The organism is Streptosporangium subroseum (genome assembly GCF_900188345.1).
GTDB lineage: Bacteria > Actinomycetota > Actinomycetes > Streptosporangiales > Streptosporangiaceae > Streptosporangium > Streptosporangium subroseum.
Genome location: NZ_FZOD01000061.1, coordinates 1 through 57,671, shown reverse-complemented (window position 1 = coordinate 57,671; position 57,671 = coordinate 1). Strand labels below are relative to the sequence as shown.

Sequence of the window (57,671 nt, the reverse complement as noted above, 5' to 3'; positions counted from 1 at the left end):
TCGATGACGTGGATGGCGGCGTAGGAGCTGTCCAGGATGTCGGTGTCGGTGACGTTGATGGTGGCGTTGACCGGCTCGTTGAGCCCGCTGAACCAGATGGCGCCGACGCCGAAGTGCCAGTTGAAGTCGTTGTTGCCCGCCCGGAGCAGGGTGTTGCGGGCGACGGTGTGGGTGCCGGCGACCGCGGTGCCCTGGCCGGAGTTGACACCCGGATAGCGGTTGGCGATGTGGATGCCGCCGCCGTTGCTGATGGTGTCGGCCACCACGTTGTCGGTGATCTGGATGTCCCTGCCGCCGTACGTGACGATGTTGTTGGCCAGCAGCGTCACGCCGACGGTGTTGAAGGTGAACTTGTTGTTCACGTTCGGGATCCGCTCGGGCCACATGGCCAGGCCGTCGTCACCGGTGTTGCGGACGAACGTGTTGGTCACGGTCGAGTTGGTGACCCCGGTGTGGAAGTTCACGCCGTCGGCGGTCTGGTCGAGGATGCGGCTGTTCTTGATGGTGAAGTTGTTCATCGGGCCGTCCATCCAGGCCCCGACCTTGGTGTGCTGCATCCACACGTTGTCCACGACCGAGTCGGTCATGGCGCCGCCCAAGGCGTTGATCTGGTCGTTGTCCTCTCGCTCCATGACCTCGCCGATGATGGCGAAGTCCTTGAGCGTGACGTTGCGGCTCGGGCCGCCCGCCTCGTGGGAGCGGATCTCGCCGCCGTAGCCGCCGCCCTGGACGTACTTGCCGTAGACGCCGACGCCCCTGTTGCGCTGGGTGGGGTGGCGTCCGCCGAGCACGCTGTACCAGGGACCGGCTCCGCGCAGGGTCACGCCGTCGACGACCACGTGGTCGTAGAGGTTGTAGGTGCCCTCGGGGATCCAGACCTCCTTGGCCTGCGCCTTGCCGGCGTTGACCGCGGCCTGGAAGGCGGCCGTGTTGTCGACGCCCGTGTTGTTCTTGATGGCGCCGAAGTCGTCGACCGACAGCGAGCCCGAGGGCCGGGTGATCGGGTCGGGAACGACCTCGAAGTCGGCTAGGTCAACGGTGATCGGGATGCCGCCGGTGGACTGGACGCGGACCTTGGCCCCCGCGGCGAGCGTGGACCCGAACAGGGTCCGCGTCTCGTCGTAGAAGTGGTGGGGGTTGGTGTCGCCGGGGTTGTTGTTGAACGGATAACCGCCGTAGTACCAGCCGTACTTCGAGGTGAGGGACAGGTCCTTCAGGTGTGCGCCGTTGACCCGGAGGTCGGCGGTGGTGTTCTGGCCGGTTCCCGAGCCGCTGTCCGGCACGCTGTAGCGCAGTGACATCCCGTTGGCCGGCCTGGTGAGCGTGAACTCCACGTACTCACCCGAGGAGTCGAGGGTCACCGCCCTGCGGCCGGAGGCCTCGGAGGGGAGGTGACCATAGATCCTGTCGGGGCCGATCACCTGGCCTGAGGTGAGGGCGTCTTCGGCTTCGATCTCCACGAAGGGCACGGTGGCACCGCGCCCCGCGAAGTCGAACGGGGAGTCTGCTCGCGCGGCGGCCGAGGCGGAGGTGGCCGGTATGCCGGCGAGCCCTCCCGCTGTCAGCACCACGACAGTGGCAATCGTCCAGGCCTTAAGCCTGCCGGACTTTTTCATCGACTGACCCTTCAATCCTGCGAAGAGCCGGACGCTTCGCGGTCAGAGACACACAGACCGGTGGTGCCCGGGGGGGTACCCACACCTTAAAATGACAGACAGATGTCTGCAAGGTTTCAGCTGTTCTATGAAATGTATCGACTGCGTTGCGTTCTTTCTCTTACCGCAATTTCCCTGCAAAGGTCTGTCCGACCCTGGAAGCCGCTTGCGCCACAGTGAAAGTGGCAGTCCGAAAAAATCACTCGGCGGTGTCATCGTCGGACCCCTGTAGTGGCGATCGAGGCGCTGTCTCCCACGGCAGGCGGGTCGTAGGGTCGCCTGGGAAAAAATGGGTACTTTGACCCCACATGTCGACTCTTGACACCGGGGTTTTTTGAGTTCACGCTGTTGCGTATAGCGCTTATCGTTCCGTCTTACGAAACCGGGGTTGGTAACGATGATCCCTGCGTGCCCCCTGGCGGCCCTCCCACGGGGTGAGGCCTATCGACTCGACGTCGAACCGCCCATCGCCCTCTTCCACACCGAGGACGGCGAGATCTACGCCATAGACGACACCTGCACGCATCAGGACGCGTCGCTCGCCGATGGGTGGCTGGAGGGCTGCGAGGTGGAGTGCCCGCTGCACGCCTCACGGTTCGATCTGCGGACGGGAAGGGTGGACGCCCCGCCGGCGAAACTGCCGGTCCGCACCCACCGGGTGGTGGTCGAGGACGGAACCGTCTACGTCGTCCCATCGGAGGAGCCTCCCAACCTGCCGCCCGGCATCCGCGCGGGGACGGCGTGAGGTCGATCGCCGTCGTCGGCGCCTCGCTGGCGGGCCTGTCTGCCGCCCGCGCGCTGCGCGGCCAGGGGTTCGAGGGGCGCCTGACGCTCATCGGAACCGAATCGCACCGCCCCTACGACCGGCCGCCCCTGTCGAAGGAGTTTCTCGCCGGGCGGATGAGCGAGGCCGACCTGGCGCTGGAGGCCGACGACGAGGACCTCGGAGCCGAGTGGAGGCTCGGGGCGACCGCGACCGGTCTTGATCCGAGCGACCGCAGGGTGCTCCTTGACGACGGCACCTCGGTGCGAGCCGACGGGATCGTCGTCGCGACCGGCGCCTCCGCCCGCACCCTGCCCGGAGGCGGCGGCCTCGGCGGGGTCCACACCCTGCGCTCGCTCGACGACGCCCGGGCCCTGCGCTCCGACCTCGTCAAGGGGCGGCGTCTCGTGGTGATCGGCGCCGGTTTCATCGGGGCCGAAGTAGCGTCGACGGCTCGTGATCTGGGACTCGACGTGACGGTCGTCGAGACGGCCCCGACACCGTTCGCCGGCGCGCTCGGCGCCGAGATGGGCGCCGTGGTGGCCTCGCTCCACGGTGACCACGGAGTCCGCCTCATCTGCGGTGTCGGCGTGCGAGGGCTCCTGGGAGCGGGCCGGGGGCTTGCAGGAACGGACCGGGCGGACGGTGTACAGAGGTCTGAGGGAGCGGGCCGGGTGGATGGCGCGAGTGGGCCCGAGGGAGTGGATCGGGTGGAGGGCGCGCGTGCGCCCGAGGGAGTGGATCGGGTGGAGGGCGCGCGTGCGCCCGAGGGAGCGGACCGGGTGGAGGGCGCGCTGCTCGACGACGACCGGATCCTGCCCGCGGACGTCGTGCTCGTCGGCATCGGCGCGCGGCCCAACGTCGAATGGCTGGCGGGAGCGGGCTTCCAGCTCACCAACGGAGTGGTGTGCGACGCCGGGGGAGCCACCGGGGTGCCCGGGGTCGTCGCCGTCGGCGACTGCGCGGCGTGGTTCGACCCCGCCATGGGATACCACCATCGCGTCGAACACTGGACCGGGGCGCTGCGACGGCCCGCCGCGGCGGCGGTCACGCTGCTCTCCGGTGGGGCGACCGCGCCCGATCCTCCCAGCTCGCCGTACTTCTGGTCCGACCAGTACGGCATGAAGATCCAATTTGTCGGTCACGCGCGCCCGGGAGACACGGTCACCGTGGAGGAGGGTGACGTGGCCGACCGCAGTTTCCTCGCCGTCTACCGGCGGCAGGATCGGCCGGTCGCGGTGCTGAGCCTGAACCAGGTCCGTCTGTTCACCCGCTGGCGTCGCCGGCTCGACGCCGTCCCGAATCGTACGGATTCCACCCTGAGGAGCGAACTGTGAGCACGCGAAGCCTGCCCCCCAGCGTGATCTCCACCCTGCCCGGCGGTTACTACACCGATGAGGGCGTCTTCGCCTCGGAGCAGGCGCGGATCTTCGAGTCGATGTGGTTCTGCGTCGTCCGCTCCTCCGACCTGGGGAAACCCGGCGCCTTCAGGACGGTTCAGGTGGGGCGGGAGAGCGTCCTTGTCACCCGGGCCAGGAACGGTTCGATCCGCGCCTTCCTCAACGTGTGCCGCCACCGGGGAGCCCGGATCTGCACCGAGGAGTCCGGCGAGGTGAAGCGGGCGTTCCAGTGCCCGTACCACGCCTGGACCTACGACCTCGAGGGCAAGCTGATCGCCGCCCCGAACCTCACCAAGATGCCCGACATCGACCGGGTCGAGTTCGGGCTGGTGAACGTCCACGTGCGGGAGTGGCTGGGCTACGTGTGGGTGTGCCTGGCCGATGAGCCGCCGTCGTTCGAGGCGGACGTGACCGGCGAGGTGGTGACCCGGCTGGGCGACGGGGACCTGATCAAAAACTACGACATCGAAAACCTCGAGGTGGGGCGCAGGATCGTCTACGACGTGAAGGCGAACTGGAAGCTCATCATCGAGAACTTCATGGAGTGCTACCACTGCGCCACCATCCACCCCGAGCTCACCGAGGTGCTTCCCGAGTTCGCCGACGGCTACGCGGCGCAGTCCTTCGTGGGGCACGGCGCGGAGTTCGGCGAGGAGATCCAGGGGTTCACGGTCGACGGGTCGGAGGGGGTGGACCGCATCCAGGGCGTCAGCGAGGACCAGGACCGCCGCTACTACGCGATCACCATCAAGCCGCAGGTGTTCATCAACCTGGTGCCCGACCACGTGATCATCCACCGGATGTTCCCCCTGGCCGCCGACCGGACGATCGTCGAGTGTGACTGGCTGTTCCGTAAGGACGTCGTGGAGGGCGGCAAGGATCTCGGCCCGTCCGTCGAGCTCTTCCACCGGGTCAACGTGCAGGACTTCGACGCGTGTGAGAGATGCCAGCCGGCGATGAACTCCCGCGCCTACGCCGGGGGCGGGGTCCTGGTGCCGAGCGAGCACCACATCGGGGCGTTCCACGACTGGGTGCTCGAAAAGCTGGGATGACGTCCGTGTGATCGGGAGGGCGACGTCCCGCGACCGGAGGAAGCGCGGGGACGCCGGAAAGGTCCCGCGACCGGAGGAAGGCGCGGAGAAGATGATGCCTCTCGACCGGAGCGAGGCGCGGGGACGTCACCGAGGGCGTCGTTGGCCGGCTCAGCCGACGTAGCCCAGGCGGTGGCTGATGTCCTCGGCCCCCGCGATCAGGGCAGGGGCGAACTCGTGCATCCGCTCCTCGCTGAAGCGGTAGGCGGGACCCGAGGCGCTGACCGCGGCGACGACCTCTCCCTCGTAGGAGCGGATGGGCGCCGCGACGGCGTTCAGCCCGATCTCGAACTCCTCGACGGTGACCGCGTAGCCCTTGCCGCGAGCCTCGTCGAGCTGCTTCTCAAGGACGGGGAGCGAGGTGATCGTGTTCGGGGTGTATTTCTCGAAGCCCGCGGCGTCGAGCAGCTGCACCCGGTACCGGTCGTCGAGATGGGCCAGCAGGATCTTCCCGCTCGACGTGGCGTGCAGGGGGGTGAGCTGCCCGACCCAGTTCTGCGTGGTGACCGCCGCGGGTCCGCGCACCTGGTCGAGGTTCACCGCGTAGTGGGATCGCAGGACGGCGAGGTTCACCGTCTCGCCGATCTCCTCGGCGAGACGACGGCAGACGGGACGGCCCTGCTGGGTGAGGTCCATCCGGGCGGCCACGCCGCCCGCGAGACGGACGATCCCGAAGCTGAGCCGATATTTCCCGCGGTCCTCGGCCTGCTCGACCAGCCCCCGGGACTCCAGTGCCCCGAGCAGCCGGAAGGCGGTCGACTTGTGGACCGCGATCTCCAGGGCGATCTCGCTCACTCCTGCCTCACGGCGCTGGGAAAGGATTTCCAGAATGCTGATGGCCCGGTCGACGGACTGGACCCCCCCGTTGCTGTCGGTGCGACCACCGGTGGAATCGTTGCCCATAGCGGGACTGTAAGCGCTGTGAGGAACATGCGTCCATGGAGGGGCAACAATCTTGGTTGCGAATAGCACAACAGATTGCGCTATTCGCTACGATTAGCGGCATTAATCTTGCTTGAGCGAGACGAGGCATACATGTACGACTTCGTCATCGTTGGGGGCGGATCTGCTGGAAGCGCCCTCGCGAACCGGCTGTCCGCCGACCCCTCCAACCGAGTGCTGGTGCTGGAGGCCGGTCGCCCGGATTATCCGTGGGACGTCTTCATTCACATGCCGGCCGCGCTGCCCTTCCCCATCGGCAGCCGCTTCTACGACTGGAAGTACGAATCCGAGCCCGAGCCGTACATGAACGGCCGCCGGATCTACCACGCCCGGGGAAAGGTGCTGGGCGGTTCCAGCAGCATCAACGGGATGATCTTCCAGCGGGGCAACCCCATGGACTACGAGCGCTGGGGCGCCGATCCCGGCATGGAGACCTGGGACTTCGCCCACTGCCTGCCGTACTTCAAGCGGATGGAGAACTGCCTCGCCGCGGATCCCGACGATCCCATGCGGGGGCACGACGGACCTCTCACGCTCGAACGCGGGCCCGTGCGCAATCCGCTGTTCGCGGCCTTCTTCGAGGCGGTGCAGCAGGCCGGATATCCGCTGACCGATGACGTCAACGGATATCGCCAGGAGGGTTTCGCCCGTTTCGACCGCAACATTCGCCGGGGACGCCGGCTGTCCGCCGCCCGGGCCTATCTGCACCCCGTGAAGAAGCGTCCCAACCTCGATATCAAGACGCGGGCGTTCGTCACGAAAATCCTCTTCGAGGGAAAACGCGCCGTCGGCGTGGAGTACAACGGCCAGACGGTCCGCGCGGGCGAGGTCATCCTCTGCGGCGGCTCGATCAACTCGCCGCAGCTGCTCCAGCTCTCCGGGGTGGGCAACGCCGCGGAGCTGGGCGCTCTCGGCGTCGACGTCGTGCACGACCTGCCGGGAGTCGGGGAGAACCTGCAAGACCATCTCGAGGTCTACATCCAGTATGGCTGCAAGCAGCCGGTGTCGCTGCAGCCCGCGATGAAGTGGCGCAACCGGCCGTGGATCGGCGCGCAGTGGCTGTTCACGCGCTCCGGGCCCGGAGCGACCAACCACTTCGAGGCCGGCGGCTTCGCCCGGAGCAACGACGACGTCGACTACCCGAACCTGATGTTCCACTTCCTGCCCATCGCCGTGCGCTACGACGGCTCCGCGCCCGCGGGCGGGCACGGCTACCAGGTGCACATCGGGCCGATGTACTCCGACGCGCGGGGCTCGGTGAAGATCAAGAGCACGGATCCCCGCGTCCACCCGGCGCTGCGGTTCAACTACCTGTCCACCGAGCAGGACCGCAGGGAGTGGGTGGAGGCCGTCCGGGTCGCTCGCGACATCCTGACCCAGAAGGCCATGGACGAGTTCAACGAGGGGGAGCTGTCGCCGGGACCGGAGGTCCGGACGGACGAGGAGATCCTGGACTGGGTCGCCAAGGACGGCGAGACCGCGCTGCATCCCTCGTGCACGGCCAGGATGGGTGTCGACGACATGGCCGTCGTCGATCCGCTGTCCATGAGGATCCACGGCCTCGAAGGGATCCGCGTCGTGGACGCCTCGGTCATGCCGTACGTGACCAACGGCAACATCTACGCGCCGGTCATGATGGTGGCGGAGAAGTCCGCCGACCTGATCCTGGGCAACACCCCGCTCGCGGCCGAGCACGTCGACTTCTACCGGCACCGCAACAGTCCGAGCCGGTGACCGTTTGGCAAGGTAGGGGTCAAGGAGCGGTGCGTAGCCCGCTTAAAGTTGTGCCATGAGCAACGAGTTGGAAAAGGACGGCGCCGCGGTGCAGTCCGTCGACCGGGCGCTGTCCGTCCTCGCGTTGCTCGCCCGGCACGGAGACCTGGGGGTCAGCGAGCTCGCCGCGGAGCTGGGGGTTCATCGGTCCACGGCGTTCCGGCTGGTCATGACGTTGGAGATGCACGATCTGGTCGAGCAGACCGCCGACCGGGGAAAGTATCGGCTGGGTGTGGGCGTCATCCGGCTCGCGGGTGCCACGACCGCCAGGCTTGACGTGGTCCAGGAGAGCCGTGCCATCGGGGAGAGGCTCGCGGCGGCGGTCGGCGAGACCGTCAACGTCGCCATCCTCGACCGCGACGAGGCGCTTTACGTCGATCAGATGGCGGGCCCCTCGGCCCTCCAGGCCTACAACTGGGCGGGCCGGCGCGTGGCGCTGCACGCCACCTCCAACGGCAAGGTGCTGCTGGCCCACGCCCCCGCCGGACGTCTGAAGGAGCTGGCCGCCGGGCCGTTGCGGTCGTTCACGGAGCGGACCGTCACCGACGTCCGGCGGCTGGGGGAGGAGCTCGACGGCGTCAGGGCGCGTGGCTACGCGATCGCCGTCGACGAGCTGGAGATCGGCCTCACCGCGGTGGCGGCGCCCGTCTTCAACGTCGAGGGTGTCGTCGTCGCCTCGATGAGCGTGTCGGGCCCGACCTTCCGGCTTCCCGCCGAACGACTTCCCGAGGTGGCAGGGCAGGTGATGGCGGCGGCGGAGCGAATTTCCTCACGGCTCGGCTGGCACGGTAATGAAAACGGCAGACCCTTGACTGCATGAACACAAAGGGTCGATTCTGTTCCTCGTTAAGCATTCCAGTGCGTGATACGCAACGGATCATGCGGTAACTCGGAAGGACGGCTCGTTCGTGACAGATCTCTATCTGGGTGGCAGCTGGAGGGATCCTGTCGCGGGCGGGCGCAGGGAGATCCGTTCCCCCGCCGACGGCAGCTTGGTGGCCACGGTGGCCGAGGCCACCAGGGCCGACACGGAGATCGCGATCTCCGAGGCGCGCAAGGCGTTCGACGAGGGCCCCTGGCCGACGACCCCGGAGCGCGAGCGCGGGGCCCTGCTCCTGCGAGTGGCGGACCTGCTCGAGCGCGACAAGAAGGACTTCGCCCGGGCCGAGTCGCTCGACACCGGAAAGCGGCTCGTCGAGAGCGAGTACGACGTCGACGACGTGGTGGCGTCCCTGCGCTACTTCGGCGGCATCGCCGGGACCGAGGCCGGCCGCGTGGTCGACACCGGCCGGGACGACGCCATCAGCCGGGTGGTCTACGAGCCGGTCGGCGTGTGCGGCCTCATCACGCCGTGGAACTACCCGCTGCTGCAGACCTCCTGGAAGATCGCTCCCGCGCTGGTCGCCGGAAACACCTTCGTCCTCAAGCCCAGCGAGCTCACGCCGTCCACCGCGATCATGCTCATGCGCCTGCTGGAGGAGGCCGGCCTGCCCCCGGGCGTCGCCAACCTCGTACTGGGCGCGGGCGCCGAGGTCGGTGCGCCCCTGGCCGAGCACCCCGGCGTGGACATGGTGTCGTTCACCGGCGGCCTGGCGACGGGCCGGCTCATCATGGCGTCGGCGGCGAAGACCGTGAAGAAGGTCGCCCTGGAACTCGGCGGCAAGAACCCCAACATCGTCTTCGCCGACGCCGACTTCGAGACCGCCGTCGACTTCGCGCTGACCGCGGTCTTCCTCCACTCCGGCCAGGTCTGTTCCGCCGGCGCCCGCCTGCTGGTGGAGGACTCCCTGCACGACGCCTTCGTCGACGAGGTGGTGCGCCGGGCCGGCCGCATCAGGCTCGGCGGACCCTTCGACCTGGAGGCGGAGACCGGTCCGCTCATCTCGGCCGCTCATCTGGCCAAGGTGGAGGACTACGTCGCGGCCGGAGTCGCCGAGGGGGCGGTGCTGCGCTGCGGCAGGCAGCGGCTCCCCGGGAAGGGCCACTTCTACCCGCCAACCGTGCTGGACGAGTGCCACCGGGACATGCGGGTGGTCCGCGAGGAGTCCTTCGGTCCCGTCCTCACCGTCGAGCGTTTCATCGGCGAGGACGAGGCGGTCCGCCTCGGCAACGACACCGACTACGGCCTGGCCGGAGCGGTGTGGACGCAGGACGCGGGCAAGGCGCAGCGGGTGGCCAAGCGCCTCCGGCACGGTACGGTCTGGATCAACGACTACCACCCCTACGTCCCGCAGGCGGAGTGGGGCGGGTTCAAGCAGTCAGGTGTCGGTCGTGAGCTGGGGCCGACCGGCCTGGGCGAATACCGCGAGATCAAGCACGTGTGGCAGAACGTCCGCCCTCAGCCGCAGCGGTGGTTCCGCGGCTGAGGGGAAAGTCCCCCAACAGGACGGCTTCCGTAGACGGATCTCCACGAACGGACCCCCATCCCAGACGACCATGAGGTGGTCATGACCATGACGTCACCGACCAAACAGGTACAGCCGAGCGTCGACGCGTACGTCGAGGACCGGGCCGTCCTCGACGTACGCGGTCTGTGGAAGGTCTTCGGCCCGCGTTCCGACAAGGTCGTGGGAAGCCCGCTGGAGGAGCTTTCGCGAGCCGAGCTGAAGGAGAGGACCGGATGCGTCGCCGCGATCCGCGACGTCTCCTTCACCGTGCGCCCCCAGGAGGTCTTTGTCGTCATGGGCCTGTCCGGATCGGGCAAGTCCACGCTCGTGCGCTGCCTGACGCGGCTGATCGAGCCGACGGCGGGCGAGGTGCTGCTCGACGGGGAGGACATCCGCAAGGCGAGCGACAAGCACCTGCGCGAGCTGCGCCGCCGCCGGTTCGCCATGGTCTTCCAGCACTTCGGGCTGCTGCCGCACCGGCGGGTTCTGGACAACGTCTCCTACGGGCTCGAGATCGGCGGGGCGAAGAAGGAGGCCCGGTACGAGCGGGCGCGGGAGGTGATCGAGCTCGTCGGGCTCTCCGGTTACGAGGACTCCTACCCCGACCAGCTCTCCGGCGGCATGCAGCAGCGCGTCGGACTGGCCAGGGCCCTCGCGGTGGATCCCGAGGTCCTTTTCTTCGACGAGCCGTTCTCGGCGCTCGACCCGCTGATCCGGCGGGACATGCAGAACGAGGTCATCCGCCTGCACCGCGAGGTCGGCAAGACGATGGTCTTCATCACGCACGACCTGAGCGAGGCCCTCAAACTCGGTGATCGCATTCTCATCATGCGCGACGGCGAGCTCGTCCAGGTGGGCGCGCCCGACGAGGTCGTCGGGGCGCCCGTCGACGACTACGTGCGCGAGTTCGTCCGCGACGTGCCCCGCTCGCACGTGCTCACCACCCGATGGATCATGCGCCCGCCCCTTCCCGACGAGCCGCTGGACGGACCCGAACTCGGACCCGACATCGTCGTCCGCGACGCCGTGCACACGGTCCTGCGCGCGACGCGCCCGGTCAAGATCGTCGCCGGCGGCGAGCTTCTGGGAGTCGTCACCAGCGAGGAGATCCTCGCGGTGATCGCCGAGTCTCCGGGGAAACCGGAGGAGGGGAAATGATGGCCGCGCTGTCCACCCTGTCCGGTGGTCTGCGCAGGCCGCTCTGGCCCCGTCGCTACCTGCTCGCCGCCGTCATCGTGGCGTGGGTGCTGGTCTGGCTGTTCGTCCGGGGCCAGGACACCCTCCAGCTCGGCGGCGCCGAACTGACGCCGCTGCACGCGCGGCTCAACGAGGGCAGCGAGGCCATCGACAACAGCAGGAACGACAACCCGCTGTTCCTGTACTTCATCAACTACATCCGCCTGTTCCTCGACGAGTCCATCACGTTCGTCCAGGGGCTGATCAGCCAGCCCTCCTTCGGCAGGCCGCTTCCGGTCATCGGCTGGCTGGGCGTGGTCGCCATCGCCACGGCCGTCGCGTGGCTGTACGGCAACCGCAAGGTCGCCCTGCTGACCCTGGCGGGCTTCGTCTCCTTCGGCCTGCTCGGCCTGTGGGAGGAGAGCATGGACACCCTCGCCCTGGTCCTGGCCGCCGTCGCGCTCTCGCTGCTGATAGGCATCCCGCTCGGGATCTGGGCGGGTGTGAACGACCGGTTCAACCGGCTGGTCACCCCGGTGCTCGACTTCATGCAGACGATGCCGACGTTCGTCTACCTCGCCCCGCTCACCCTGTTCTTCCTCATCGGACCGGCGAGCGCCACCGTGGCGACGATCATCTACGCGGTCCCGCCCGCGATCCGGATCACCGCCCACGGGATACGGGAGGTGCAGCCCGAGACCCTGGAGGCCAGCACGTCACTGGGCTCGACCCCGTGGCAGTCGCTCAGGAAGGTGCAGCTCCCGCTGGCCAAGCGGACCATCGTCGTCGGCATCAACCAGACCATCATGGCCGCGCTGTGCATGGTCACCATCGCCGCCCTCATCGACGCCCCGGGGCTGGGCAAGAGCGTGCTCAAGGCCCTGGAGACGCTGGACGTCGGCACCGCCTTCAACGCGGGCCTGGCGATCGTCGTCATGGCGATCGTGCTCGACCGGTTGACCTCGGCGGCCGGCCGGCGCGTCGAGACCGCCCACCGGGCCGGCCGCGCGCAGAAGCCGGGCCGCCGCCGTATCGAGGTCGCCGCCGTCCTGGTGGTCACCGCGGCGGCGGTCTACCTGTCCCACGTCTACGTGTGGGCGGCGGAGTTCGCCGGTGACGCGAACGTGGGCCCGTACGTGCGCCGCGGCGCCGACGCGGCGAGCCAGTGGGCGCAGGACAACCTGTTCGTCTACACCAGCGCCTTCAAGAACCTCATCACCTACAGCCTGCTGAATCCGTTCGAGGCCCTGCTGACGGGCTCGCCGTGGTGGCTCATCGGCATCGTCGTGATCGCGTTCGCCGCGATCCTGTCGAACATCCGGGTCGTCATCATGTGCGCGGTGTCGCTCGGCCTTCTCGTCGGGCTCGGCCTGTGGCAGGACACCATGGTGACGCTGGCCTCGACGCTCGTGGCCACCGTACTGGTGATGATCCTGGGGGTGGCCTTCGGCGTCTGGATGGGGCGGAGCGGCCGGGTCGACCAGGTGCTGCGGCCGGTGTTGGACGCCGGGCAGACCATGCCCCCGTTCGTGTATCTGGTGCCGATCCTGGGCCTGTTCGGCGCGACCAGGTTCACCGCCATCATCGCGGCGGTCGTCTACGCCGCGCCGGTGGCGATCAAGCTCACGGCGGACGGTATCCGGGGCGTCTCCAGCGCTGCGGTGGAGGCCGCGACGGCCGCCGGGTCGAGCACCTGGCAGGTGATCTCGAAGGTGCAGCTGCCGATGGCGCGCAGCGCGGTGACCCTCGCCACGAGCCAGGGGCTCATCTACGTGCTCGCCATGGTCGTCGTGGGCGGCCTGGTGGGGGCCGGGGCGCTCGGCTACGACGTGGTGGCCGGCTTCTCCCAGCTGCAGTTGCGCGGCAAGGGTCTCGCGGCCGGGGTGGCGATCGTCGTGCTCGGCATCATGCTCGAGCGGATCACCAGGACCGCGGCGAGACGGGCGGACACCGTGGCGCGCGGAACGCGCTGAACGACGTTGAACGGCGGAGCCTCCGAGAGGAAACCCCCTGAACCGGAGCCCGTCGAACCGCGGAACGCACCCACGAGAAGACAAGGGCCCCTCACCGTTACCGGCGATGGGCGACGACCGCCGAAGGCGGCCCCGGACAACAGGAGGACCTCAGTGACAGTCATAAGAACCGGGCCGCCGAGGGCGATAGCGCTCATGGTCGCCACCGGTCTCTTCGTCTCCGCCTGCGGCGGGGCGAAGGTGGGTGAGAGCCCGTCCGCGGCGCAGCAGACCGGTGACGCGGGGAAGAAGGCGTGCGGCGCGGTGAACCTCGCCATCAACCCGTGGGTCGGCTACGAGGCCACCGCCGGGGTGATCGCTTACGTGGCCGAGAAGAAGCTCGGCTGCACGGTCACCAAGAAGGACCTCAAGGAGGAGGTGGCCTGGCAGGGGTTCGCCACGGGGCAGGTGGACGCGATCGTGGAGAACTGGTCGCACGAGGACCTGAAGAAGAAGTACATCGAGGAGCAGAAGGTCGCCGTCACCGCGGGCTCGACGGGGAACAAAGGCGTCATCGGCTGGTACGTGCCGCCGTGGATGGCCGAGAAGTACCCCGACATCACCGACTACAAGAACCTCAACAAGTACGCCGACCTGTTCAAGACCTCGGAGTCGGGGGGCAAGGGACAGCTTCTCGACGGCGACCCGTCGTTCGTCACTAACGACGCGGCCCTGGTGAAGAACCTGGACCTGAACTACAAGGTCGTCTACGCGGGCAGCGAGGCGGCGCTCATCACCGGGTTCAGGCAGGCCGAGAAGCAGAAGACCCCGATGCTCGGTTACTTCTACGAGCCGCAGTGGTTCCTGTCCGAGGTGAAGCTGGTCAAGGTCAACCTTCCCGAGTACACCGAGGGGTGCGACGCCGACGCGGAGAAGGTGGCCTGCGACTACCCGCTCTACGACCTCGACAAGATCGTGAGCAAGAAGTTCGCGGACTCGGGCAGCCCGGCGTACGACCTGATCAAGAACTTCTCGTGGACCAACGACGACCAGAACCTGGTGGCGAAGTACATCTCCGAGGACAAGATGACGGCCGAGGAAGCGTCGGAGAAGTGGGTCAACGACAACCCGGACAAGGTGAAGGCCTGGCTCCCCGCGTCCTGAGCCTCCGGGCCGGCGCTCTCGCGCGCGGGTTGGCGAGTCCTCGCATCGGGCACGGCACGGACAGGACGTCCGTGCCGTGCCCGATGTCGTTTCCGGCGCGGCCGGGCGCGTTCCGTACGGTCACCGAGGCATCGGCGCGGACGACGGTTCGCGTGCGCCCGGTGATCCTTCCCGAGGGCGGGAGATCGTTCCGTACGACTGGCTGATCTGCCCCGGTTCATTCTTGACAGCGCCACCCGGAGGAAGACACTCTGTTGCGATAAGCGCACTTTGTTTCGGACTGCGCAACGACGGAGGTGTGTATGACAGGCCAGCGCGTCGTCATCATCGGAGCCGGAGTCGTCGGGGCAGCCCTGGCGGACGAGCTCTCGGCGAAGGGCTGGAACGACATCACCGTCGTCGACCAGGGCGCTGTGCCGTCCACGGGCGGGTCGTCGTCCCACGCCCCCGGACTGGTGTTCCAGACGAACCCCTCCAAGACGATGACGGAGATGGCCCGCTACACCGTCGAGAAGCTCGTGGCACTCGACTGCTTCCTCCAGGTGGGCGGCCTGGAGGTGGCAACCACCCCCGAAAGGCTCGTCGAGCTGCGCCGCCGTCACGGCTGGGCCACCGCCTGGGGCGTCGAGGCGCACCTGCTCACAGCCGAGGAATGCCTGGAGCGGCACTCCCTGCTCGACCCCGAGCGGGTCCTGGGCGGGCTGTACGTTCCCACCGACGGCCTGGCCAGAGCCGTGCGCGCCGTCGAGGTCCAGCTCCGGCGCGCCCAGGAGCGGGGCACGCGCCTGCTGGAGCGGCACGAGGTGCTGGACATCCGCGTCGAGGACGACCGGGTCGCCGCCGTCGTCACCGACCGGGGGGAGATCCCGGCGGACATCGTGGTGTGCTGCGCGGGCATCTGGGGCCCGAAGGTCGCGGGCATGGTGGGCATGTCCCTCCCGCTGACCCCCCTGGCGCACCAGCTCGCCTGGACCGGTCCCGTCCCCGCGCTGAGCGGGCAGACCGAGGAGGCGCTCCGGCCCATCCTGCGCCACCAGGACGCCGACCTGTACTACCGGGAGCGGTTCGACCGGTTGGGCATCGGCTACTACGGCCACCGCCCGATGCCGGTGAGGCCGGAGGAGATCCTCTCGGTCGACGCGGCGGAGGTGATGCCGTCGGTGATGTCGTTCACCGAGGACGACTTCGCCCCGGCGTGGACCGAGACCAGGGCGCTGCTGCCCGCCACGCAGGAGGCCAAGCTGGAGGAGGGCATCAACGGCCTGTTCTCCTTCACCACCGACAACATGCCGCTGCTCGGCGAGTCGCCCGAGGTCAAGGGCTTCTGGGTGGCCGAGGCCGTATGGGTGACGCACTCGGCGGGGGTGGGCCGCGCCATGGCCGAGTGGCTGGCGGACGGCCGCTGCTCGTCGTTCGACCTGCACGAGTGCGACGTCAACCGCTTCGAGCCCCACCAGCTCTCCCCGGAGTACGTCCTCACCCGCGACTGCCAGAACTTCGTCGAGGTCTACGACATCATCCACCCGCTGCAGCCGCCGGAGAACCTGCGCCCGCTGCGCACGAGCCCCTTCTACACGCGCCAGCGCGAGCTCGACGCGTACTTCCTGGAGGCCGGCGGCTGGGAGCGCCCGCAGTGGTACGGCGCCAACGCGTCGCTGCTGGAGGGCCGGGACGTTCCCGAGCCCGGCGACTGGGCCGCCCGTCACTGGTCGCCGATCGTCGCCGCCGAGGCGCAGGCGTCGCGGGAGTCGGTCGCGCTGTACGACATGACGGCGCTGAAACGGATCGAGGTCGGCGGTCGCGGGGCCGTCGCCTTCCTCCAGCGGCTCTCGACGGGCGACGTCGACAAGTCCGTCGGCTCGGTCACCTACTGCCTGCTGCTCGACCACGACGGCGGCATCCGCAGCGACATCACCGTCGCCCGGCTCGGCCGCGACCTGTTCCAGGTCGGCGCCAACGGCAACCTCGACCTCGACTGGTTCCACCGCCACCTCCCGGCCGACGGATCGGTCGTGATCCGCGACATCACGGCGGGCACCTGCTGCGTCGGGGTCTGGGGCCCCCGCGCCCGCGACCTCGTCGCGCCGCTGGCCGGCCCGGACTTCGCCACCGGCGGCTTCCGCTACTTCCGCGGCAAGCGGGCCCACGTCGGTACGGTGCCCGTCACCGCACTGCGGCTGTCCTACATCGGGGAGCTCGGCTGGGAGCTCTACACGACCGCCGACATGGGCGCGAAACTGTGGGACACCCTCTGGGAGCAGGGGCAGCGCCACGGGATCATCGCGGGCGGTCGCGGCGCCTTCAACAGCCTGCGGCTGGAGAAGGGCTACCGCTCCTTCGGCACCGACATGACCTACGAGCACGACCCCTACGAGGCGGGGCTCGGCTTCGCCGTACGGAAGGTCGACAAGGGCGACTTCATCGGCCGCGCGGCCTTACAGGAACGCGGCACCGTACCGCGCCGCCGCCTGACCTGCCTGACGATCGACGGCCCCGCCGCCGTCGTCATGGGCTCCGAGCCGGTGTACGACGGCGAGGACTGCGTCGGATACGTCACCAGCGCCGCCTACGGCTACACGATCGGCCGGGGCATCGCCTACGCCTGGCTGCCCGCCGAGCTGTCCGTCCCCGGGCGGACGCTCCACATCGGCTACTTCGACCGGCGCCTCGCCGCCGTCGTCGTCGAGGAACCGCTCTACGACCCGGCGATGGAGCGCCTGCGTGGCTAGGGCACGGCGGAGGAGAAGACTCATGACCGTACGGACTCTCGACAGCGCGAAGTCCGCCGCGACACGCGCGATCTCGTTCACCGGCGTTGCCGGGATCGCGGAAGGATGACGATGAGCACCGACGAGCTGCCCGAGCACCCCGACTGGCTGTGGAGCAGTCCCGAGCCGAAACGCTCCTACGACGTGGTGATCGTCGGCGGAGGCGGCCACGGCCTGGCCACCGCCTACTACCTGGCCAAGAACCACGGGATCACCAACATCGCCGTGCTGGAGAAGGGCTGGCTGGCGGGCGGCAACATGGCCCGCAACACCACCATCATCCGGTCCAACTACCTCTGGGACGAGAGCGCGGGCATCTACGAGCACTCGCTCAAGCTGTGGGAGGGGCTTGAAGAGGACCTCGGCTACCCGATCCTGTTCAGCCAGCGCGGCGTGCTCAACCTCGCGCACAGCATGCAGGACGTCCGGGAGAGCGTGCGCCGCGTCAACGCCAACCGGCTCAACGGCGTCGACGCCGAGTGGCTCGGCCCCGAGGAGGTCAAGGAGGTCTGCCCGATCGTCAACGTCTCGCCCGACGTGCGTTACCCGGTGCTGGGCGCCACCTACCAGCCGCGCGCCGGGATCGCCAAGCACGACTACGTCGCCTGGGGGTTCGCCCGCGCCGCCGCGGCGATGGGCGTCGACCTGATCGAGCACTGCGAGGTCACCGGGATCGACGTGGTCGACGGGCGGGTGCGGGCCGTACAGACCACCAGGGGCCGCATCGCGGCGGGCAAGGTCGCCCTGTGCGCGGCCGGGCACTCCTCGGTCGTGGGCCGGATGGCGGGGGTGGAGCTTCCCGTGCAGAGCCATCCCCTGCAGGCCCTGGTGTCGGAGCTGCTGGAGCCCGTGCACCCGACGGTGGTCATGTCCAACGCCGTGCACGTCTACGTCAGCCAGGCGCACAAGGGCGAGCTGGTCATGGGGGCGGGCATCGACGCCTACAACTCCTACCGGCAGCGCGGCGCGTTCCACATCATCGAGCAGCAGATGGCGGCGGCGCTGGAGTTGTTCCCCATCTTCGCGCGGGCGCACGTGCTGCGGACCTGGGGCGGGGTGGTGGACGTCAGCCCCGACGCCTCGCCGGTCGTCGGGCTCACCCCCGTGGATGACCTGTACGTCAACTGCGGCTGGGGCACCGGCGGTTTCAAGGCCACGCCGGGGGTCGGGTGGTGCTACGCGCACACGATCGCCCACGGCGAGCCGCACCCGCTCAACGCCGCCTTCTCCCTCGAACGGTTCACCACGGGCGCGCTCGTGGACGAGCACGGCGCCGCCGCCGTAGCCCACTGACCATGCGCCGAGCGCAGCCACCGGCCAAGCACCGGCCGACGGAACGACTCATCGACCATGCGCCGAGCAGCCACCGGCCGAGCACCAAGCGGTCGGCGGAACAACGAACAGACCGACCACCGAGCAGTCCGCAGACCGACCCGCCGAACGACTCCTTCGAAGGAGAGCCCGCCAGATGCTGTTGATCCCCTGCCCGTGGTGCGGGCCTCGCGACGAGGCCGAGTTCCACTACGGCGGGCAGGCGCACGTCGTCTACCCCGACAACCCCGCCGCGCTCTCCGACACCGAGTGGGCCCGCTACCTGTTCTTCCGTGACAACCCCAAGGGGCCGTTCGCCGAGCGGTGGAGCCACGTGGCCGGTTGTCGCCGCTGGTTCAACGTGGTCAGGGACACGGCCACCAACGAGATCCACGCCGTCTATCGCGTGGGCGAGACAGGACCGGTGAACGCATGACCTCCCAGCCGTTCCGCAGGGACACCCGCCGGGGAGAGGTGCTGCGGTTCCGGTTCGACGGCCGGGACCTGGAGGGATACCGCGGTGACACGCTCGCCGCCGCCCTGCTCGCCAACGGCGTGCGCACGGTGGCGACGAGCGTCGGGCTGGGCCGTCCCCGGGGCGTCTTCGCCGCGTGGACGGAGGAGCCCAGCGCGGTCGTCCAGATCGAACACCCCTTTCCCGAGCCGATGCTGCAGGCCACCACCGTCGAGCTGTACGACGGGCTGGTGGCCAGGGGCCTGCCGGGAAAGGGGAGGCTGAGTGACGAGCCCGACCCGGCGCGCTACGACGCCGTTCACGCCCACTGCGACATCCTGGTGGTCGGGGCGGGACCGGCCGGGCTCCGCGCGGCGCTGTCCGCCGCGGACTCGGGCGCCCGGGTGATCCTCGCCGACGACCGGCCGGTGGCCGGCGGCAGCCTCCTGGACACCACCGAGACGATCGACGGCGCCCCGGGGGCCGACTGGGCCGCCGCGGCCCTGGCCGAGCTGGAGAGCCACCCCGAGGTGCGGGTGCTCGGACGCACCAGCGTGTTCGGCTACTACGACGACAACTACCTGGTCGCGGTGGAGCGCCGCGGGGAGCAGGCCTCCTCCCGCGAGCGGGTCTGGCGCATCCGAGCCCGCCGCGTCGTGCTGGCGACCGGCGCGCACGAACGGTCGATCGCCTTCGCCGACAACGACCGGCCGGGCGTCATGCTCGCCGGGGCCGCACGCGCCTACGTGAACAGGTACGGAGTCCTGCCCGGCCGCCGCGCGGTGGTGTTCACGACCAACGACAGCGCCTATGACGCGGCCCGCGACCTGGCGGACGCCGGTGTCGAGATCGCCGCCGTCGTCGACGTACGGCCGGGCGGCGGGCAGGGATGGGACGGTTCCGAGCTGCTCGCCGGGCACGTCGTCACCGGGGTGGGCGGGAAGGACTCCGTCACCTCGGTGACCGTCTCCGGCCGTGAGGGCTCGGAGCAGCGTGAGATCGAGGCGGATCTCCTGCTCGTCTCGGGCGGCTGGAACCCCGTGGCCCACCTGTTCAGCCAGGCGGGAGGCCGGCTCCGGTACGACGAGGAGCTCGGCACGTTCGTTCCCGGAGCCGTCCGTCAGGCGGTGGAGGTGGCGGGATCCGCGCGAGGGGTGTTCACCCTGGACGCCTGTCTCGCGGACGGCGCCGCCGCCGGAGACCGGGCGGTGGAGTCGGCCGGATTCCACGCCGTCCGGCCCAGGCCGGCTCCCCGTACCGCCCAACCCGGGTCGGTTTCCGGTAGCGCTGAACCCGGGCCGGTTTCCCGAGCGGTTCGATCCGGACCGGTTTCCGGTGACGCACAACTCGAACCGGATTCCCGAGTGGGGAATGTCCCCGTGCTCCCGGAGGAGCACGTGTGGCTCGTGCCCGCCGACGACTACCGGAGCCACTTCGTCGACCTGCAACGGGACGTCACCGTCGCCGACGTCATGCGCGCGACCGGCGCCGGGCTGCGCTCCGTCGAGCACGTCAAGCGCTACACCACCGCCGGGACCGCCCATGACCAGGGCAAGACCTCGGGGGTGCTGACCAGCGGGATCGTCGCCCACGCCCTCGGGGTGGATCTCGCGGAACTCGGTACGACCACCTTCCGGGCGCCGTACGTGCCGGTCTCCTTCGCCACCCTCGCCGGGCGTGACAGGGGAGTGCTGCACGACCCCGTCAGGGTCACCTCGTTGCACGATTGGCACGTGGAGCGGGGCGCGCCGTTCGAGAACGTCGGGCAGTGGAAGCGCCCCTGGTACTACCCCCGGCCGGGCGAGGACATGGAGGCCGCGGTCCTGCGGGAGTGCGCGGCCGTACGCGAGGGCGCGGGGGCGATGGACGCCTCCACGCTGGGCAAGATCGACGTTCAGGGACCGGACGCCGCCGAGCTGCTGGACCGGCTCTACACCAACATGATGAGCACGCTGAAGGTGGGCGCGATCCGCTACGGCGTGATGTGCCGGCCCGACGGGATGGTCTTCGACGACGGGACGGTGATCCGCCTGGCGGAGGACCGGTTCCTGCTGACCACGACCACGGGCAACGCCGCCGCCGTCCTGGACTGGATGGAGGAGTGGCTGCAGACGGAATGGCCGTCCCTGAGGGTCTACTGCACCTCGGTCACCGAGCAGTGGGCGACGGTGGCACTCGCGGGACCGGGTTCCCGGGACGTGCTGGCCGGGCTCGCCCCGGGACTGGCCATCGACAACGCGAGCTTCCCGTTCATGACGTGGCGCGACACCCGGGTGGCGGGCATCGAGGCGCGGGTGTGCCGGATCAGTTTCTCCGGAGAGCTGGCCTACGAGATCAACGTCAGCGCCTGGGACGGGCTCGCGCTGTGGGAGGCCGTCCAGGCGACCGGTGCGGTCACGCCGTACGGAACCGAGACCATGCACGTGCTGCGGGCCGAGAAGGGTTATCCCATCGTCGGCCAGGACACCGACGGCACGGTCACCCCCTCCGACCTGGGCATGGACTGGGTGGTGTCCAAGAAGAAGGCCGACTTCCTCGGCAAGCGGTCCTACGCCCGCGCCGACAACGTCAGGCCCGATCGCAAGCACCTCGTCGGTCTGCTGCCGGCCGACCCGGACCGGTTACTGCCCGAAGGAGCCCACCTGGTGGCCGCCTCCGTACTGCCCGAGCCGCCGGTGCCGATGCTCGGCCACGTCACCTCCAGCTACCGCAGCGCGGCGCTCGGCCGGACCTTCGCCCTCGCGCTCGTCAGCGGCGGGCGCGAGCGGCTCGGCGAGCGGCTCTACGTACCCGTCGGGGCCGAGATGATCCCCGTCACCGTCACCCATCATGTTCTCTACGACCCCGAAGGAGCGCGTCGCGATGGCTGAGCCGATTGCCGTGCGGCAGAGCCCGCTGGCCCACCTCGAACCGGTGTCGGGCAGGGACCTGTGCATAGCGGAGATGCCGTTCCTCACGCAGGTCAACCTGCGGGTGAACCCCGAGGGCCGCGCCGCCGCCGAGATCGGTCTCACCCTCGGCGTGCCGCTCCCCACCGAGCCCGGCACGTACGCGAGCGCGGACGCCGACGTGCTCTGGCTCGGCCCCGACGAATGGCTGGTCGTCGGTGAGGCGGACGAGGTCGGCACCGCGGACGAGCTGGAGGCCCGGCTGCGGTTCGCGGCCGGTACGGAGCACGTCGGGGTCACCGACGTCTCGGCGCAGCGGACGGCGCTGCTCGTGTCCGGGCCCAGGGCGCGCGACCTGCTGGCCCATGGCTGCGCCCTCGATCTGCACCCCCGGTCGTTCGGTCCCGGCCGGTGCGCCCAGACCATGCTGGCCCGGGCCCAGGTCCTGCTCGTCGCCCACGAGGGCGACGAGTTCACGGTGTTCGTCCGCTCGTCGTTCGCCGGCTACCTCGCCACCTGGCTCCTCGACGCCGCCGCCGAGTATCTCGTCGAATGACGCAGGGCCTTCCTCGGCATTGGATGATCTGTCGGATCCGCATGGCAGGGTTCCGTCCATGCTGATCGTGATGAGTGGCCTGCCCGGTGCCGGCAAGAGTTCCGTGGCCCAGGAGCTGGGGCGTCTGCTTCCGGCGCCGGTGCTGTCGGTCGATCCGGTGGAGGCCGCGATGTGGAGAGCGGGAGTCGACCGCGGCCAGCCGACCGGGCTGGCGGCCTATGTCGTGGTGGAGGCACTCGCCTCCGACGTTCTCGCGCTCGGGCAGACGGTCATCGTCGATGCGGTGAACGACGCGAAGGAGGCACGGGAACAGTGGCGCGGCCTCGCCCGCCACCGGAGCGTGGCGCTGCGCCACATCGAAGTGACCTGCTCCGATCGCGCCGTGCACCGGCGACGACTGGAAGGCCGCCGGCGCGACATCGACGGCTTCGCCGAACCGACCTGGGCGTCGGTGGAGGCGAGACGCGCGAGCTTCGACACCTGGCACGAGGACCGCCTCGTCCTCGACTCCGTCGCTCCGCTGACCGGCAACGTGCAGGTCGCCATGGCCCACCTCCGCGATGCTCGGTAGAAATCCCTCACCGAGCACGTCGCAATGACATCCGTAACCGGCGGAAGCAAATGATCTCGGCACGCCACGCTCCTAGCGCAGGAAGGTAAGAGCCTGCTGGAGGTTGTGCTCGGCGATTCCCGTCATGGCGTCGCGGTCGGGGATGACCTGCTCGCACGAGTGGCCCTGGGAGATGCCGCCGTTGTCGATCAGTGCGACCTTGCCGAAGCCCGGTCCCCGGTGCCGCCGCATCGCGCCGAGCGCGTCGGCAAGCCGTGACAGAGGTGCCTTCACGCCGTGCGAGTCCTGCTGGAGCAATGCCTCCAGCGTTGCGCCGGGCACATCCTCGACCACCGCGGTGTCGACGGCGAAGCCCCTGCCGGAGGCGGGGCAGGCAACTGCCGCTCAGGCGAACCACCGCGTAAGCGACTGACCTCAGGCGATTGGAACCGCTGACCGTGGGCTGCCGGACCGCGTAGGCCCGGTCCGGCGCCTCGCGGCGTGCCGCCCATCTCCGGGCTGACAGGGCGCTAGGGTGAGCGGGTTAATGCGAGGGAAACAACACATGGCCAGACCGCATCGCCCGCCCTCCAGCACGTGGCACCGCTCCTACACGCCGAGCGCCTCACCCCGTCCGGGAGACGTGATGACGAGCCCGATGACCACCATCGACGTGGTGGTCCTCACCATGAACGATCGGCCCGCCGCCTTCGGGCAGGCGATGGCCTCCCTCCTCGCCCAGCAGGACGTCGAGCTGCGCGTGGTCATCGTGGGCAACGGAGTCGAGCCCGACCATGTGCCGACCGGGGTGAGCACCGTCACCCTGCCCGCCAACGAAGGCATCCCCCAGGGCCGCAACGTCGGCGCCGACGCCCTGACCGGGCCGGACTGCGGCGATTTTGTGTTCTTCTTCGACAACGACGCCGTCCTCCCGACCCCCGACATCCTCGCCCGGCTCGTCGCCGAAGCCCGCCGCCACCCCGAAGCCGCCTACATCCAACCCCGCATCGCCGACCCCGACACGGGCGTCACCATGCGCCGCTGGGTCCCGCGCCTGCGCGCCGGCGACGCCACCCGGCCCGGCACCATCACCGTCATGGCCGAAGGCGTGGTCCTCGTACGTCGCAGCGACTACGAGCGGGCCGGCGGCTGGCCCGGCCACTTCTTCCTCTTCCACGAGGGCATCGACCTGAGCTGGAGGCTGTGGGACGTCGGGCGCACCGGCTGGTACGCGCCCGGCATCGTCATCCACCACCCCGCCACCGACCCCGCCCGGCACGACACCTTCTACCGCCTCGTCGCCCGCAACCGCGTCTGGCTCGCCTACCGCCGCCTGCCCGCCGTCCTGATCCCCATCTACCTGACGATCTGGACGCTGCTCAGCATCGTCCGGATCCGCTCCCGCGCGAACCTCGCCGTCTGGTTCGCCGGTCTGCGGGAAGGCCTCAGGGGCGGACACGGCCAGCGCCGGCCGATGTCCTGGACCACCGTGCTGAGGCTGACCCTCGCCGGCCGCCCTCCCATCGTTTGAGCGTCTCCGTATCCGGTGTGAAGTGGCGAGGATGTCACCGCGCCTTGGCATCATGAGGACCGTGACTGCCCTCGGCGCATCAGACATTCCCGATCGACCTCTTCGGGCTCGGCTGGCGGAGCTGCTGAAAGGTATCCGTCCCTGGGATGACCAGGAGCGCGTTCACCTCGCCGCGGCGGCGGAGTGGATCGCCGGCGGAGCTCCGCTGCATCGGGTCCAGAAACCCGATGTCCCGGCGATGCACCTGGTCAGCTACTTCGTGGTCCTCGATGAGTTCGACGGGCGGCTTCTGCTTGTCGCCCATCGCAAGGCCGGCCTGTGGCTTCCCAGCGGCGGCCACGTGGAGCCGGGGGAGGACCCGTGGGACACGGTGCTCCGTGAGTGCCGGGAGGAGCTGCGTATCGAGGCCGTCCCGTCAGCGGTCTCCGGTACCCGCCCGTTCTTTCTGACCATCACGCCAACGCGCGGCCAGGGGCGGCACACCGACGTGTCGCTGTGGTACGTTCTGCGATCGGCGATCGACGACATCACCTCCTTCGACGAGGGTGAATTCGAAGCGATCAGGTGGCTGTCGCTGCAGCAGGTCCTCGCCGAGCCCGAGGACATCCTCGACCCCCATATGCACCGGTTCACCCGCAAGCTCATGGCGGCCATCGCCCATGCGTGACCACGCCCGCCGCACATCGTCGAGGTCGCCGACCCTGTGAAGGAAGCCGGTCAGCGGCGGCGCAGGCGCTTGTCTCCGATCGCGGGTGACGCGGAGAGGTAGTTGTCCGCCGGGTTGACCTCGGTGCCGGGAGGCACGATCTCGTCGATCCGGTCGAGCACGTCCTCGCTCAGCTCCACGTCCGCGCCTGCCAGGAGATCATCGAGCTGCTCGGGGGTGCGGGGGCCGATCAGGACGGAGGTGACGGCCGGGTGCGACCGGACGAACGCGGTGGCCAGATGGGAGAGCGGCATTCCCGCCTCGGCGGCGAGTTCGGTGAGACGCCGTACGGCCTCCAGCCTGACCTGGTTGGCCGGGACCGACAGGTCGAAGGCCTGGGGAGCCGTCGCCACGCGGTGGCCCCGCGTCGGGTCCGCGCGCCCGGACAGCCAGCCGCTGCTCAGCGGCCCGTAGGTCAGGACTCCCATGCCGTAACGCTGCGCGGTGGGCAGCACGCCGCCTTCGATGGTTCTCGTGAGGATCGAGTATCGCGGCTGCTCCGTGCGGAAGCGGTGGTGCCCGCCGCGATCCGCGGCCCACTGCGCCTCGACGATCAACTCGGCGAGAAACGTCGAGGAGCCGATCGCGCGCACCTTGCCCGAGCGAACCAGGTCGGAGAGGGCCGCGAGTGTCTCGTCGATGTCGGTGTCCGGGTCCGGCCGGTGCATCTGGTAGAGATCGATGTGGTCGGTGCCGAGCCGCCGCAGGCTGTCCTCCACGGCGCGCTTGATCCACAGCGGTGAGCCTCCACGCTGGTTGGCGTCCGGGCCCATAGGGAGGGCGAACTTCGTCGCGAGCACGACGTCGTCGCGCCGGCCCTTGATCGCCTTGCCGACGATCTCTTCGGACTCGCCCCGTGAGTAGACGTCGGCCGTGTCGACGAAGTTGACGCCGGCGTCCAGCGCCGTGTGGATCATGCGGATCGACTCCTCATGATCCGCGTTGCCCATGGCTCCGAACATCATCGTCCCGAGCGCGAACTCGCTGACCGATATCCCGGTCCCGCCGAGAATCCTGCGCTTCACCACTGTCCTCACCTTTCCGGCACCGACCCCGCCGGCCTGATCACCGTCGGTGGCCGTACCTCCAGCCAACTACGGCACGGCCTCCTCCGGCGCCACGGGAGGGGGCCGTTCCTACCAGGGGTCCAGCAGAACCCCCCTCGTGGGTCGCCCCCTCTTCGCCCTCTCCTAGTCTGAATACCATGAGTGACCACTCCTCCGGCGCCGAGGGCAATCCGGAGCTCCGGGAGTTCCTGCGCTCCTGCCGGTCGCGGATCACCCCCGAGGAGGCCGGGCTGCCGGTGCGGCCGGGCACGCGGCGGGTGCCGGGCCTGCGCCGGGAGGAGGTGGCCCAGCTCGCCGGGGTGAGCGTCGACTACTACGTACGTCTGGAGCGGGGCCGGCGCCTGAACGCCTCCGAGAGCGTGCTGGACGCCGTCGCGCGGGCGCTGCGTCTGAACGACACCGAGCGCACCCACCTCTTCGCCCTGGCCAGGCCCACCCGCGCGCGGCCCCGCCCGATGCCGCCGCAGCGGGTGCGGCCCGGGCTGCGCCGGGTGCTGGAGACCATGACCGAGACCCCGGCCATCATCACCGGCCGGCGCCTGGACGTCCTGGCCATCAACAGGATGGGCCGCGCGCTGCTCACCGACTTCGACGCGCTGCCGCACCGCGAACGCAACATGGCCCGCTTCATCTTCCTCGACGAGGCCGCCCGCGACCTGTACGCCGACTGGGAGACGGCCGGCCGCGGCGTCGCCGCCACCCTCCATCTGTACGCAGGAAGCCATCCCCATGACCCGCAGTTCGCCGAGCTGATCGGTGACCTGTCCATCCGGAGCAAGGACTTCCGCCGCTGGTGGGCCGACCATGACGTCAACCACGGCACCCACGGCACCAAGAGCTACCATCATCCCCTGGTCGGCGACCTGACCCTGGAATACGAGGCGTTCGTCCCCACCGGCGATCCCGAGCAGACCCTTGGCCTGCACACCGCCGAGCCCGGCTCCCCGTCCGAGCACGCCCTGCGCCTGCTGGCCGCCTGGACGGGCGAACAGGCCATACCGGCGCCGCCGGACTCCGGCTACCACAGAGGCTGATCACTCGCCGTCCTGCGGACACGATGAAGATCCGGTCAGGCAGCGAACCCTCGGATCGTCTCCGTACTCCCGAGACCGGCACCGGCCACGGAGCCGGGATTCGACGGGTCGCCTACGGTGTGGTTCGCGTTGTCGCGGAGGGTGGAGATCATCTCAGGTGATCGCGGCGCTCGGCCGGGCCTGAGAGAAAGATTCCCGAACGGCCTCAACGGGCTCATGAGGGCCGGCCGTCACGGAAAGTAGTCCGGGATCACTGAAAGCACCGGGGTGGGGTCACCCGGTGTGCTACCCCTGCCGATCCGCCTCGGGCCTCTGGCCACGGGATGGGCGCGGGGTCTGCTTCGGCCCTTCCGCGCCCAGGGGGCGGCGGTGGGCGGCACGTTGAGTTTTAGGCGGGCAGGAGGCCTCCGCGACGGGCCATCGAGATGGCGAGGGACTGAACGATGCGCATGACGAGCGCCTCGAGGAGAAGAAAAACCGCCTTGGCAAGAACCGAGGACAGGAATCCAGACATAACAACCTCACTGTGAGAAACGGTCTCTTAGTGGGATGTTTTAGCAGTAAGTTGTATGAAACGGCTAGTCCTAGTTTCCAATCAGTGAACACTCGGTGACATCTCGCGCGTCATCGGCTCGATCACCATGCCAACGAGCGTGGCGGCACCGGCGCTTCCGAGGGCGATGCTCCATCCCACGGGCCCGAGCGGACGGCAGCCGAAGAACCGGCAGAGAACCGGCAGCGAGACGGTCGTGCCCAGGGCGACAAGAGATCCAAGGACGGCCAGCACGACAAAACGGTCCCTGCTGCCCATGGCCAGGGTCTGGAGCAGCTGGGCCGACACCAGCGCGACCATTCCGATCGTGTTCGCCCGCACCTGCGTGCCGGTCATCCGCCCGATCGTCCAGCCGACGCCGGCCGCGGTCGCCGTGACGGCGGCGCGCAGGTAGATGTCGCGGGTCAGGGAGGCACCCAGCGAGGCCTCTGGGCCCTCGGCGAGCAGCTTCTCCGGGCTGGTCGACGCCGGAGGCCGTACGGCCACCGCCATCGACGGCAGCATGTCGGTGAGAAGGTTGATCAGCAGTAGCTGGCGGGCGTTCAGGACGTTCTGCCCGGCGATCAGGCTGGACGCGACCGTGAAGACGATCTCGCCGAGGTTGCCGCCGAGCAGGATGCTCAGGGCGTCGCGGACCGAACCCCACATGGCCCGGCCCTCGATGATCGCATCGACGATCGTCTCGATGCGGTCGTCGGTCACCACAACGTCGGCGGCCGCCCTGGCCGCCTGGGTGGCACGTGATCCGAGGGCGATCCCCACCTCCGCGGTGCGGATCGCGGGAGCGTCGTTGGCGCCGTCGCCGGTGACCGCCACGACCTCGCCGGCCCGGCGCAGGCAGCTGACGATCCGGGCCTTGTGCGCCGGGGTGGTCCTGGCGAAGACCGACACCTCGGGCAGCACCTTGATCAGGCTGTCGTCGTCGAGAGCGTCCACCTCCGGGCCGGTCATGGTCCGCCCGTGGTCCAGGACGTTGAGCTCGGCGGCGATCGCCTCGGCGGTGCTCGGGTGATCGCCTGTGATCATGACGACCCGGACGCCCGCCCGCACCAGACGGCCGACGCTCTCCGCCGCCGTGGGCCGGACGGGGTCGGCCAGGCCGAGGAATCCCAGGAAGGTCAGCCCTTCGACGCGGGACTCGTCAAGATCACTCCGGTTGGAGGCGGGGCGCTCCGCCACCGCGAGCACCCGGTATCCCTGATGGGCGAGCCTGTTCATCTCCTCGTCGAGCTCCGCCCTGAGGGCGTCGTCGAGGGGAATCGTCTTGTGGTCGCGAAGCATGTTCTTGCAACCGGTGAGCACGATCTCCGGGGCGCCCTTGACGCTCAGCAGCTGCCCCGAGCCGCCCTGGCCGAGCACGGCGTGGTAGCCGCGTCCCGGTTCGAAGGGAAGCTCGTCGACCCGTTCCCAGGTGTCGGAGTCCAGCCCCTCGTCGGGCGTCAGACCCAGCTTCTCGGCTCCCTTGATGACGGCCCGGTCGGTGGGGTGAGGGATGGGCCGTTTGTCGTATCGCGGGCTCGCGCGCAGCCCGGTGATCACGACCTGCTTCAGCTCGGGCGACAGGTCCTCGACGGTGCCTCCGGTGTGCCCGTCCGAGACGTAGCGCAGGGTGATGCGCCCTTCGGTCAGCGTTCCCGTCTTGTCGAAGCAGAGCACGTTCACCCGGCCGAGGGCCTCGATCGTGGAGGGGTTGGGCACCAGGGTGTTGCGGGTCGACAGCCGCCGGGCGGCGGCGAGCTCCGCGACCGAGGCGACGAAGGGCAGGCCCTCGGGGACCGCCGCGACGGCGAGGCTCACCGCGGGTGCGAGCGCCGCCGAGATCGATCTTCCGCGGAGCAGCTCGGTGACGAGCAGGACGACCCCGGCGCCGATCGAGAGCGGAAGGATCCGCCGGCTCAGCGCCTGCAGCCTGAGCTGCACGCCGGTCTGCGGGTGCTGGTCCACATCGAGGTGGGCGGTCCGTGACGCCTCGGTCGCCGCGCCCGCCGCGACGACCACGGCGAGTCCGTGACCGGCCGCCACCGTCGTGCCCTCGTAGACCATCGAGCTCCGGTCGGCGAGGGCGGACGCGTTGACGGGAGCCGGCGACTTGGTGACGAGCATGGACTCGCCCGTCAGGCTCGCCTCGTCGACCTCAAGCCCGACGGCGGTGAGCACGCGGCAGTCGGCCGGTACGGCGTCGCCCGCGCGCAGCTCGATGACGTCGCCCGGTACGAGGTTGTCGGCGGTCGCCTCCTCGTTCTCACGGGGGCGGCGGAGCCGTACGCGGACCGCGACCGACTCGGTCAGGCGGTGCAGCGCCTGGTCGGCGGCGTATCGCTGGCCTCCCCCGATGAGCGCGTTGATGAGCATGACCGCGGCTATCAGCACGCTGTCGGAGATCGAACCGACGACGGCGGACACGCCCGCCCCCGCTCCCAGAACCGGGGTCAGCGGGTTGGCCAGTTCCTCGACGGACGTACGGAGCAGCGAATCGGGGCCCCGGGAATCCTCGGGATCCGAGTATTTCCTGCGCTTCGAGGCTTCCGCCGCGGTAATTCCCTTAAGCGATGAATTGAGCCAGGAGAGGACATTTTCGGGGGACATGGCGTGCCAGGGGGTACGGTCGGCGGGGACGGGGAGATTTCCGCGGCCGATGTTCCGGGCCCCCCACTCGCCCATGCCGATCGCGGTCAGGGTCGTGCAGTCGCTCACCAGGCTGGCCCTGTTCACCGCTGTCGCCGGAGCTCCGACGGTCGTCAGCGTGATTCCGAGGGCCGCTCCCGCCGCGCTGAGCCATACGCACTGCTCACCCGTCTTCCTCGCCGGTACCAGGCAGCTCAGGAGCAGATGGACCCCGTCGAGCTCGGTGATCACGTCCCCGTCCCACGGCATCCGGCCCGACGCGTCCAGCACGCCGATGCCCAGATCGGCCTGGACCAGCGCGGATCCCGAACGCTTCGACACCACGGCGACCCCGTGACCGTCGGCCTGGAGCGCGCGGATCGCCGTGGCCAGCCGTCTGCCGCTCGGCAGGATCTCGTCGATGGCGAGTCGCCGGCCGAGTCCTTCGTCGCCGCCCGCCAGCATCACGGTGCACCCGGCTCCGGCCGCGGCGACGATGGCCTCCGCCAGAGGTTCGATCGCCGGTGCCAGGCCGACCAGGGCGATCGGGTCGCCCTGCCTCATCACACCGATGGGCCGAAGTCCCCGGGCCTCCCATTCCCGGGCGTCCTCCGGGGTGAGCCTGTCCAGGTCCGTCAGCGGCTCGGCCACCCACGAGTCGTTCTCCCGCCGCTTGCCCGGGTCGCTGAAGTCGATCAGGGCATAGAGCCGCGCGTGCAACTTGTCGGAGTCCAGATCGTCGGCAAGCGGCACGACGCGGTCGATCGTCCAGGAACCGGTGTTGAGCATGTCGGCGTCGAGGACGACCGTGTCGATGCCGTCCAGATGGCGCAGGACGGCATTGTTGAGAACGATCGTGCCCCGCTTGGCCAGAACACGTCCGACCGCGGCGGCGAAGGCCTCGGTGCCGCTTCTGGCGGCATTGGGCGTCGCCGTGATCAGCATGGCGAGCCCCTGCTGCCTGCTGTTGCTCACGAGATGCGTCACGATGGAGGCACCCAGCGCCGCCGGGCTCACGAAGCGCTGGAACCGTTCCACGGGGCTGTGGGCCAGGGGAGCCGGACGCCGTTTCCTCGCCGGCCGGATATGGCGATAGGTCCCCTTCGTGGAGGCCAGCTTCTGCTCGTGCAGCTCCCACGCCTGCCGCATGCCACGTGCCTCCACGTAGCGGCTGGCGGCGGTCACCGACTGGACGAGCAGTCCGGTCGGGCGCAGTGCGAGCGTATGGGTGACGACGTTCGCCGTCGCGAACAGGGCGCTGACGGCCGGGCGACCGAGGCGGTGCTCCAGTTCGTGACGGATGCGCGGGGTGGACTCTGCCAGTTGCAGCAGGGCGGGGACGGCGGGGGAGAGACGTGGCGCCTGAATCGTGCGCCCGGCGAGCGCCAGCCCGGTCCCGATCAGGCTCGCGCCGAGGCGGATGCCGGCACGGGTGTGATGCCCCACCATGCTGGACAGCCCCGACCCCTGCGTCTGATCCTTGTCGGCCTCCTCGCCGTCCTCCTCGTCGAACTCCTCCTCGAAGTCCTCGTCGTCGTCACTGTCTTCGTCGATGTCGAACTCATCGATGATCGACAACAGCTTGTCGAGGTCGATCGAGTCCGTCTCACCTCCCACGAAGATGGAGCCGAGGGCGCCGTTGACCTCGGCTCTCTCGACTCCCTGCAGCGTGAGGAGCACCTCTTCGAGCCGTCGTGCGACCCGACCGGTGCCCGGGCCACCGACCGTGCTCAGCGCGATATGGAGTCCCCCGGCACACGTTCGCATCTCACGAGGGCGCGGAAGGAGGTTCCGGATGGCGTCGGGCATGACGCCCCACACCGCTGCGGTGGAAAGCGTGAGCACACGCGACAAAGACATTCGGTTCTCCAGTGACAAACATTCAGATCAAGCCGTGATGACCCGTGGCCCGGTCAGCCGTGTCACCGCGAGCATGTGATCACTTGGACGCGCTCCTACTGCCCGTACCGGCCTGCGCTCGGGGAGCAGAACTCGCGGTACTCGCCCGGGAACCGGCGGACCTCGTGGAACCGGTAGACCTTGTGGAACCGGCGGACCTCGTGGTGGAGCCGGCAGACCTTGCGGTGGAGCCGGCGGACCTTGCGGTGGAGCCGGCGGACCTTGCGGTGGAGCCGGCAGACCTTGCGGTGGAGCCGGCAGACCTTGCGGTGGAGCCGGCGGACCTCGTGGTACCCGCCCGGGAAGACGAGGACCTCGCGGTGCTCGCCCGGGAAGTGGAGGACCTCGTGGTGCCTGCGGCCCGACGGGTGGACCCCGTGGTGGCAGACCCCGTGGTGCCCTGTGACGACGCGCCGGACCCCGTGGTGCCCTGCGACGACGCGGCGGATCCCGTGGTGCTCTGCGCCCGGGAAGAGGACCTGGCAGGCCCGTTCTTCCCGCGGGCACGCTGGGCGATAAGCGTTCCCACCCCGATCGCGGCGGCCACCGGCCATTCGATCAACCCCGCGACCGCGAGCGCGCCGAGACCTCCGTAGTAGGCAATGCGCTCCGGCGGCGGAAGGAACGACTTGGCGGCGTCGACGGCCTGGCCGACCTCCTGCCGGTTGACGTGTGGCATGGGGACGTGCGGCATGGAGGGCATGGAAGGCATGGAAAGGTTCGGAGGCCGGACCTCTAGGGTCATCATCGGCAGATTCAGGGTGAGCGGATGCCCGGCGCTCTTCCGCCCCGTCGCCTTCTGCCCTGCCGTCGGCTTCTGCTCAGCGGACATCTGGTCCGTGACCTTCGGCCTCGTGGACTTTGACGCGGTCGCCGCCCTTGCTCGCTGGCCTGCGGGCTTCGGTGTGGCGGTTGCCTTTGCCTTCTGGCCTGCGGACTTCAGCGTGGACGTCGTCTTGGCTTTTGCCGACGAGGCCGCCGCTCTTACTCTCTGGCCTGCGGCCTTCGGCGTGGCGGTCGCCTTCGCTCTCGACGATGCGGGTTTCGGTGTGGCGGTTGCCTTTGCCTTCTGGCCTGCGGACTTCAGTGCGGACGTCGTCTTGGCTCTCGCTGACGAGGTGGCTGCCTTTGCTCTCTGGCCTGCGGGCTTCAGTGCGGACGTCGTTTTGGTTCTCGCTGACGAGGTGGCTGCCTTCGCCCTCTGGCCTGCGGCCTTCGGCGTGGCGGTCGCCTTCGCTCTCGGCGACGCCGGCTTTGACGTGGTGGCTGCCCTCGCCTTCTGGCCCGTGGGCTTCGGCGTGGCGGTCGCCTTCGCTCTCGGTGATGTGGTCTTCGCCGCCGCGGACGCCTTGGCTTTCTGGCCCGTGGGCTTCGACGCGGCGACCGTCTTCGCCTTCTGGCTCGCGGGCTTCGGCGTGGTGGTCGCCTTGGCTTTCTGGCCCGCGGGCTTCGCCGCGACGGTTGTCTTCGTCCTCGGCGACGCGGGCTTCGCCGCGGCGGTTGCCTTCGCTCTCGGCGACGCCGGCTTTGACGCGGTGGCTGCCCTCGCCTTCTGGCCTGCGGGCTTCGGCGTGGTGGTCACCTTCGCCTTCTGGCCCGCGGGCTTGCGCGTGGCCGCTGCCCTCGCCGTCGGTGGCGACGGCTGCTCCTTTCCGGCCTTCCGGTCAGCGGGCATGGTGGACTTCGGCGGCGTACGGGTGCCCCGCCTGCTGGTGGTCGTCTCACTCGCAGTCATTACCCCTCCTCGCAAGAGTCGAGAAAACAGTTCAAGGGGAGTCTGCGGGAGGTTGATGATGCCCCCCACCTGCTGTTTGTGGCCCAAGAGCCATTTTCCTAACCTTCCTGGAGCCGAGGCTGTCGAAACTCGCCCAAACCTTTAAATCGGACATTGGGTCAGAATTGTCCGCTGCGAGCGAGACGGGTGTCCGCGGTCGGCGTGTGCGGGGTTCGAGGTTGGTGCGCTCGGAGTTCGGGACCGCGGCGGAGGATCTCCCTTGGTTCTCCGAGACCGGTCACCTTCCCGCGGCGAGTCGGCCTGCGCTCCGGGATGTTCCTGCGACGGCAGGCGCCGGAGGTCAGCCGTCGGCCAGCACGATCACCATGTCGCCGGCCCGGAAGGTGAGGCACTCACTCTTCGGCGGGTTCAGGACGATGCCGGTCTCGCCCGCCGTACGGCCGCTGCGGTAGCCGATCGCGACCTCGCCGTACGCTCGTGCGGCCGCCACCACGGTCGCGTAGCGGACCGGGGCGGACAACCGCACGTAGTCCGCGGCGGGCTTGATGTAGATCTCCTGTCCCCCGGCGTCGAACAGGTCGGCGAACAGCTGGCAGCGCTGCGGGTTCTCGGCAATCTGGATCATCAAAAGGCTGGTGATTTTGGAGCTGACGATGAAGTCGTCCACCTCGGTGACCTCCACGAGACGCCTGTCGCAATCTCTGACGATCTCCGTCACCAGGGTGTGCTGCCATCCGTGCCTCCTGCTCATGTCCCTGACATGCAGGAGGGTGAGGAACGTGCGTGAATCCGCGACCTGGGCACCGAGTCGGTCATCGGCCAGGATCAGAACGTGGTCGTAGGATCCGAGGTCCAGCGATTCGAGGGTGCAGCGCAGCGTGACGTCTCCGGTCTCGTGGCGGAGGGTCAGATTGTTCGTCCGGGCCGACAGGGCGCTCATCTCGGATGTCATCCGGGGGTCGTCGGCCACGACCGTCAACTGCGAGCCCGGTGACATGTAACGGTCGAACTCCGCGACGATCGCGGCACCGCGGTTGTTCCAGTCGAGAACGATGACGCGGCGGGCCACGGGACCGCGCTCGACCGCGGTGCGGATCGCCTCGAGGTCCACCTCGGCGGTCGAGCGGATCGGTTCTGTGCCGTCGTCGTCCGCGATCACGATGAGCAGGTCGTCCGCGCCGATCCGGGTCTCATGCGGGGGATTCAGGAGAACTTTCCCCTCTCGCACCAGACCGATGAGGGAACAGTTCTCCAGGGCCGGCAGGGCGGCGCCGAACCTTTCGCCGGTCAACTCCCGCGACGGGCCGATGTAGATCTCGTCGCCGTCGAAGCTGAGAAGGTCGTCGTAGACCGCTGACAGACCGGTGTGCAGGCAGGTCTGGACCATGATCCGTGCGGCGATCTCGTCGATGTCGACGACCTGCGCGCCGCTCCCGCCCGCGAGGCGAGCCGGGGCGAGATTGTGCGGATCGCGGATGCCGGCCACCACCTGAACCTCCGGGCGCACCCCCGCGGCGTCGAGGGCCAGGAGGCTTTTGATCGTCCTGGCGTCGGAGTCGTCCTCGGCGCCGAGCACGATGACGGCCTTCGCCCGCTCCGGACTGACGATGGGCACGTCTATCGGATCGGTGGGGTTTCCGGTGCGGCACACGACGCGCAGATGCCGGGGCAGGTCGAGCCTGTCCCTGATCGCCTCCTCCATGGCCACCCTGTCCTGCTCGGCGAGGATCGCCACGCAGGTCCTGCCCCGGCTGACGTTGGCGGCGGCGAGCTCCGCCAGGGTCAGGAACACCTGCTCGGACCAGCCGAGCATCACGGTGTGACCATGCTCGATCACCCGAGACCGGCCCTTTCGCAAGGTTGCGAGCTTGAGGTCGAGCCCTGTCTGGATCAGCCCGATGAGCGTGCTGAAGATCACGACTCCGGCCAGGGCGAGGAGCAGCATGCTTGCGAGGAACACCGGGGAGCCGTTGTCGTTGGTCACCATGGAGGGTGCCATCGTGCGCATCAGGCCCGACCACAGGGCGGACGGCAGATCCATGGCCCGTGAGGAGAGGGTGAGGAGGGCCGTCGCACCGATCGTCGCCATGGTCAGCGCCACGAGGCAGAGCAGGCCGGTCATCGCCACGGCTCCCCGGGCGATGAGGTTGTCAAAGCGGTATCGCAGACGCTTCAATCGCCAACCCCTCCCATGACCATGACTGTGAGTCAGTAAATCATTGCTTTAAGTGATTATTGCCCGGCCGTTGGAAGATGGGGCGGAAAAAGCTCCGGTCGGGCCTTGGGGGAGGTCTGGCCGGAGCCGATGGTCTCGCATGGGCGTGACGGGATATGTCGGAAACAGGGGGCGGGGCGCCTCCGGGCGCGGGCGTCCTGCAAGGGCCGATCGGCGATGGATGCCGTCGGTTGAGAGAGCGCTCTCAGATCAGGGTACGGCTATCGCGCGCTGATTAGCCAGGGTCATGGTGTGATGGCGGCGGATGCCGGCCGCGCTCATCGCGTGTCATAAACCCCTGTTCTGCATGGAAATGCACTCCTGCCTGCATCTCTGGGGTTTACTTATTCGTTACCAATATGAAACATTGACGCCCGCCGAATGGGCCATTACTTTCTCGGTCAGAGAGCGCTCTCTCAGATTGGTTCGCCGAAGATCCCGATTCCTCTCCCCGGAGGCACCCCCCAATGGATCCCTCGATCCGGACCACGGGTCCGGACAGCGCGTACCCCCGTGAAGGACGATTCATCCGCCGCTCCCGGAACCACCGGCGCGGCCTCGCCGCCGGAGTGGTCATCGCGATGGTGGCCGCCCTGTTCGGCTTCGGCGTCGCCCGCTCCGCCGAGGCGGCCACGCTCGGAGCCGGCAGCTACGCCGACACCCTGCCCGCGGGCCGTTCGCTGCCGAGCGGCTGCGGCTCCGTCTCCACCAACCCCCGCCAGTGGGTGACCGCCAACGCGCCGGCCGGCGCCGTGCCGACCAACGACTGGTGGTCGTCGATCCTCTTCAAGAAGACCGACTGCGCGTACGGTGAGCCGCTCTACGCCCACCCGATCTCCTACGACACCTTCGGCAACGGTCTCGGCTTCTCCTACAACACCACCGCGGCGATCAGCGGCACGGCGACCGGGGTGAGCGAGTACCACTACCCCTACGTCCAGGACATCCGGGTCGGCGTCGCCGGGCTGAACTCACCCGACGTCAAGGTCGACGGCTGGAGCGACTGGACCGTCACGCCGTACTGGAGCGGCGGCGGCCGGACCATGAAGGCCACCATCGGCCACGGCCTGCCGTTCAGCTACTTCCAGGTCACCGGCGGAGACGCGCAGATCACCACCTCCGGCACCCCGGCGGTCTGGTCCAACAGCGGAGCCACCATCGGCTTCACCGCCAACGGGCACGACTACGTCGCCTACGCCCCGACGGGCGCGACCTGGACGGTCAGCGGGACGACGATCAGCTCGGCCCTGGCCGGCCAGGGCTTCTTCTCGGTGGCGGTGCTGCCCGCGGGCGGCGACCGCGCCGCCCTGGCCGCCACCTACGGCCAGTACGCCCACGCGCACGTCACCGGCACCCGCGTCTCCTACGTCTACAGCCAGTCGGCGAGCACGCTCACCACGACGTACGCCTTCACCACCACGGCCAGGCAGGGCACGGCGACGGGCACGGTCATCGCGCTCTACCCGCACCAGTGGAACTACCTGACCGGCTCGACGCCGCTCGCGCAGACCTACACCTCGGCGCGCGGCCAGATGAAGATCGTCACGGGCACCCAGTTCAGGACGACGATGAAATACACCGGCGTGCTGCCGGAGGTGCCCGCCGTCGGTGACAGCAGCGGCGCCGACCTCACCACCATCACCAACCAGCTCAACGCGGAGCTGGCCAACCCGGCGGACATCCGCGGCGACGACACCTACTGGACCGGCAAGGGCCTGGGACGCGCCGCCCGCATCGCGGAGATCGCCGACCAGCTCAACCTGACCTCCGTACGCACCTCGGCGCTCAACGCCATCCGTACCCGTCTCAACGACTGGTTCACCGCCTCGCCGGGCAAGACCAGCCGGGTCTTCTACCTCAACCCCACGTGGGGCACCCTCATCGGCTACCCGGCCTCCTACGGCTCCGACCTGGAGCTCAACGACCACCACTTCCACTACGGCTACTACGTCGCGGCCGCCGCGACCCTCGCCAAGTTCGACCCGAACTGGGCCAAGAGCAGCCAGTACGGCGGCATGGTCGACCTGCTGATCCGCGACGCCAACAACTACGACCGCGCCGACACCCGGTTCCCCTACCTGCGTGACTTCGACATCTACGCCGGCCACGACTGGGCCTCGGGACACGGGGCGTTCGGCTCCGGCAACAACCAGGAGTCCTCGTCGGAGGGCATGAACTTCGCCAACGCCCTGATCCAGTGGGGACAGGCCACCGGAAACACGGCGGTCCGCGACGCGGGCATCTACATCTACACGACCCAGGCGGCGGCGATCCAGGAGTACTGGTTCGACACGCGCAACCAGAACTTCCCCACGACGTTCGGCCACAGCACGGTCGGCATGGTCTGGGGCTCGGGCGGCGCCTACGCCACCTGGTTCAGCGGTGAGCCGGAGATGATCCAGGGCATCAACATGCTTCCGATCACCGGCGGCCACTTCTACCTGGGTGACAACCCCGGCTACATCACTACCAACTACAACGAGCTGGTGACCAACAACGGCGGCCCACCGACCGTGTGGCAGGACGTCATCTGGGAGTTCCTCGCGCTGGGCAACGGCGACACCGCCCTGTCGAACCTCCGTGCCAACCCCGGCTACACCCCCGAGGAGGGGGAGAGCAGGGCGCACACCTTCCACTGGATCCGCAACCTGGCCGCGCTGGGCAACGTGGACAGCTCCATCACCGCCAACCACCCGCTGACCAAGGTGTTCAGCAAGAACGGAGCCCGCACCTACGTCGCGTCCAATATCTCCGGCAGCGCGATCACGGTGACCTTCTCCAACGGCACCGTCCTCAACGTGCCGGCGGGCAAGACGGTCGCCTCCGGCGCCCAGAACTGGAGCGGCGGCAACGCGGGCGGCGGCACTCCTCCGACCGGCAACCCCACCCCGACCCCGACTCCGACCCCCACGCCGCCCACGGGCACCTTCACCGCGACCCGCTACCTGCAGACGGGCGGGGCGCTGCCGGGCACCTCCGGTACGGCGGGCAACCTCACGCTGGCCGCCGCCACCGGCAACTCCAACGGCACACCCGTCAACCCACAGGTGTTCGTCGCCACCGGCCTCACCGCCACCCACAACGGCGGCTCCGCCACCTTCGACCTCTTCCTGGACGCGGGCGCCACGGTCGCCAACGGCAGCCAGATCCGGGTCTCCTACGACCTGACCGGAAACGGCAGCTGGGACAGGGTGGAGACCTACAACTACTTCGCCACCGACCCGGTGCCGGGCTGGGAGCACTACACCCAGGCCGCCGGCCTGCAGTCCTCGTCGGGAACGCTCGGCAACCTGTCGGGCGGTCAGGTGAAGGTGGAGGTCTGGAACGCCATCGGCAACGGCACCACCACCCTGGGCATCGGCAACCAGTCGCTGATAAGGCTCCCGTTCAGCTGAGCGTCTGACGCGCGGGACCGACCGGTTTCGCGACACGTGAGGCCGGTCGGCCCCGGAAGGTCCGGGGCCGGCCGGTCTCGTGACGCGTACGGCGGTGCGTCCCGCGGTCTTCGGAACCGGCAGGTTCTGCGTGCCCTGGGATCAGCCGGTCTCGTGACGCGCACGGCCGGCCTCGCGAGGTGCGTGGCCGGTCGCGGGTCTCCGGGGTCAGCCGCTCCGGTGACGCGCGGAGGCGGCCGAGAGTGAGGGCTCCAGGTTGTCCTCGCCCGAGGGTGGCCACCGCAGGCCGATCGGGCTCGCGACCGGGAACGTGCCCGACTCGACGATCGTGCCGGCCAGGGGGCGGAGCAGCCGGGCAAGCGTGGTGGTGAGCTCGTCCCCGAGGGCCCGCCAGGGACCGGCCGCCGCCTCGTCGGTCAGCTGCTCGATCCGGTTCCGCTCTCGCACTCCCACGGCGGTCAGGCGGTCGGAGCCGTCGAGCCACCCCCGCTCGCGCAGGGCCTCGGCGCCGGAGATCCAGTCGGCGTCATCCCACTTCCGCCCCTGACGCAGGAGCTCCAGGTCGGTCTCGTCGGCCGCTGCCTTGAGCAGATGCGCCTGGACCGGAGACACGCCGTGAGCCACGAGGGCGGCCACGTGCCCGTCTCCCCGGTGTTCGCGCAGCGTGGTCGCGGCCTGCCACAGCCGCAGGTGCGGCTCGACCGGCGCGGGAAGGGCCTGGTTCGCCGCGCCGAGCACCCGGCCCGCGGTGTCGGCGTGCTCGGCGGCCTTCCAGGCGAGCGCGGCGGCCGCGCGCAGATCATCGGAGTCGAGCGTCGTGTCCGTGAGCAGGCGCTCCAGGGCGGCTCCCGCCCCGTCGAGCCGGGCTCGCAGCACGGAGGAGGGGGCCGCGAACGTCCAGGCGTCGGGAAGCGCCCGGTGCACCCGTGCCGGATGGAAGCCGTGGAAGGCGGCGGTGACGACGTCCGGGCCCACCGGCCCGAGCGGGGCCGCCCTCATCGCGAAATAGCCCATCCAGAATCCGCGCATGCCGATCGCGTCCGCTGCCGCCCGCGCCTCCGGGGCGAAATAGGTGACGGCGTGTAGGGGCTCCAGTAATTGCCACATGACACGTGGGACGTTCGCGTTCATCGTCGGCACGTTCTCACCCCTTTTCGTGGATCTTGGTTGATGGGCCTGTGCGTTTTCACCCGGTAAGCATAGATATTTCGTGACGTCATGTCTGGTCAGAACGCTGACCCAATGTGTTTGGGACAGTCAGATCTCCTTGTGAGATTGGGTCTTCTCAGAGGTCGGCGGGCGGGTTATCAAGAGCAGGAACGAAATTGTGAGCCAGATATCCCGCCCACCCGCTACGGCCCTGCCGTACGGCTCCGCTGTCGTATCTGGCTGCCCATCCCCTCGATTCGACGGAGAGCGACATGCGTCAGTTACGAAAGGTAATTTTACGGATCCTCTGCGTCACCCTTCTGCTCGTGTCGGGCCTCGCCGCCACGGCCGCGAGCGCGCAGGCCGCCGTACCGGACCGCTGGGGATTCGCCTACGTCAACGCCTACTCGGGCATTCCCAGCCCCGCCCACCAGGCGGGCAGCTGGTCCGTCGGGTTCAACGTCTCCGTCACGCCCGGCGCCGTGGGCCAGTCGTTCGTGAGGTTCCCGCAGATCGCGACGACCGGTGGCGTCGTGCACGTCACGGCGGTCGCCCAGGAGGCCTACTGGTGCCAGGCCCAGAACTGGGGGCCGTCGGGGCCCGACCTCGTCGTGGCCGTGCAGTGCTACCGGTACGGCGGGGCTCCCGTGTTCGCCCAGTACACCGTCGTCTTCGAGACGAGCACGGGCACCCTGCCCGTGGCGCAGGGGTTCGGCTACGTCCACTACAACGGGGCCTTCATCACCAGCCAGTTCAACTCGGTCGCCGCTCCGAACAGCGTCGTCGGAGGCGGCGGAAGCTGGACGGTCTCCCTGCCGGGCCTGGGCTCGCCGGCGGCCGCGGGCAACATCCAGGTGACCGCGGTCAACCCTACGCAGCCCGCCCGCTGCAAGGTCGCCGGATGGACCCCGACAACGAGCGGCCAGACGATCCAGGTGCGCTGCTTCAACGCGACGAACGTGCCGCTCAACACCGGCTGGACGCTGACCTACCAGCGTGAGCGGGCGATCACCGGGGCGGCGATCCCGCCGAAGAACTTCGCCTACACCTTCGACCTCTCCAGCGCACCCGGCCCGTACGCGCCGACGCCCGTCGGCATCAACTACAACTCCCAGCTGGGCGTCAACACCGTCCAGAACTCCGGAGTCGGCCTGCGCATGGTGCTCTTTCCACAGGTCGCCGCCACGCCCACCCACGTCCAGGCGACCGCGTTCGGACCCGGTCCCGAGTTCTGCAACCTGCAGACCCTGTGGACCCTGAGCGGAACCACCGTGTTCGTCCGCAACGTCGCCTGCTACAGCGCCGTCACCCGGGTGAGCCACCGCTCGATGACCACCTACACCTCGGCCTTCTGATAACACCCGGGCCCGGCGCACGCCGTCGATGCGGCGTGCGCCGGGCGGAAGCCGTACCGTCCGCGCGAAGTCGTCGGCGTCGAAGGGGAGGTGGACTCACCTCCTTGGGGGCGCTCGTCTCCGGTGTCGGGGAGCCTTCTCGAAACGAGGACGCGCCTCGGAGAACGTTCGCGCGGGTCCCACCTCCGGCGTGAAAACCGGAGTACGGGCCCGCATCTCGGGCAGCCGGAGACGATGACGACTTATGGGTTTCACTCCTCACACGAGCAGATTCATCCGGCAGAGCTGCTGAAGGCGGTGACGCGGGCCGAGCAGGCGGGGTTCGGGGCGGCGATGTCGTCGGACCACTTCTCCCCGTGGAGCGAGAGACAGGGGCAGTCCGGCTTCGCCTGGTCCTGGCTGGGCGCGGCCCTGCAGGCCACGGAGCTTCCGTTCGGCGTGGTCAACGCCCCCGGCCAGCGCTACCACCCCGCGATCATCGCCCAGGCGATCGGCACCCTCGGGGCGATGTTCCCCGGACGCTTCTGGGCCGCACTCGGATCGGGCGAGGCGAGCAACGAGCACATCACCGGCGATCGCTGGCCGCGTAAGGAACTCCGCATGGCGCGCCTGCGGGAGTGCGTCGGCGTCATCCGGGCGATGCTGGCGGGGGAGGAGGTCAGCCACGACGGCCTGGTGACCGTGGACCGTGCCCGCCTGTGGACCCGTCCGGACGTCCCGCCCAAGCTGGTCGGCGCGGCGGTGAGCGTCGAGACGGCGCGGTGGTGCGCGGAGTGGGCCGACGGCCTGATCACGGTGAACGGGTCCCTGGAGAAACTGCGCGAGGTCGTCGGGGCCTATCGGGACGCGGGCGGGAAGGGTAAGGCGGCCCTTCAGGTCCATCTCAGCTGGGCCGAGAACGACGAGGAGGCCATGGCGATCGCCCACGACCAGTGGCGGAGCAACGTCTTCTCCCCACCGGTGAGCTGGGACCTCGAAACCGCCGAGCTCTTCGACGTGACCTCCGCCGGCGTCTCGCCGTCCCAGGTCGCCGAGGTGGTCAACGTCTCCTCGGACCTGGGCTGGCACGCGGCCCGGCTCAACGAGTACGCGGAGCTGGGTTTCGAGGAGATCTACCTGCACCACGTCGGCCAGGAGCAGAGCGCCTACATCGACGCGTTCGGCGCGAAGGTGCTGCCCCAGCTCCGCTGACCGCGCGCGGGGTCTTCTCGAAGGTGATCTCCAGGGAGGTCGAAGTTTCACCTGGTGACATGACCTCCCCTCACCTTTGCGACATTTGGTGGAAACAAATATTTGGCAATCAATTCACACGGCTGGGGTCAATGTTCTACATTTGGTGGTGGGAGCGCTCCCATTGAAAGGAGGCGCAGTGTCTCGCCATCACAACTCATCCGCGGTGTCCGCCGACGCCGCTCCCGAGTACGAGGCCGAGCGCCTGCTGCCTGCGGCTCCCGCGAGTGTGCGCGAAGCCCGCTCGATGGTCCGCCGCGAACTCTCCCTGTGGGGCGCCGACGACCTCGTCGACGATTGCGTACTGATCATCAGCGAGCTGGTCACCAACGCCGTCAGGCACGGTGGTGCCGCGTGCGCGCTCAGGATCTGCGGCGGTGAGAGCTTTGTGTACGGCGAGCTCTTCGACCCCGGAGCGGGCGCGCCCCGGATCTGCGAGCGTGACATGGACGCCACCGGCGGCCGGGGCCTCCAGATCGTCGACTCCCTGGCCGGAGACTGGGGCGTCACCCGCCCCTCCTCCGGGGGCAAGGTCGTCTGGTTCACTCTCGGCCTGCCCGTCTCGCACCGCCATCCCGCCGTCGCCCCGGTCCTGCAGCTCAAGTAGGCGCCCGGCCCTCGAACGAGCTGACGGGTGGCCGTGGAGGAGGCCGTATCCGCCGCACCCGTCGTACACGGATCCGGAGAAGGTCGCACCGAGGGCCTTCCACGTGATCACCCGGAGACGGCGTCGGATCCGGACGTTCGATGGGTGCGTTCTCTCCGGAGGCGAATGCGGGACATCGCCGTGGCGCGAGTTTCCTGACGGCGGTGACCGGGGGTCGTAGGGTGGTTACAGGTACCGGATCATCAGATGGTTCCGTACCGCTCTCACCGGATCGCGGCGTGCTGAAAGGATCACGGACGGCGTGCGAACCCATTTCGAGGTCGAGGAACCCGAGGAGTACGAATCAGCGAAGGAGCTGTTGCTCCGCCGCTGCAAGAACTGGGCCGCGGATCACGGCGTGCGGGCCGACGAGGGGATGATCTCGGCCGCCCTGGACTCACGGCACCTCAGCTCGGACGGGCGCCTCGGTTACTGGACCCCCGTCGAGGTGCGGCGACTGCTGCTGGAGTGGATTCCCCAGCTCGTGGTGGCCGACTCCGACACTCTGAACGCCGCCCCGGAGAGTCTGCTGACGCTCCTGCGCTATCTCGCCGCCTCCGGGCTGCGCGACCCGCGAGGCGCTTCGATCGCCACTCTTGAGAAGGCCGTCGCCGAAGCGGCCGCGGATTACCCGGCCGCGCTGGCCGACCCGCTCCAGCAGGGAGTCGGGAAGTTCTGGACGCTCGCCGCGCTGGACAACGGGGTCGATCTCAGCGACGGCGAGGCCCTGGAGAGGTTCCAGCGCGACATCGACGCCGGACGAGCCCGGTACGACGGCGAGTTGCTCGACCGCCTGATCGAGGTGAGCCTCACAAGGGCGCCACTCGATCAGGCGCGGGCATACGCGCAGCTTCCCGTCGGCCTACCGCCCCGAGAGGAGCTCGCAGCGGCCGCCGCGGACAGTGAGACCGTCCGCCGGCTGGCCGCCCTCACGGACTGGGTGGGCGCCGACGGCCGGGAGCTGACGGCCACCGGCGACCTCCGGCCGGTCGACGCCCGCGAGCTGGCGAAACTGCTGGGCATCGGCGAGCAGGCCTCCAAGGCGCGCGGCTCGACGGAGATGCCCCTGCTCGACCTGCTGTTCGCCTGGGCGAAGAAGGCCCGCCTGGTGCGGGTGAGCAAGGGGCGGGTGCTGCGGGTGGCCAAGGCCGCGCCGCTGCTCCGTGACCCGGAGGCGCTGTGGCGGCGGGCGTTCGAGACGTTCTTCGACCTCGGCGGGGCCGTGTGCGCGCCGGACGTCTTCTGGGGCAGATCCTCGCCGATGACCCTGACGTTCGACGAGATCCTGCCCGACGTGCTGAACACGATCTACAGCATTCCGCACCCGACGCCGGTGGTGCGGCTTCAGGAGACCGTGTGGCTGGCATGTCAGGAATACCTCTGGCTCGATGACGAGGAGGACCCCTCGACGGAGTCGCTCCGGCCGGGGGTCGATAGAGACCTGCTCCGGGCCCTTGAGGCGCTGGCCGGGCTGGGCGCCGTGGAGTTGAGCCACGGCATGGCGGACGAGATGTTCTCCGCCGACCTCGGCGACGACTTCGAGGCGGAGTACGGCGAGGAGCGCCCGCTGCCGGCGGAGGTGTGCGCGCGGCTCCTCACCCGGCTCGCCGAGCCCGGCCCGCTGGTACGGCTGACGCCCCTGGGCGTCCGGGCCGTGCGCGAGCGCATGCTCGCCGGGGGCCGTGACGTCCCCCTGGTCGGAGAGCTGGCGGACGAGGCACCGGCCGAGATGCTCGGCGTGGTCGCCCAGCACTACACGCTGGAGACGGCGAAGGAGGAGGTCGAGGGCTGGCTGGCGGCGCACGGCGGGGACGTCGAGCCGCTGCTGGAGGCCGTACGCGAATGCCCGTTCCGCATCCGGTCGGCGGCCATGCTGAAAATCCTCGTCGAGACGCTTCCCGGTGGCCGGTCGATCCTCAGCGGGCTCCGCGGCGACGCGAAGCTGGGGCCCCTGGCCGTGATGACCCTCGTCGACGAGGGGATCCTTCGGCCAGAAGACCTCACCGACCGCGAGCACCTGTTCCTGATCACCGAAGGACTGCTCACGCTCCTGGAGCTGGGCGGGCCGGAAGCCGTACGGGAGCAGCTCGCCGCCCTGCCTCCCGGCCAGGCATCGGAGATCGCCGCCGGGGTGCAGAACTCGGGGCACCCCGACAGAGTGGCCGTCGAGGAGTTCCGTACCCTCGTGGCCGAGCAGATGCGGAACCTCGGTCGTCCGCTGCGACTGGTGCGAGGTCAGGCCCCCGGCGCGCGCGGCCGTCCCAGCGGGCACGGCAAGAAGCGCAGGCGCTGACCTCCGTTTCGGGGCCGCCGCCCCGGAGCCGGAGGGCGGGTGTGATGCCTGGTCGTCTCGCCACATAGGGTGCGAGACGGCCAGCCCCCGCCAGGAAGAGACGCGCATTCCCTCATGACGATGACCTTCGACCACACCCGCCGCGCCTGTTACACCGGTTACGTCACCCAGGCCATCGTCAACAACCTGGCCCCGTTGCTGTTCATCGTCTTCCAGACCCGCTACGACCTGCCGCTGGAGATGCTCGGGCGTCTGGTGCTGCTGAACTTCGCCACCCAGCTGATCACGGACATCGTGGCGGTGAGGTTCGTGGACCGGCTCGGTTACCGCGTCCCGCTGGTGGTGGCCCACATCCTGTCGGTGGCGGGGCTGGCGCTGCTGGCGGTGGCCCCGGCGGTCTCGCCCTCCCCGTACCTGGGACTGTGCGTCGCGATCATCGTCTACGCCGTCGGCGGCGGCCTGCTGGAGGTGCTCGTCAGTCCCGTCGTGGACGCTCTGCCCAGCCCGCAGGAGGGCAAGGCCGCGGCCATGAGCCTGCTGCACTCCTTCTACTGCTGGGGTCAGGTCGCGGTGGTGGCGGGAAGCACGCTGCTGCTCGCTCAGATCGGCCAGGACGCCTGGCAGATCCTGCCCCTGGCCTGGGCGATCGTCCCCCTGATCAACCTGGTGGCCTTCCTGAAGGTGCCGCTGCCCGCCACCGTCCCCGACGAGCACCGCACCTCGCTGAGAAAGCTTTTCAGCGTCCCCGCCTTCGTCGCGGCCATGACGCTGATGCTCTGCGCGGGCGCGGCCGAGCTGACCATGTCGCAGTGGTCGTCCCTCTTCGCCGAGGAGGGCCTGGGCGTCTCGAAGGTCTGGGGAGACCTGGCGGGCCCGTGCCTGTTCGCCGTGCTGATGGGTATCGGCCGCATTATTTACGGCCTGTGGGGAGAGAGGATCCCGCTGGTGCCCGCCATGGCCTCCTGCGGCGCCCTGGCGACCGTCTGCTATCTCGTCGCCTGCCTGTCGACCAACCCGGTGGTCAGCCTCATCGGCTGCGCGGTGTGCGGCCTGGCCGTCAGCCTCCTGTGGCCCGGAACCTTCAGCCTCGCCGCCGGCCGCTTCCCCCTCGGCGGCGCTGCCATGTTCGGTGTCCTGGCGGTCTTCGGCGACGCGGGCGGCGCCGTCGGCCCCTGGATCGCCGGAGCCGTCGCCGACGCCTCCACCACCGGTAACGCGCTGCTGAGCGGCCTCGCGGATCTGCTTCCCGACGACGGCGGCTCCGGCCTGCGCGCGGGCCTTCTTGTCGCCGTCGCCTTCCCCCTCGTCATCGTCGTCATCACCCTCCTGTACAACGCCCGTACCCGGCGCGCGCCGGGCGCCGCGTCCCAGGAGGCCGAGAATCCGATCGGCGCGTGACACCGGACAATCACGTCACTCCGGTGGCCGGAACGGATGATCAGGTCACGGCGCGTAATCCAGGCTTTAGTCACTTACCACCCCAATCTTGTCTTGGAGAACAAGGCAAGAGCGTGTTACCTGGGGCGATGGGGTAGTCAACTATCCATCGTGGCGGCAACGGGGCGATATCGCCGTCCAAATCATGTAGTTCTTCAGAGGTACAACGGGGTAACAAGGGGAAGCACATGAAGCGCAATACTGTCGTGCGGACCATGCACGACGTCGGGCTGGCCGTATGGTTCGGTGGCTCGCTGATGGGCGCCGTCGGCCTGAACGGTGCCGCCTCCGTGATCGACGACAAGCGCGAGCGCACGCGGATGGTGAACGCCGGATGGAACCGGTGGACACCGGTCAACTTCGCGGGCATCGCCATGCATCTCGTCGGCGCGGCCGGCCTGCTGATGGCCAACAAGGGACGTGTGGCCATCCAGCAGGGCGTGGGCGCGAACACCGCGCTCAAAGCCGGGTTGACCGGCGCGGCATTGGCCGCGACAGCCTACAGCAGAGTACTCGGCGCCAAGATCGAAAAGGCGGGCGACGTGCCCTCGGAGGACGGAGTGAAGCCCGACGAGGACACCCCCCGCGACGTCGCGATGGCACAGCGGCAGCTGAGCGTCATGCAGTGGGTGATTCCCGGCGTCACCGGGACACTCGTCGCTCTCACCTCCCTGCACGGAGAGCAGCAGCGGCCGGCCGAGGTGTTCTGGGGCGTGCTGAAGAAGGTGTTCCTCAGCCGAAGGGCCGCCTGACGCGAGGCTCCAGCCCGGTGGGCCCGGAATCGGGGCCGGGCCCACCGCTGGAATAGGGCGCCCGACCTTCGCGTTTTCAACGTTGTCCAAGCAGACGGCATTGATCGGCGCACTTGGGCCGGAGCCGGCCCGCGGGCTCGGCGGGCGCCTGACCGCAGCCACCTCCTATGTCGCACGTCAAGTGGGCCGAACCAGCCTCACCGGAAGACACGGAGCGTTGCCGGAGGATCGCCGATGTTCACTGAATCCCCCGAGCCCTTGGTGCAGGTCGAATCCGTGGAGCGGGCGGGGCTCCACGGGAGGTTGAGTCCGTGAGGCGGGTCGAGCCCATGACGGGGGAGTCGCTGGGACGGGTGATCGAGGAGATCCCGCTGGTGGATCATCACGTCCACGGCGTCCTGGCCGGCGAGGTGTCTCGGCGGCAGTTCGAGGAGCTGATCACCGAGTCCGACCGGCCGGTGCCCGCCTGGATGACCCAGTTCGACTCCCAGGTCGGTTTTGCCATCCTGCGGCACTGCGCGCCCGTCCTCGGCCTGGACCCGCATCCGGATCCCGAGACCTACCTCGCCCGCCGTGTCGAGCTCGGGACCGAGGAGGTCAACAGGCGCCTGCTCGCCGCGAGCGGGATCGGCCACTTCCTGGTGGAGACCGGCTACCGCGGGGACGAGATCCTCGGTCCGGACCAGATGGCCGCCGTCACCGGCAAGCCCGCCGGCGAGATCGTCCGGTTGGAGGCGATCGCGGAGCGGGTCGCCGCGGAGGGGACCGACGCCGCTGGGTTCGCCGCCCGTTTCGAGGCGGTCCTCTGGGAGCGCAGCCGTACGGCACGTGGGCTGAAGACCATCGTCGCCTACCGCCACGGGCTCGACTTCGACCCCGGCCCGCCCACTGCCGCCGAGGTGACGGAGGCGGCCGGCCGCTGGCTGCGGGCATCCGATCGGTCCGGACCGGCCCGCCTCGACGACCCGGTGCTCCTGCGCCACCTGATCTGGACGGGCATCGAGCGTGGCCTGCCGCTGCAGTTCCACATCGGGTACGGCGACCCCGACATCGACCTCCGCCGCTCCGACCCGCTGCTGCTGCGCGGCCTCATCGAGCTCGCCGAACCCCGGCACGTTCCGCTGCTCCTGCTGCACTGTTACCCGTTCCACCGCCATGCCGGCTACCTCGCGCAGGTCTATCCGCACGTCTACTTCGACGTCGGGCTGGGCGTGAGCTACACGGGGGCGCGTAGCGTGGCCGTCGTGGCCGAGAGCCTGGAGCTGGCACCGTTCGCCAAGATCCTCTTCTCCTCGGACGCCTGGGGCCCCGCCGAGCTGCACCATCTGGGCGCCCTGCTCTGGCGCCGCGCGATGACCGGCGTCCTTTCTGGCTTCGTCGCCGAAGGCGAGTGGAGTGAGGACCAGGCGGTTCGGGTAGCCACGATGATCGGCGAGCGGAACGCCCGCCGCGTCTACGGCCTCGGAGAAGATGCATGACAGAGATCCATGAGCGGCTCCGTGCCGCACTTCACGCCAAGCTTCCCGCCGCCTACGCGCTGCGACGAGAGTTGCACGCGGAGCCATATGTGTCCGGCAGGGAGGAGCCGACGCTCAAACGTGTGCTGGACGCGTTGCCCGACGGCACCGTGATGGAGCGGGTGGCCGGGACCGGCGCGCTCGTGCGCATCGGGGGCGAGGGCCTGGCCGTCGGAGTGCGTGGAGAGCTGGACGCTCTGCCGATCGTGGAGGAGACGGGTGTTCCGTGGGCCTCGGGCAACGGCGCCATGCATGCCTGCGGCCACGACGTCCACCTCGCCGCGCTGGTCGCGCTGGCCAGGGCGGTCGAGCGCGTGGGGGCGCCCGCTCCGATGGTCGCGGTGCTGCAACCGCGTGAGGAGAGCTACCCTTCCGGTGCCCATGACATCGTCGAGTCCGGCGCGCTTCACCGGCACCAGGTCGGCGCGATGGTCGCGGCCCACGTCCAGCCGGTGCTCAGCGCGGGCGAGACGGCCTGCACTCCCGGCGCGGTCAACGCCTCCTCCGACGAGTTCACGCTCACCGTGCGAGGCCAGGCCGGGCACGCTGCCTACCCTCACCTGTCCCGCGACCCGGTCCTGGCGCTCTCCCAGATCGTCGTGTCCGCTCAGCAGATCGTCAGCCGTGACTCCGACCCGATGACGCCGACCGTGGTCACCTTCGGGACCGTGTCGGCCGGCACCGCGCCCAACGCCATCCCGGAGACCGCCGTCGCCCGCGGCACCCTCCGCACGATGTCGGAGCCCTGGCGCCACCAGCTGCACGACCGCTTCCGCGCGGTCGTCGAGGGGGTCGCCCGCGTCCACGGCTGCGAGGCGGATGTGCGGATCATGCCCGGGGAGCCGGTGCTCGTCAACGACGCTCGCCTCGCGGAGGAGACCGGCTACATCCTCGTCGACACCGCTCACCACATGCCCGTCATGCTGCGCTCCTGCGGGGCCGACGACTTCGCCCATTTCGCGTCGGTCGTGCCGTCGCTGATGCTGTTCGTGGGCACCGACACGGCGTCGGGCCTGCACAGCCCGTACTTCCTGCCCGGAGACGAGACGGTGGCGGCGGTCGCCGAGAGCCTGCTCGCCGCCTACCTCGGCGCAGCACGCGTCATCGGCGCGGACGGTGGCAAAACGCATGACCGTCAACCGCGATGAAGGCTGAACTCGTCCACGTGGCCGCCTTCCGGCGTGTGACGGCGGCCACCGGCGAGGCACGGTCCTGACGGAGGCCGAACCCGTCCGCTCGGGAACCTCCGGCGGTACGGTCTCGCTCTTGGGGACGACTCATCGGTCACCCATGCCGCCGAGGCGATCGCAACCCCGCACCTGTCAAGGCGGTGTCCTGCGAGAACGGACCCGTCATGCCGCCGGGGAACCACGGCAAGATCGGGTCCGTGACTCCCTGTAACTTCTTGATTACAGTGATCTTCGTCGTGTTTCCCACATGAACGAGGAGAATCATGCACACCCTTATTCGCAAGGCGGGCACTGCCCTGGCCGGTGTCGTCCTGGCCGGTGCCGGTCTGATGGTCGCGCTCCCCGCGACCAGCGCCCAGGCCGCATCGTCCGTGGCCGCGGCGTCCCAGGCCGCGCCGGCGACCGCCTGTACGCAGACGGCCAGGGGCTGGATCTGTTTCCTACGCTACTGCGACCCCTACTACTGCTACTACGACTGCTATCCCACCTGGGACGCGCGCAACAAGGGCGAGGCGCCCTCCATGCAGCACAAGGTTCCCGTCACCGCCGGCAAGGCTCCCGAGAAGCAGATTTCTCTGCCCTGATCGGTGAGGGCGTGAGGCGGGTGTGGACGACGGAGCTACCCGCACGACATCCGCACCTACGGCGAGGATGAGGGCTCCGCGGCGGAGCCCTCATCCTCGAAATCATCGAACGGAGACGCCAACAGCGGCTCCGTCTCCGGCCGCTCGGCCGGACCAGATCGACGGCGCTTCCCACAGATCATGACTTCCGTGGACCACGCCTAGGTGTCCACCAGCCCTGCCGACACGAATGCGAACAATTCAGCCCCGCAGTCGTGGGTGTCCTCAGCCGGATGCCCGACCCTTGACCCGGCGCACGTGATCGTTACAGTCAAGGGTGAAGACGGGACGAAAATGTCCGTGTGACGACCGGTGACGTGGTGAAGATGGACGAGCTGGACCGTGCACGGATCTTCGATCAGCATCGGGACCTGCTGCAGGCGGTGGCCTACCGCGTGCTGGGCCGGGCCGGCGACAGCGAGGACATCGTCCAGGAGACGTGGTTGCGCTGGAGCGGTGTGAACCCCGTGGAGGTGGTCAATCCCGAGGGCTATCTCGTACGGGTTGCCACCAGGCTGGCGATCGACCGGCTGCGCAGCGCCCAGGCGCGCCGCGAGTCCTACGTCGGGCCGTGGTTGCCGGAGCCCATACTCACCAGCCCCGACATCGCCGACAGCGTCGCGATGGCCGATTCGGTGTCGACGGCGATACTGCTGGTGCTCGAAGCGCTCTCACCGTTGGAGCGGGCGGTCTTCGTTCTCCGCGAGGCTTTCGGTTACTCCTACGCGGAGATCGGCGAGATCGTCGACCGGAGCGAGACGGCGGTGCGCCAGACCGCCCGGCGAGCCCGCGAGCACGTGGAGGCCCGACGCCCTCGTTATGACACCGACCAGGCCATCCGGCAGAAGGCGACCGAGAGTTTCCTGGCCGCGGCCGCCGGCGGTGACCTCAAGGCTCTGATGGAGGTTCTGGCGCCCGAGGTCATGCTGATCAGCGACGGAGGCGGGCTGGCCCCGGCGCCGCGCAAGGCCATCCGCGGAGTGGATCTCGTCTCCCGCGCCCTGGTCATGTTCGCCGGCCGGATGCCGGAGGACCCGAGCCTGAGCATCGTGCAGCTCAACGGAGGACCGGGAATCATCGTGCGTTCCGGTCCCACTCCCGTCGCGGCGATGATCCTGAACCTCGTGGACGGTGTCGTCGAGAGCATCCATCTGATCACCAATCCCGAGAAGCTCACCGGCCTCCGCTTCTCCTGATCACCAACGGGTCGTGACGTGCCGGGAGCAAGCGGACCCGGAAGTCATGCCCGACGAGGGTCGCGTTCATGGCGGCGCAGCCTCGCAGCATCCTTTCGTGATCGATTCATTGAGTCGTCGAGTCGAGTTTGCACAGCCGAACGGTGCGACCGGGAAGGTTCCTGAGGGACTGATCAAGGCGTCTGTCACGCGCCGTCCGCGCCGGTCATCGGCGCGGTCGTGTGATCAGCCCGAAGTATCCCTCACTTCCACATCCCTCATAGGGGAAATGATGCTCGCTCGAACCAAGATCGCCACCGGCCTGGCAGCGTCGATCGCCGCCGGAGCACTCGCCCTGAGCGCGGGCCTCGTGCCCGCCCAGGCATCCGCGCCGACGCGCGCCGGCTCCGCCGCGGGATCGGCCGCCGCCGTCTCCGAGCCACCGGTGTTCGCGGCCACTCTCGCCAGGTCCTACGACACCTTCGACGCGAACCAGGCCGTCGCCGTCGACAAGAAGTATTTTTATGTGGTCGACAACCGCAGCATCACCAAGCACGACAAGTCGACCGGTCAGCCGCTGCTGCAGTTCGCGTCCAACGCCGACGGCCCGCTCATCCACATGGACAGCGGCGCCGTGGTCGGCGACAAGCTGTACGCCGTGCACTCCAACTACGACGAGTCGCCCATGGAGAGCTCGATCGAGGTGTTCGACACCAAGACGATGCGGCACATCGACACGTACAGCTTCGGCATCTACCGTGGCTCGCTGACCTGGCTCGACCGGCACGACGGTGCGTGGTGGGCGGGCTTCGCCAACTACGACCAGGTGCCGGACGGCGAGACCGAGCCGTACGGCGAGACGTACAACACGCAGGTCGTCAAGATGGACGACAAGTTCCAGGTCGTCGAGTCCTGGACGATTCCGAAGACGATCCTCGACCGGTTCAAGCCGATGAGCAACTCCGGGGGGTCGTGGGGCCCCGACGGCCGGCTCTGGCTCACCGGTCACGACCTCGGCGAGGCCTACGTCATGAACGTCCCGTCCGCGGGCTCGGAGCTGGAGTGGGCCGCCACCGTCACCCTCCCGAACGTCGAGGGCCAGGGCATCGCGTGGGACCGTTCGAGCAACAGGCCCACGCTCTGGGCGATCAAGCGCTCCACCAAGCAGGCGCTCAGCTTCACCGTCCCCTACTCCTCGATCAGCGACCCGAAGACCGTGAACTGGCAGGTCCTCGGCCCCGGTCACTTCCAGCAGTGACCGCCGACCGCTGACTTCGCCGACCACATCATGGGCGTCCGGGCACGTCGTTCACCAACGGCTCCGTCTCGGTTGTGATCGGTTCCATCGGGGGCCGAGCTCGGCCGACCCCCGAAGGTGATCGCGAGGGCCTCGGTCAGGCGCCGACGTAGGCCGCGAGGTGCTCACCGGTGAGGGTGGAGCGGGCGGCGACGAGATCGGCGGGTGTGCCCTCGAAGACGATCCGGCCGCCGTCGTGGCCGGCGCCGGGGCCGAGGTCGACGATCCAGTCGGCGTGCGCCATGACCGCCTGGTGGTGCTCGACGACGATGACCGACTTGCCGGAGTCGACGAGCCGGTCGAGCAGGCCGAGCAACTGCTCGACGTCGGCGAGGTGGAGGCCGGCGGTCGGCTCGTCGAGGACGTAGACGCCGCCCTTCTCGGCCATGTGGGTGGCCAGCTTGAGCCGCTGCCGCTCGCCGCCGGACAGCGTGGTGAGCGGCTGGCCGAGGCTGAGGTAGCCGAGCCCGACGTCGGCGAGCCGGGTGAGGATGGTGTGCGCGGCCGGCACGCGCGACTCGCCCTCGCCGAAGAACTCCTTGGCCTCGGTCACCGACATCGCGAGCACCTCACTGATGTCACGGCCGCCGAAGCGGTACTCCAGCACCGATGCCTCGAACCGCTTCCCCTCGCACTCCTCGCAGGTGGTGGCGACGCCGGCCATCATCGCCAGGTCGGTGTAGATGACACCGGCGCCGTTGCAGGTGGGGCAGGCGCCCTCGGAGTTGGCGCTGAACAGAGCCGGCTTCACGCCGTTGGCCTTCGCGAACGCCTTGCGGATCGGGTCGAGCAGCCCGGTGTAGGTCGCCGGGTTGCTCCGTCGCGAGCCGCGGATCGCACCCTGGCCGACCGACACCACACCCGCGCCGGCCGGGATCGACCCGTGCACGAGCGAACTCTTGCCGGAGCCGGCGACGCCGGTGAGGACGACCAGCACCCCGAGCGGGATGTCGACGTCGACGTCGCGCAGGTTGTTCGCCGACGCGCCGCGGATCTCCAGCGCGCCGGTCGGCGTGCGCACCGTCTCCTTGATAGAGGCCCGGTCGTCGAAATGGCGGCCGGTGACGGTGTCGCTCCCGCGCAGCCCCTCGACGGTGCCCTCGAAGCAGACGGTGCCGCCGGCGGTACCGGCGCCGGGGCCGAGGTCGACGACATGGTCGGCGATCGCGATCGTCTCGGGCTTGTGCTCCACGACGAGCACCGTGTTGCCCTGGTCCCGCAGTCGCAGCAGCAGACCGTTCATCCGCTGGATGTCATGGGGGTGCAGGCCGATGGTGGGCTCGTCGAAGACGTAGGTGACGTCGGTGAGCGCGGAGCCGAGGTGGCGGATCATCTTGGTGCGCTGCGCCTCGCCCCCCGACAGCGTGCCCGCCGGCCGGTCGAGGGAGAGGTAGCCCAGCCCGATCTCCACGAACGAGTCGAGAGCGTGTGCCAGCTTGGCGAGCAGCGGTGCCACCGACGGCTCGTCGAGGCCGTGCACCCATTTGGCCAGGTCGCTGATCTGCATCGCACACGCGTCGGCGATGCTGATCCCCTTGATCTTGGAGGACCGGGCCGCCTCGCTGAGCCGGGTGCCGTCGCACTCGGGACAGGTCGTGAACGTCACCGCCCGCTCCACGAACGCCCGGATGTGCGGCTGCATCGCGTCGACGTCCTTGGCCAGGAAGGACTTCTGGACCCGCGGGATCAGCCCCTCGTAGGTGAGGTTGATGCCGTCGACCTTGATCTTGGTCGGCTCCTTGTAGAGCAGGTCGTGCAGTTCCTTCTTGGTGAACTTGCGGATCGGCTTGTCCGCGTCGAGGAAGCCGCAGCCGTTGAAGATGCGGCCGTACCAGCCCTCGGTGCTGAAGCCGGGGATGGTGAGGGCGCCCTCGTTGAGCGACTTGCTGTCGTCGTAGAACGCGGAGAGGTCGAAGTCGGTGACCGAGCCCCGGCCTTCGCAGCGCGGGCACATGCCGCCGGTGACACTGAAGCTGCGCCGCTCCTTCGTGGTCTTCCCGCCGCGCTCCAGTGTGACCGCGCCCGCTCCACTGATCGAGGCGACGTTGAAGGAGAACGCCTGGGACGAGCCGATGTGCGGCGTGCCGAGCCGGCTGAAGAGGATGCGCAGCATCGCGTTGGCGTCGGTGGCCGTGCCGACCGTGGAGCGGGGGTTGGCGCCCATCCGCTCCTGGTCGACGATGATCGCGGTCGTCAGGCCGTCGAGCACGTCGACGTCGGGCCGCGCCAGCGTCGGCATGAAGCCCTGCACGAAGGCGCTGTAGGTCTCGTTGATCATCCGCTGTGACTCCGCGGCGATCGTGCCGAACACCAGAGAGCTCTTGCCCGAGCCGGAGACGCCGGTGAACACCGTCAGCCGGCGCTTCGGGATCTCGACGCTGACGTCCTTGAGGTTGTTCACGCGCACACCGTGCACGCGGATCAGATCGTGGCTGTCGGCGACGTGCGGTGCAGGCGACTGCGTGTCCGGCCTCGTGGCCATGCTCATCATGTCTCCATCTGTTACGCAGGGTCTGTTACGCGGGGCCTTACGCGGGATCTGCTACGAAGATCCGTCTTCGGGATCTCCGTCGGCGTCGCCGGGCTCGATCTAACCAGTTTCGAGCGACATTTCTGCTTCTTCTCCGTTGTGCGCGGGCTCCTGTACGGTGCCGCCCGTGCAGGTCGTGGCCGCGATCGACGGACGTCTCAGCGCAGTTCCTGGATGCGGATCAGGTTGCCCGCGGGATCGCGGAAGGCGCAGTCACGCATCCCGTACGGCTGCTCGGTCGGCTCCTGGACGACCTCGGCGTCGCCGGCCTGCAGCTTCTCGAAGGTGCCGTCGAGATCGGGGGTGGCCAGCAGGATCCAGCCGTAGGTGCCCTTGGCCATCATCTCGGCGATGGTACGGCGCTCGTCATCGGTGATGCCGGGGTCGGCGGCCGGCGGCGCCAGCAGGATGGAGGTGCTCGGCTGGCCGACGGGGCCGACCGTGATCCAGCGCATTTTGCCGCGCCCGACGTCGTTGCGGACCTCGAAGCCGAGGATGTCGCGGTAGAAGGCCAGGGAGGCCTCCGGGTCCTCGTGGGGAAGGAAGCTCGTGTGAATGGTGATGTCCATGACGGTCAGGCTAGGCGCGGCTCGGGGGCCGGCGCTTCTCGATTCCTGATCGGTCTGCTCACCTGCTTGGCCACGCACGAGGGCATCCCCGCCGTCGCGCGTGCCGCCTGATGCCGGTAGGTGCTGGGTGACATCCCGACCAGCTCGGTGAAGCGGGTGCTGAAGGTGCCCAGTGACGAGCAGCCGACCGCGAAGCAGACCTCGGTGACGTTGAGGTCGCCCCGGCGCAGCAACGCCATCGCCCGCTCGATCCGGCGCGTCATCAGGTAGCTGTAGGGTGACTCACCGTAGGCGAGCCGGAACTGGCGGCTGAGGTGCCCGGCCGACATGTGCACGCCG

Annotated in this window: 42 protein-coding genes (1 of these 42 running past the window's edge); 32 read left to right on the top strand and 10 right to left on the bottom strand. The window is 69.2% G+C overall.

The features are described from left to right. The coding region annotated (locus CHC08_RS37965) for a choice-of-anchor D domain-containing protein (protein WP_143653510.1) crosses the window boundary (this coding region is incomplete at its 3' end): on the bottom strand, positions 1 to 1,616 show 1,616 of its 3,158 nt. 1,542 nt of the annotated region lie to the left of the window's left edge. Positions 1,617 to 2,052: 436 nt separating this feature from the next. Between CHC08_RS37965 and CHC08_RS37960 the strand changes: the two genes are divergently transcribed. Genes CHC08_RS37960 through CHC08_RS37950 form a run of 3 tightly spaced genes read left to right on the top strand, consistent with a single transcriptional unit; the run spans position 2,053 to position 4,870 of the window. Then, positions 2,053 to 2,400 carry a bifunctional 3-phenylpropionate/cinnamic acid dioxygenase ferredoxin subunit gene (locus CHC08_RS37960; RefSeq protein WP_089212218.1) on the top strand — a complete coding sequence of 116 codons (348 nt, stop codon included), beginning with the start codon at positions 2,053 to 2,055 and terminating at the stop codon, positions 2,398 to 2,400. After that, complete coding sequence (locus tag CHC08_RS37955; protein ID WP_089212217.1) at positions 2,397 to 3,755, top strand: NAD(P)/FAD-dependent oxidoreductase; 1,359 nt, start codon at positions 2,397 to 2,399, stop codon at positions 3,753 to 3,755. Before CHC08_RS37960 ends, CHC08_RS37955 begins: the two co-directional genes overlap by 4 nt. After that, positions 3,752 to 4,870: an aromatic ring-hydroxylating oxygenase subunit alpha gene (locus CHC08_RS37950; RefSeq protein ID WP_089212216.1), complete on the top strand. Its 1,119-nt coding sequence runs from the start codon at positions 3,752 to 3,754 to the stop codon at positions 4,868 to 4,870. Before CHC08_RS37955 ends, CHC08_RS37950 begins: the two co-directional genes overlap by 4 nt. A gap of 150 nt (positions 4,871 to 5,020) precedes the next feature. Here the strand turns inward: CHC08_RS37950 and CHC08_RS37945 are convergent, their stop codons facing one another. Further along, a complete protein-coding gene (locus tag CHC08_RS37945; RefSeq protein WP_089212215.1) occupies positions 5,021 to 5,812 on the bottom strand; it encodes an IclR family transcriptional regulator in 792 nt (263 codons plus the stop codon). Positions 5,813 to 5,920: 108 nt separating this feature from the next. Between CHC08_RS37945 and betA the strand changes: the two genes are divergently transcribed. The 12 genes from betA to CHC08_RS37890 all read left to right on the top strand — a co-directional run bounded on the left by betA (position 5,921) and on the right by CHC08_RS37890 (position 22,851). Then, positions 5,921 to 7,585: a choline dehydrogenase gene (betA, locus tag CHC08_RS37940; RefSeq protein WP_245878812.1), complete on the top strand. Its 1,665-nt coding sequence runs from the start codon at positions 5,921 to 5,923 to the stop codon at positions 7,583 to 7,585. A gap of 55 nt (positions 7,586 to 7,640) precedes the next feature. Continuing rightward, entirely contained in the window at positions 7,641 to 8,444 is an 804-nt protein-coding gene (locus CHC08_RS37935; RefSeq protein WP_089212213.1) for an IclR family transcriptional regulator, read from the top strand. Between the two features lie 88 nt (positions 8,445 to 8,532). Then, positions 8,533 to 9,990, top strand: coding sequence for an aldehyde dehydrogenase family protein (locus CHC08_RS37930; RefSeq protein WP_089212212.1), 1,458 nt, complete (start codon positions 8,533 to 8,535; stop codon positions 9,988 to 9,990). Positions 9,991 to 10,077: 87 nt separating this feature from the next. Next, complete coding sequence (locus CHC08_RS37925) at positions 10,078 to 11,169, top strand: quaternary amine ABC transporter ATP-binding protein (RefSeq protein WP_218825686.1); 1,092 nt, start codon at positions 10,078 to 10,080, stop codon at positions 11,167 to 11,169. Continuing rightward, the gene (locus tag CHC08_RS37920) at positions 11,166 to 13,160 is read left to right on the top strand and encodes an ABC transporter permease subunit (protein ID WP_089212210.1); all 1,995 of its coding nucleotides are present in this window, start codon (positions 11,166 to 11,168) and stop codon (positions 13,158 to 13,160) included. The genes CHC08_RS37925 and CHC08_RS37920 overlap by 4 nt, the downstream gene beginning before the upstream one ends. A gap of 153 nt (positions 13,161 to 13,313) precedes the next feature. Continuing rightward, the gene (locus CHC08_RS37915; RefSeq protein WP_245878811.1) at positions 13,314 to 14,303 is read left to right on the top strand and encodes an ABC transporter substrate-binding protein; all 990 of its coding nucleotides are present in this window, start codon (positions 13,314 to 13,316) and stop codon (positions 14,301 to 14,303) included. 302 nt (positions 14,304 to 14,605) lie between these two features. After that, positions 14,606 to 17,032: a GcvT family protein gene (locus tag CHC08_RS37910; protein ID WP_089212208.1), complete on the top strand. Its 2,427-nt coding sequence runs from the start codon at positions 14,606 to 14,608 to the stop codon at positions 17,030 to 17,032. Positions 17,033 to 17,143: 111 nt separating this feature from the next. Further along, on the top strand, positions 17,144 to 18,364 hold the full coding sequence (locus CHC08_RS37905; RefSeq protein ID WP_239513807.1) for a sarcosine oxidase subunit beta family protein: 1,221 nt from the start codon (positions 17,144 to 17,146) through the stop codon (positions 18,362 to 18,364). 175 nt (positions 18,365 to 18,539) lie between these two features. Continuing rightward, entirely contained in the window at positions 18,540 to 18,818 is a 279-nt protein-coding gene (locus tag CHC08_RS50945) for a sarcosine oxidase subunit delta (protein ID WP_218825685.1), read from the top strand. Continuing rightward, on the top strand, positions 18,815 to 21,706 hold the full coding sequence (locus tag CHC08_RS37900) for a 2Fe-2S iron-sulfur cluster-binding protein (protein WP_218825684.1): 2,892 nt from the start codon (positions 18,815 to 18,817) through the stop codon (positions 21,704 to 21,706). Before CHC08_RS50945 ends, CHC08_RS37900 begins: the two co-directional genes overlap by 4 nt. After that, positions 21,699 to 22,280 (top strand): sarcosine oxidase subunit gamma, encoded by a 582-nt coding sequence (locus tag CHC08_RS37895; RefSeq protein WP_089212206.1) that lies wholly within the window; start codon positions 21,699 to 21,701, stop codon positions 22,278 to 22,280. Before CHC08_RS37900 ends, CHC08_RS37895 begins: the two co-directional genes overlap by 8 nt. A 58-nt stretch (positions 22,281 to 22,338) precedes the next feature. Next, positions 22,339 to 22,851, top strand: a complete 513-nt coding sequence (locus CHC08_RS37890) for a P-loop nucleotide/nucleoside kinase family protein (RefSeq protein ID WP_089212205.1) — start codon at positions 22,339 to 22,341, stop codon at positions 22,849 to 22,851. Positions 22,852 to 22,923: 72 nt separating this feature from the next. Here CHC08_RS37890 and CHC08_RS37885 read toward each other — a convergent pair whose 3' ends face one another. Further along, complete coding sequence (locus CHC08_RS37885; protein WP_143653509.1) at positions 22,924 to 23,172, bottom strand: hypothetical protein; 249 nt, start codon at positions 23,170 to 23,172, stop codon at positions 22,924 to 22,926. 223 nt (positions 23,173 to 23,395) lie between these two features. On the opposite strand from CHC08_RS37885, the gene CHC08_RS37880 reads away from it, so the two are divergent. Together CHC08_RS37880 and CHC08_RS37875 are read left to right on the top strand one after the other, a co-directional pair. Continuing rightward, positions 23,396 to 24,361, top strand: coding sequence for a glycosyltransferase family 2 protein (locus tag CHC08_RS37880; protein ID WP_218825683.1), 966 nt, complete (start codon positions 23,396 to 23,398; stop codon positions 24,359 to 24,361). A gap of 61 nt (positions 24,362 to 24,422) precedes the next feature. Continuing rightward, positions 24,423 to 25,028: an NUDIX hydrolase gene (locus CHC08_RS37875; protein WP_245878810.1), complete on the top strand. Its 606-nt coding sequence runs from the start codon at positions 24,423 to 24,425 to the stop codon at positions 25,026 to 25,028. A 50-nt stretch (positions 25,029 to 25,078) separates the two neighbouring features. Here CHC08_RS37875 and CHC08_RS37870 read toward each other — a convergent pair whose 3' ends face one another. Next, positions 25,079 to 26,092, bottom strand: a complete 1,014-nt coding sequence (locus CHC08_RS37870) for an aldo/keto reductase (RefSeq protein WP_089212201.1) — start codon at positions 26,090 to 26,092, stop codon at positions 25,079 to 25,081. 179 nt (positions 26,093 to 26,271) lie between these two features. Here CHC08_RS37870 and CHC08_RS37865 point away from each other — a divergent pair, with 179 nt between their 5' ends. After that, positions 26,272 to 27,168, top strand: coding sequence for a helix-turn-helix domain-containing protein (locus CHC08_RS37865; RefSeq protein ID WP_089212200.1), 897 nt, complete (start codon positions 26,272 to 26,274; stop codon positions 27,166 to 27,168). Positions 27,169 to 27,763: 595 nt separating this feature from the next. Here CHC08_RS37865 and CHC08_RS37860 read toward each other — a convergent pair. Next, positions 27,764 to 32,185: a cation-translocating P-type ATPase gene (locus tag CHC08_RS37860; RefSeq protein ID WP_089212199.1), complete on the bottom strand. Its 4,422-nt coding sequence runs from the start codon at positions 32,183 to 32,185 to the stop codon at positions 27,764 to 27,766. A gap of 83 nt (positions 32,186 to 32,268) precedes the next feature. Here CHC08_RS37860 and CHC08_RS37855 point away from each other — a divergent pair, with 83 nt between their 5' ends. Both CHC08_RS37855 and CHC08_RS37850 read left to right on the top strand, forming a co-directional pair. Next, positions 32,269 to 32,820, top strand: a complete 552-nt coding sequence (locus tag CHC08_RS37855; RefSeq protein WP_143653508.1) for a hypothetical protein — start codon at positions 32,269 to 32,271, stop codon at positions 32,818 to 32,820. A gap of 96 nt (positions 32,821 to 32,916) precedes the next feature. Further along, positions 32,917 to 34,104, top strand: coding sequence for a hypothetical protein (locus tag CHC08_RS37850; RefSeq protein WP_143653507.1), 1,188 nt, complete (start codon positions 32,917 to 32,919; stop codon positions 34,102 to 34,104). Between the two features lie 195 nt (positions 34,105 to 34,299). Here the strand turns inward: CHC08_RS37850 and CHC08_RS37845 are convergent, their stop codons facing one another. Further along, on the bottom strand, positions 34,300 to 36,135 hold the full coding sequence (locus CHC08_RS37845; protein ID WP_089212196.1) for a CASTOR/POLLUX-related putative ion channel: 1,836 nt from the start codon (positions 36,133 to 36,135) through the stop codon (positions 34,300 to 34,302). 506 nt (positions 36,136 to 36,641) lie between these two features. Between CHC08_RS37845 and CHC08_RS37840 the strand changes: the two genes are divergently transcribed. Then, positions 36,642 to 39,569, top strand: a complete 2,928-nt coding sequence (locus CHC08_RS37840) for a glycosyl hydrolase (RefSeq protein WP_089212195.1) — start codon at positions 36,642 to 36,644, stop codon at positions 39,567 to 39,569. A 207-nt stretch (positions 39,570 to 39,776) separates the two neighbouring features. Here the strand turns inward: CHC08_RS37840 and CHC08_RS37835 are convergent, their stop codons facing one another. Then, complete coding sequence (locus CHC08_RS37835) at positions 39,777 to 40,700, bottom strand: SCO6745 family protein (protein WP_089212194.1); 924 nt, start codon at positions 40,698 to 40,700, stop codon at positions 39,777 to 39,779. 290 nt (positions 40,701 to 40,990) lie between these two features. Between CHC08_RS37835 and CHC08_RS37830 the strand changes: the two genes are divergently transcribed. The 11 genes from CHC08_RS37830 to CHC08_RS37780 all read left to right on the top strand — a co-directional run bounded on the left by CHC08_RS37830 (position 40,991) and on the right by CHC08_RS37780 (position 54,194). Next, positions 40,991 to 42,073, top strand: coding sequence for a hypothetical protein (locus tag CHC08_RS37830; RefSeq protein WP_143653506.1), 1,083 nt, complete (start codon positions 40,991 to 40,993; stop codon positions 42,071 to 42,073). A 234-nt stretch (positions 42,074 to 42,307) separates the two neighbouring features. Then, positions 42,308 to 43,264 (top strand): TIGR03885 family FMN-dependent LLM class oxidoreductase, encoded by a 957-nt coding sequence (locus CHC08_RS37825; protein ID WP_089212192.1) that lies wholly within the window; start codon positions 42,308 to 42,310, stop codon positions 43,262 to 43,264. Between the two features lie 178 nt (positions 43,265 to 43,442). Then, positions 43,443 to 43,910, top strand: coding sequence for an ATP-binding protein (locus tag CHC08_RS37820; protein WP_143653505.1), 468 nt, complete (start codon positions 43,443 to 43,445; stop codon positions 43,908 to 43,910). A 301-nt stretch (positions 43,911 to 44,211) separates the two neighbouring features. Continuing rightward, complete coding sequence (locus tag CHC08_RS37815) at positions 44,212 to 46,242, top strand: hypothetical protein (protein ID WP_089212190.1); 2,031 nt, start codon at positions 44,212 to 44,214, stop codon at positions 46,240 to 46,242. A 120-nt stretch (positions 46,243 to 46,362) separates the two neighbouring features. Continuing rightward, positions 46,363 to 47,640 (top strand): MFS transporter, encoded by a 1,278-nt coding sequence (locus CHC08_RS37810; RefSeq protein ID WP_089212225.1) that lies wholly within the window; start codon positions 46,363 to 46,365, stop codon positions 47,638 to 47,640. Positions 47,641 to 47,867: 227 nt separating this feature from the next. Then, on the top strand, positions 47,868 to 48,431 hold the full coding sequence (locus CHC08_RS37805; RefSeq protein WP_089212189.1) for a hypothetical protein: 564 nt from the start codon (positions 47,868 to 47,870) through the stop codon (positions 48,429 to 48,431). A 311-nt stretch (positions 48,432 to 48,742) separates the two neighbouring features. Continuing rightward, complete coding sequence (locus tag CHC08_RS37800; RefSeq protein WP_245878809.1) at positions 48,743 to 49,909, top strand: amidohydrolase family protein; 1,167 nt, start codon at positions 48,743 to 48,745, stop codon at positions 49,907 to 49,909. Beyond that, the gene (locus CHC08_RS37795; RefSeq protein WP_089212188.1) at positions 49,906 to 51,096 is read left to right on the top strand and encodes a M20 metallopeptidase family protein; all 1,191 of its coding nucleotides are present in this window, start codon (positions 49,906 to 49,908) and stop codon (positions 51,094 to 51,096) included. The genes CHC08_RS37800 and CHC08_RS37795 overlap by 4 nt, the downstream gene beginning before the upstream one ends. Positions 51,097 to 51,401: 305 nt before the next feature. Then, complete coding sequence (locus CHC08_RS37790) at positions 51,402 to 51,722, top strand: hypothetical protein (RefSeq protein ID WP_089212187.1); 321 nt, start codon at positions 51,402 to 51,404, stop codon at positions 51,720 to 51,722. Between the two features lie 341 nt (positions 51,723 to 52,063). Then, positions 52,064 to 52,957 carry an RNA polymerase sigma factor SigJ gene (gene sigJ / locus CHC08_RS37785; RefSeq protein WP_338055719.1) on the top strand — a complete coding sequence of 298 codons (894 nt, stop codon included), beginning with the start codon at positions 52,064 to 52,066 and terminating at the stop codon, positions 52,955 to 52,957. Positions 52,958 to 53,225: 268 nt separating this feature from the next. Then, positions 53,226 to 54,194 (top strand): hypothetical protein, encoded by a 969-nt coding sequence (locus CHC08_RS37780; protein WP_218825682.1) that lies wholly within the window; start codon positions 53,226 to 53,228, stop codon positions 54,192 to 54,194. 136 nt (positions 54,195 to 54,330) lie between these two features. On the opposite strand, the gene CHC08_RS37775 is transcribed toward CHC08_RS37780, so the two are convergent. From CHC08_RS37775 to CHC08_RS37765, 3 genes are all read right to left on the bottom strand, one after another. Beyond that, the gene (locus CHC08_RS37775; protein ID WP_089212221.1) at positions 54,331 to 56,721 is read right to left on the bottom strand and encodes an ATP-binding cassette domain-containing protein; all 2,391 of its coding nucleotides are present in this window, start codon (positions 56,719 to 56,721) and stop codon (positions 54,331 to 54,333) included. Between the two features lie 200 nt (positions 56,722 to 56,921). Next, a complete protein-coding gene (locus CHC08_RS37770) occupies positions 56,922 to 57,332 on the bottom strand; it encodes a VOC family protein (RefSeq protein WP_089212186.1) in 411 nt (136 codons plus the stop codon). A 5-nt stretch (positions 57,333 to 57,337) separates the two neighbouring features. Next, positions 57,338 to 57,671, bottom strand: a 334-nt coding sequence (locus CHC08_RS37765) for a helix-turn-helix transcriptional regulator (RefSeq protein WP_143653504.1), incomplete at its 5' end; no start/stop codon positions are given.

What these genes read in the sequence shown, in the direction of transcription:
- CHC08_RS37960 (WP_089212218.1), top strand. Translation starts at nt 2,053, where the DNA reads ATGATCCCTGCGTGCCCCCTGGCGGCCCTCCCACGGGGTGAGGCCTAT.
- CHC08_RS37945 (WP_089212215.1), bottom strand. Translation starts at nt 5,812, where the DNA reads ATGGGCAACGATTCCACCGGTGGTCGCACCGACAGCAACGGGGGGGTC.
- CHC08_RS37935 (WP_089212213.1), top strand. Translation starts at nt 7,641, where the DNA reads ATGAGCAACGAGTTGGAAAAGGACGGCGCCGCGGTGCAGTCCGTCGAC.
- CHC08_RS37925 (WP_218825686.1), top strand. Translation starts at nt 10,078, where the DNA reads ATGACGTCACCGACCAAACAGGTACAGCCGAGCGTCGACGCGTACGTC.
- CHC08_RS37920 (WP_089212210.1), top strand. Translation starts at nt 11,166, where the DNA reads ATGATGGCCGCGCTGTCCACCCTGTCCGGTGGTCTGCGCAGGCCGCTC.
- CHC08_RS37910 (WP_089212208.1), top strand. Translation starts at nt 14,606, where the DNA reads ATGACAGGCCAGCGCGTCGTCATCATCGGAGCCGGAGTCGTCGGGGCA.
- CHC08_RS37905 (WP_239513807.1), top strand. Translation starts at nt 17,144, where the DNA reads ATGAGCACCGACGAGCTGCCCGAGCACCCCGACTGGCTGTGGAGCAGT.
- CHC08_RS50945 (WP_218825685.1), top strand. Translation starts at nt 18,540, where the DNA reads ATGCTGTTGATCCCCTGCCCGTGGTGCGGGCCTCGCGACGAGGCCGAG.
- CHC08_RS37900 (WP_218825684.1), top strand. Translation starts at nt 18,815, where the DNA reads ATGACCTCCCAGCCGTTCCGCAGGGACACCCGCCGGGGAGAGGTGCTG.
- CHC08_RS37895 (WP_089212206.1), top strand. Translation starts at nt 21,699, where the DNA reads ATGGCTGAGCCGATTGCCGTGCGGCAGAGCCCGCTGGCCCACCTCGAA.
- CHC08_RS37890 (WP_089212205.1), top strand. Translation starts at nt 22,339, where the DNA reads ATGCTGATCGTGATGAGTGGCCTGCCCGGTGCCGGCAAGAGTTCCGTG.
- CHC08_RS37880 (WP_218825683.1), top strand. Translation starts at nt 23,396, where the DNA reads ATGGCCAGACCGCATCGCCCGCCCTCCAGCACGTGGCACCGCTCCTAC.
- CHC08_RS37865 (WP_089212200.1), top strand. Translation starts at nt 26,272, where the DNA reads ATGAGTGACCACTCCTCCGGCGCCGAGGGCAATCCGGAGCTCCGGGAG.
- CHC08_RS37860 (WP_089212199.1), bottom strand. Translation starts at nt 32,185, where the DNA reads ATGTCTTTGTCGCGTGTGCTCACGCTTTCCACCGCAGCGGTGTGGGGC.
- CHC08_RS37850 (WP_143653507.1), top strand. Translation starts at nt 32,917, where the DNA reads ATGGAGGGCATGGAAGGCATGGAAAGGTTCGGAGGCCGGACCTCTAGG.
- CHC08_RS37840 (WP_089212195.1), top strand. Translation starts at nt 36,642, where the DNA reads ATGGATCCCTCGATCCGGACCACGGGTCCGGACAGCGCGTACCCCCGT.
- CHC08_RS37835 (WP_089212194.1), bottom strand. Translation starts at nt 40,700, where the DNA reads ATGAACGCGAACGTCCCACGTGTCATGTGGCAATTACTGGAGCCCCTA.
- CHC08_RS37830 (WP_143653506.1), top strand. Translation starts at nt 40,991, where the DNA reads ATGCGTCAGTTACGAAAGGTAATTTTACGGATCCTCTGCGTCACCCTT.
- CHC08_RS37825 (WP_089212192.1), top strand. Translation starts at nt 42,308, where the DNA reads ATGACGACTTATGGGTTTCACTCCTCACACGAGCAGATTCATCCGGCA.
- CHC08_RS37810 (WP_089212225.1), top strand. Translation starts at nt 46,363, where the DNA reads ATGACCTTCGACCACACCCGCCGCGCCTGTTACACCGGTTACGTCACC.
- CHC08_RS37805 (WP_089212189.1), top strand. Translation starts at nt 47,868, where the DNA reads ATGAAGCGCAATACTGTCGTGCGGACCATGCACGACGTCGGGCTGGCC.
- CHC08_RS37795 (WP_089212188.1), top strand. Translation starts at nt 49,906, where the DNA reads ATGACAGAGATCCATGAGCGGCTCCGTGCCGCACTTCACGCCAAGCTT.
- CHC08_RS37790 (WP_089212187.1), top strand. Translation starts at nt 51,402, where the DNA reads ATGCACACCCTTATTCGCAAGGCGGGCACTGCCCTGGCCGGTGTCGTC.
- CHC08_RS37780 (WP_218825682.1), top strand. Translation starts at nt 53,226, where the DNA reads ATGATGCTCGCTCGAACCAAGATCGCCACCGGCCTGGCAGCGTCGATC.
- CHC08_RS37775 (WP_089212221.1), bottom strand. Translation starts at nt 56,721, where the DNA reads ATGAGCATGGCCACGAGGCCGGACACGCAGTCGCCTGCACCGCACGTC.
- CHC08_RS37770 (WP_089212186.1), bottom strand. Translation starts at nt 57,332, where the DNA reads ATGGACATCACCATTCACACGAGCTTCCTTCCCCACGAGGACCCGGAG.